Source organism: Achromobacter sp. UBA5777 (genome assembly GCF_002418565.1).
GTDB lineage: Bacteria > Pseudomonadota > Gammaproteobacteria > Burkholderiales > Burkholderiaceae_B > Achromobacter > Achromobacter animicus.
Genome location: NZ_DIEJ01000106.1, coordinates 57,672 through 103,763 on the forward strand (window position 1 = coordinate 57,672; position 46,092 = coordinate 103,763).

Genomic DNA, 46,092 nt, shown 5'->3' on the forward strand with positions numbered 1-46,092 from the left:
AACAGGAAGGATAGTCCCAGTTCCTGTTGCAAGTCCTGGAACAGATTGATGATCTGCGCCCGCACCGACACGTCCAGCGCCGACACCGGTTCATCGGCCACGATCAGCTCGGGCTGGATCGCCAGCGCGCGGGCAATGCCGACGCGCTGGCGCTGACCGCCGGAGAACGCATGCGGATAGCGCTTGGCCGTATCGGCCGGCAGGCCGACCTGCGTGATCAACTGGGCTACACGCGCTTCCAGCGCAGGCCGTCCGGCTGACCAGCCATGCACGATCAAGGGTTCGGCGATCGCATCAATCACGGTGTGCCGCGGATTCAAGCTGGTGGTCGGGTCCTGGAACACGAGCTGCATGTGCCGCCGCAGCTCGCGCAATTGCGCGGTGCTAGCGGTGCTGATGTCTTCCCCCTGAAACCGGATGGAGCCCGAGGTCAATGGCGTGCGGCGCAGGACCGCGCGGCCCAAGGTGGTCTTGCCCGAACCGGATTCGCCTACCAGGCCCAAGGTTTCACCGCGCGCCAGTTCCAGCGACACCCCGTCGACCGCGCGCGCGGTCATGGGCCGGCTGAACCAGCCCGCCGAGCGCACCGGGTAATGCACCCGCAAATCCTCTACCTGCAACAAGGGCGCCGTCATGCCAGCTCCTTCCAGACCGGTGCAAACGGCCGCACACAGGCAGCCAGACGTCCGGGCGACAGCGTCTGCAAAGGCGGCCGCGCGGCGCAGGCCGCATCGGCGCCCGGGCAACGTGGCGCGAAGTCGCAATAGCTGCGGCGCACGCGCGGATCGGGCGGCACGCCGTCGATCGCCGTCATGCGGGGCTGGTTATCCGACAGCCGCGGCGTCGCGCGCAGCAGACCCGCCGTATAGGGATGGGCGGGCTGCTCGAACAAGGCATCGGCATCGCCTACCTCCACCAGACGGCCGGCATACATCACGGCCACGCGGTCGGCTACTTGCGCCACCACGCCCAGATCGTGCGTCACGAGCAGCACCGCCAGTTTGAGGCGGGTTTTCAGTTCGGCCAGCAGTTCCAGGATCTGTGCCTGGATCGTGACATCCAACGCGGTGGTCGGCTCGTCGGCAATCAGGATTTGCGGATCGCAGGCCAGCGCCATGGCGATCAGAATTCGTTGCCGCTGGCCGCCGGAAAACTCATGGGGCAGACGCGCCAGGCGCTCGGCGGGTTTGGGGATGCCGACCTGCTCCAGCAGACTGATGATGCGCGCACGACGCGCTGAGGCACTCAGCGCGGTATGGCGCGCCAGCACTTCATCGATCTGCGTGCCGATGGTCAGGAGCGGATTCAGCGCGCTCATGGGATCTTGAAACACCATGGCGATGCGCCGGCCGCGGATGTCTTCCAGTGCGCGCTCCGGCAAAGCCAGGAGATCCTGGCCGTCAAACACGACGCTGCCGCCAGCCACCCGGCCGGGCAAGGTCGTCAGGCCCATCAATGCCAAGGCGCAGGCGCTCTTGCCGGATCCGCTTTCGCCGACCAGGGCCAGCGTTTCGCCGGCATGCAGATCAAAGGAGACGCGATCGACTGCATTGACGCTGCCCTGGCGGGTCAGGAATTCGACGCTCACGTCACGCACGCTCAACAGGGGTTGCGTTGTCATCGCCCCTCCTTGGCCAGCAGTTTGCGGGCAAAGTCTTTTTCGCGTTCCCGCGGGTCCAGCGCCAGGCGCAGGCGGCTGGCCGCCAGATTGACGCCCAACACGGTCAGCGCGATGGATAGACCGGGAAAGGTCGCCAGCCACCACGCGCTGGTCAGATAGTTGCGGCCGTTGGCCACGTCAAGGCCCCAGGATACGCCCGGCGGTTGCACGCCCACACCCAGAAACGACAGGGCCGCCTCGGCCAGCACGACGCGGGCAAACTCCAGCACCATCAAGGTGATCAGCGGCGCGGCCAGATTGGGCAGCACATGGCGCAGCAAGATGCGCGCCGGCCGCGCGCCGGCCATCTCGGCGCTTTCGATGTAAGGCAATTGGCGCACCGACAGCACCACGCTGCGGATCTGCCGCGCGTACACCATCCAGCCATTCAGGGCCAGGGCCAGAATCACCGTGCCCGGGCCGGGACCCAGAATCACGAGGATCACCAGCGACAGCAGCAAGCCGGGGAACGCCACATGGATATCAACCCAACGCATCAGTACCGCGTCCACCCGGCCGCCGGCAAAGCCAGCAATCAGGCCCACCAGCACGCCCACGCCGGCCGATATCGCCACCACGGCGGCGCCGATGAAGATCGACAGCCGTGCGCCGTGCAGCACTCGGCTCAGCACGTCGCGGCCCAGGTTGTCCGTGCCCAGCAGATTCGCCAGGCTGCCGCGTTCTTCCCAGGCTGGCGGACGCAGGCGCGCCGACAGCTTGATCGTTGCGGGGTCATACGGCGCCAGCCACGGCAGGATGATGGCGACGGCCGCCAGCGCCAGCAGCAGCACCACGGCCAGAATCCAGCCACGCTGGCGATCCGACAAGGCCCGCCAGCCACGTGCCGCCGGTGCGGACACCGGCACTTCCCACACAGGCGCGCTCATACCGCGATTCTCCGGTCCAGCACCCGATACACGATGTCCAGGCAGAAATTCAGAATCACGATGAGGAAGGCGATGAAGAAGACCACGGCCTGCAGCAGCACCAGATCCTGGCGCTCGATGGCCTGCACCGCCGTCTGGCCAAGCCCCGGCCAGGCGAATACGGTTTCGACCACGACGGTATGGCCGGCTAGCATGGCGGCGAATTCCCAGCCCAGCAGCGCAACCGTCGGCACGGCGGCATTGCGCAAGGCATGCACCAGCACGACGCGCCGCGAGCGCAAACCCTTGGCGCGCGCCGTGCGCACGTATTGCGAATTGAGTTCATCGATCAGCGCCGAGCGCAGCATCATGGCGATACGCCCCAAGGCCGGCAGCGCCAGCGTCATGATGGGCAGAACGGCGCTGGCCGCGGTGTCCGAACCCGATGAGGGCAACCAGTTCAAGGTCACGGCAAACAGCAGGATCAGCAGCAAGCCCAGCCAGAACTGCGGCAGGGACAGGCCGCTCAAGCTCAGAAATACCGAAATCCGATCCGCCCATTGCCCGGGCTTCAGGGCAGCGGCAATGGCCAGCGGCACGCCTAGCAGCACGGCAACGGTCAGCGCGCCGAGGCACAAGGTGAGGGTGCCGGACAGGCGTTCCAGCACGATGTCCACGGCCGGGCGGTGTTGCCAGAGCGAGTCGCCGAACTGAAAGCTGGCGATGTCGCGCAGATAGTGCACGTACTGCAGCCAGATCGGGCCATCCATGCCCAAGGCGCGTGCGAGCACGGCGCGGTCTTCAGCCGAGGCATCAACCGGCAGCATGGCCTGCACCGGGTCGCCGATAAGACGCGTGACGACGAAGACAATCGTCGTCACGCCCACCACCACCAGCAAGCCTTGCAGAAAACGGCCCAGCAAAAAGCGCGGCAAGCCGCGCCCGCCCTGATCAGTCGGTGACACGGAAGTCCTTGAGCGGAATCAGGCCATCGACGCGCGGCGAGAAATCCACGCGCTTGGACAAACCGAAAATCTCGCCGCCATCGAGCAGGAAGACGAGATAGGCCTGATCGCGGCCGATCTGCAGCGCCTTGGAATACAAGGCCTGACGCTTGGCGGGATCGGCTTCCTGGCGCGCGTCTTCGATCAGCTTCTTCAGCTCGGCGTTGTCGTTGGCGGCTGCGACGCCGCCTTCGGCGTAATAGGCGCTGAGCGTGCGATCCGCGTCCAGCAGCTGGTTCGAATGGCTGCTGCTGATCTGCGCTTCGGTCGGCACGCGGTTCTTGTTCAGCGCGTCCAGGTATTCGGCCCATGCCAGTACACGGAAGTTGACCTTCAGGCCCGCGGCCTCCCAGTAGGCGGCAATGGTTTCCGCCAGTTCCTTGTCTTTCAGCCAGCGGCCCGAGGGGGCGTAGAGGTCGATGCTTTTGCCATGGGCGCCGGCGGCTTTCAGCAGCTCGGTCGCCCGCTTGGGATCGTACGGATAGGGCTTGATGGAGGCGTCATAGCCAAACCAGCCCGGCGCCAGCAATTGGCCGTGCGACACAGACGCGTAGCCGCCATAGAGGTCGTTGGCCAGCGCTTCCTTGTCCACCGCGTAGTTCAAGGCCTGGCGCACGCGCACGTCCGCCGTCAGGCCTTTCAGGGCGTTGAGCGACACGAAGGGCAGGTCGGTGCCCTTGAGCGTCACGGCCTTGGCCACGCGCTTGGTGTCTTCCGGCAGCAGATTGGTGATGAAGTCGAAGTCGCCGGCGCGCAGGCCGGACAGGCGCGTTCCGGGTTCGGCGACGAAGCGATAGGTGGCGCGGTCGACATTGCCGACGGCCTTGGGGTTCCAGTAATTCGGATTCTTGGTGAGGACAATGCGATTGCCCTTGGACCATTCCGTCAGCACATAGGGGCCGCTGCCCACCGGCTTCTGGCTCAGGCTGCCATCGGCGGCCGCGGCGGGCGACACGATGGTCAGCCAGGACAGACGCGCGGGCAGCGCCGGATCGGCGCCGTTGGTGTGCACCTTGACGGTCACGGCGTCCACGGCCTCGGCCTGCTTGATGCCAAGAAAGAACGGCCGTTGGCGCGAGGCGGTCTTGGGGTCCACGATGCGGTTGATGCTGGCGGCCACGGCGGCGGCATCCAGGGGCTTGCCGTCGCTGAACTTGAGGTCCGGACGCAGCGTGACCTCCCAGGTCGTCGCGTCGATCTGACGCGGCAGGGCCGTCGCCAATTGCGGCACCAGCTCGCCCGCCGGCGTGCGGGTCAGCAGGGTTTCGAAGATGTTGCGCGAGACGGCGCGCTCGGAGCCATCCTGCGCCGTCTGCGGATCCAGCGTCGAGGGCTCGGTGCCCAGCGCCAACGTGATATCAGCCGCCTGGGCGGCGCTCAGCACCGACGCAGACAGCAGCAAACCCAAAAACTGGTTAAGGCGCATGGCGCACTCCGGATCCATCGTAAATAAGGAAAACGAAGTTTGCCGTCAGAAAATCAAACGTGCCGTTCTAAGGATATGTCGCGGAAATACTTGACTGAAGCGAGCAGGGGCGGGGCACTACGCCGCCCCGGACAGCAACACGGGCAGTTCCCACGCCCGATGCTGCACCGGCTCGCCCAGATACTTTTCCACCTGCACCAGGGCGGTCTGGGCACTGGGGCCCTGCGTCAGCCGCGAGGTCCCGATGTCCGCGGTCAGGGTGTTCGGATTGCCATGCCGGTCCAGAGGGCCGTCGGGATCCGACCAGGCGCCCGTCGCCATGATCACCACGCCGCGCGACAGCCCGTCGTCCAGCACCGCGCCCGCCAGACAGGCGCCACGGTCGTTGAACACCCGCAGCACATCGCCTTCGCTAATGCCGCGCTCGGCCGCATCCAGCGGGTTGATCGCAATGGGTTCATGGCCGGACACCTTGCCGGCGCGCGACAGGCTGGCGGGATCCAGCTGGCTGTGCAGCCGCGTGCGCGGTTGATTGGTCAGCAGGTGCAGCGGCCATTGACTTGCGGTTGGCGCGCCCAGCCATTCGGTCGGCGGCAGCCAGGCCGGATACCCGGGGCAATCGTCGTAGCCATATCCGGCCACCGCTTCGGAATACAGCTCGATCCGCCCGGACTTTGTGTACAGCGGGTTGGCGGCCGGGTCCTGCCGGAAGCGCTCAAACAGCACGTAGGGCGTTTCGGGCGGCGGCACTTCGGCATGCCCGCGCGCCCAGAAGGTGTCGAAGTCAGGCAGTTCCACGCCCCGCGCCTGGCATCCCGCCCGCATGCCGTCATAGACATGCCGGCACCAGCCGGGCACATCGCGCCCCGCCGTGAACGCCTCGCCAAAGCCGGCGCGCCGCGCCAGTTCGGCAAAGATGTCGAAATCGTTGCGCGCCTCGCCCTGCGGCTCCACGGCGCGATGCATGGCGAACACGTAAGGATCGCGCGACGACCCGCCCACGTCCTCGCGCTCCAGCGCCGTCGTGGCGGGCAGCACGATATCCGCGCGCCGGGCCAGCGGTGTCCAGAAGGACTCATGCACGATCACCGTCTCGGGCTTGTTCCAGGCCTGCCGCAAGCGATTCTGGTCCTGATGGTGATGAAACGGATTGCCGCCGGCCCAGTAGATCAGCTTCACGTCCGGGTAGACATGCCGCCCGCCGTTGAACTCGTACTCGGTGCCCGGCGCCAGCAGCATGTCGGCGATGCGTGCGACCGGGATCGCCAGGCCCGAGGGATTCTTGGGCACGGGAATCTCCGGCCCTGGCACCTGTCGACGCGGCTGGCCGATGCCATTCAACGAGGCATGCCCAAAGGCAAAACCGCCGCCGGGCAGACCGATCTGGCCGAGCATGGCCGCCAGTCCGATGACTGCCCAATACGGCTGCTCGCCATGCTGCGCACGTTGCAAGGCCCAGGCGGCCGTCAACAGGCTGCGCTGCTGCGCGGCCTCGCGCGCCAGCGCCACAATGCGGGTTGCCGGAATGCCGGTAATGGCCGCGGCCCACGCCGCATCCTTGGGCTGGCCATCGGTATCGCCGCGCAAATACGCGGCCCAACGGTCAAACCCGGTGCAATGGCTGGCCAGAAATGCTTCGTCGTGAAGATGCTCGGTCAGCAGGGTATGCGCCATGCCCAGCATCAACGCCGTGTCGGTGTTGGGCCGTATCGGCAGCCACTCGGCCGCCATTTCGGCGGGAATGTCGGCCCGGGTGGGGCTGACCACCACCAGCTTGATGCCGCGCCGCTGGGCCTCGCCCAACCATCCAGGCAGGTTGTGCAGGCCCGAGCCGCCTGACGTCACCTGGCTGTTCTTGACCGGAATGCCGCCAAACGCGATCAGCACCCGGGTGTGTTCCAGTACGCTGTCCCAATCGGTCACATCGCCGCTGACGGGCGAGGTGGTGCCGATGACATACGGCAGCAGAAACTGCGCCGCGCCCCAGCTGTAATTGCCGATCTGATCGACGCAGCCGCCGCCCAGGAACAGGAACCGCCGGATCAGGCTGCGCGCATGATGGACCCGCCCGGCCGAGGACCAGCCATACGAGCCGCCAAATATTCCGGCCGCGCCATGCCTGGCGCGCACGCGCGCCAGCTCGCCCGACACGAGGTCGAGCGCGCGGTCCCAGGAAATTTCGATGTAGTCGTCGCCCTCGCGGTCGCGGCGGCCTTCCAGCCAGCCGCGCCGCACCGCGGGACGGCGCACGCGCAGTGGCGAATGCACCATCTCGGGTATGGAATCCAGCATGGGCGAGGGCGCCGGATCCGGCCCAAAAGGCTCGCAGCCGACCAGGCGGCCGGCTTCGGTGATTGCCGTGAAGGCGCCCCAATGCGCGAGCGAGGGGTGACGCGTAGGTGCCATGCGGAAAACTCAGAGTGCGGTTCGATCCTGGATCAGCCTGACCCGGAATCCGGCGCCATGGCTGATGGCTTGATCGTCGAAATCATACTGCGGCGTTTGCAGGCCCGATGCATCACCTTCGCGGGCAGCGCCCGGCAGTGACTTAGAATGGCCGGTCAGGACCGGCAATTTCCGCGCCGATCAGCAGACCGTTCAACAACCGTATGGCAACGACATTCCAGCTGGATACGCTCAAGATTCAGATGAGCGAGGCAGCGCTCCAGCGGCTGGATCTGCATCAGCGCATCCAGCGGGCGCTGCGCGCGCTGATCCTGGACGGCGCGCTGGGACCGCGGGTCAAGCTGCCCGCGACGCGCGGCTTGGCCAAGTCGTTGGGCGTGTCGCGCGACACCGTCGAGAACGCCTACGTGCAATTGCATCGCGATGGCTACATCGTGCGTCGCGAGGGCTCGGGCAGCTATGTGTCCGAGACGGTGGGAATCGAACTGCGGGGCGCGACGCGCAAGCGGACAAGGCTGGAGCGCAAGCCCGGCGCGGCGCAGCCGGGGGCGGGTCTGAGCCGGCGCGGGCGGGCGATCCTCAATAGCGGCGGCGTTTCAGACCAGCAGGTCATCAAGGCGTTCGCCACCGGGCTGCCCGAGACGCGCACGTTTCCCACTGGCGTCTGGGAACGCCTGCAGCGCCAAGTCATGAAGGACAGCCGCAGCCACGTGTTGCTGCATGGCGAACCGCAGGGCGCTGAACCGCTGCGCCGCGCCATCGCTGCCTATCTGAATCTGGAGCGTGGCGCCAAGGTCGTGCCCGAGCAGGTCCTGGTGCTCAGCAGCACCCGGCAAGCGCTCTTCCTGTGCGCGCATCTGCTGGCCGACGCCGACAAGCCCATCCTGATGGAGAACCCCGGTTACTTTGGCGCCCGCAAGTCGTTCGAGGCCGCCGAAACGCGGATCGTGCCGATAGACGTCGATGCGCAGGGCATACGCATGGACCTCCTGCGCGCGGACCGCAGCGGCGCCAGTTGCGTGTATGTGACGCCGTCGCACCAGTATCCGACGGGCGTGACGTTATCGCTGGAACGCAGGCTGGAGCTGATCGGTTGGGCCGCCGACCATGGCAAGTGGATCATCGAGGACGACTACGACAGCGAATTCCATTACGACGGTCTGCCGACCGCTTGCGTGCAGGGCCTGGACCGGCATCAGCGCACCTTGTACCTGGGTACGTTCAGCAAGACGCTGTTCCCCGGCCTGAGGATGGGATACATGGCGCTGCCGCCGGAACTGGTCGACGCCTTTTCACGGGCGCGCAGCATCATGGACGGACACACGCCGCAGATACTGCAGTTGACACTGGCCCGCTTCATGGAAGACGGTCATTACCATTCGCACGTGCGGGCGATGCGCAAGCTGTACGCGGGGCGCCGCGAGGTTCTGCTGGCGTCGCTGGTCAAGCGGCTGGGCCACGTCGTGCAGGCCGTGCGTCCCCCCGGCGGCCTGCAGATCCCGTGCCTGCTCGAGCCGGGTTGGTCCGAGGAAAGGACCCTGCTTCTGGCAGAGCGCGCCGGCCTGCGCCTGCCCGGCCTCAGCCGGCTGTATGCCGGGCCGTACAAGCAGCCGGGCTGGCTGTTGGGCTATGCGTCGTTGACGGCCTACGAGATCGAGGATGCCGTGCTGAGTCTGGAGAAGGCGCTGTCAAGAGCCTGACCTGCCTTGAAGGGGCTGCATGGCGCGCCGTGCCTGAGGACCGCCGTGCATCAGCAGATGCGCAGTCAGGCCGGCCACCAGGCCCCAGAATGCGCCGCCCACGCCCAGCAGCGTGACGTTCGCGGCGGTGGCCAGGAAGGTGATGAGCGCTGTCTCACGCGTGTGCGCGTCGGCCATGGCGTTGGCCAGGCTGCCGCCAATCGCGCCAAGCAAGGCAAGGCCGGCCAGCGTGGTGATGAATGCCTTGGGCAGCACCATGAACAGTGTCGCCAACGTAACGCCGAAGGTGCCGACCAGAATGTAGAACGCACCGCAGGCTAGACCCGCGACGTAACGCTTGGCGGGATCTTCATGGGCGTCCTTGCCGGTGCAGATGGCGGCGGTGATTGCCGCGACATTGAATGCGTGCGCGCCGAAAGGCGCCATGACGAGCGAGCCCAGTCCCGTCACGGTCAGGATCGGATTCGCGCTGGTCCGGTAGCCATCGTTGCGCAGCACCAGCATGCCGGGCATGTACTGACCGGTGAGGGTGATGATGAAAAGGGGCAGGGCAACGCCCAGCGCGGCCTGCAGCGAGAAGGCGGGCATTTCGAACACGGGCGCCGCCAGGCGCAGATGGACCGCCGAGAAGTCGATCCGGCCCTGCGCGACGAGCAATGCGAGGCCGATGGCCAGGATGCCGATCACGGCGAAGCGCGAGGAGAAGCGCTTGAGCAGCGCGTAGGACACCACCAGCACGATCACCAGCAGGGGGTCGGCGCTGGCGCCGCCAAAGGCATTGACGCCAAACTGCAGCAGGATGCCCGCCAGCAGACCGGCGGCGATGCCCCCCGGGATCCTGCGCACAAGGTTTTCGAATGCACCCGACAGTCCCAGCACGATGAAACCCAGCGCCGACAACATGTATGCGCCGATGACTTCCTGATAAGGCGTGAACGGCATGACCGTGGCCAGGAACGCGGCGCCGGGCGTGGACCACGCCGTAATGATGGGCGCCTTGTAGCGCCAACTGAGCAACGCGCCGGTCACGCCCACCCCGATGGAAACCGCCCACACCCAGGAGGTGGTCTGCGCCGGCGACAAGTGGGCCAGCTCTGCCGCCTGAAACACCAGGACAAAGGTGCCGCCGTAGTTCACCAAGACCGATATCAGGGCCGCGACGGTGGGGGATAGGAAATCGGCGAGTCGGATATCCGCCCGAGGTGCTGTCATGAATCACTCCGCATTCAAGGGGCGCCCGGCCGCAGGCCGGACTTGAACGGGGAGTCTATGGGGAGCGTGGCGGGTTGATACCTGCCACATCCCGCCAGGCGGGCAGACCGCTTCTGAAGTGGAACCTTTCTTAAAGTTCGTCCAGGCGTGCCAAGGTCAGCGCCGCGTGCTGGCGCAACGCCGTCTGCGCGTCCTCGGGCATGTCCCGCCAGCGTTGGTACACCATGGCCAGGCGCCGGTTGTCCTCGAGCTGCGGTTGATGGCGAGCAAAGAAATCCCAGTACAGCGCGTTGAACGGACAGGCGCGCTCGCCCGTCTTCTGCTTCCTGTCGTACGAGCATCCACGGCAGTAATCGCTCATGCGGTCGATGTAGGACGCACTGCCGGCATAGGGTTTCGTGCCCAGCAGACCACCGTCGGCAAACTGGCTCATGCCAACCGTGTTGGGCAGTTCGACCCATTCGAACGCATCGATGTAAACGCCCAGATACCAACGGTGCACTTCGGCGGGGTCCAGACCGGCCAATAGCGCGAAATTGCCGATGACCATCAGGCGTTGGATATGGTGCGCGTAAGCGTTGTCCAGCGAATTGCCGATGGCGTCGCGCATGCAGCGCATGGTGGTCTTTCCGGTCCAGAACCACGTCGGCAGCGGGCGTGTGTGCGCCAAGGCGTTGCGCGTCTCGTAACCCGGCATGTGCGCCCAGTACACGCCACGCACATATTCGCGCCATCCCAGGATCTGCCGGACGAAGCCCTCGACCGCAGCCAAGGGCGCGCGCCCCGTTTCGTAGGTGGCCTGCGCCTGCCGCACCAGCTCGTCTGGGTGCAGCATCTTGGTGTTCAAGGCGAACGACAACTGCGAGTGAAACAGACGCGGATTGCCCGCGCTCATGGCGTCTTCGTAAGCCCCGAAGTTTGGAAGCGTGTGCTGGATGAAATGATCCAGCCACGCCAACGCCTGCGTGCGATTCAACGGCCAGCGGAACTGATCGGCTTGCGGATTTCCAAAGCTTCGCACGCCTGCCTGACACACCGTTTCCCACAACGCGCGATGGTCATGCTCTGGCCGCGCGTCCGGCGGCAGCGGCGGCGTGCCGGGCCAGGACTTGCGGTTGTCGTGGTCAAAGTTCCATCGGCCGCCCGCGGGCGCGCCCGATTCGTCCACGAGCACGCCATGGCGCTGGCGCATATGACGGTAGAACGTCTCCATGAGCCAGTTCTTGCGTGAACCGAAGAACTTGGCCACCTGGTCACGCGTCGTGTAGAAATGCTCGCTGTCGGCTTCCCGGACAGAGAATGCTTGCGACGCACTCCAGGCGCCAAGGACTTCACTGACGCGCCACTCATCGGGCTGCTGGTAGTCCAGTTCTCGGGCGCCATAGTGGGCCATCAACGCTGCCAGATTCTGGGTGATGTCCTGCCGATTGCTGGGATTGTCGATGGCGACATACCGCACGCGATGTCCCGCCTCGCGCAGATGTCGTGCGAAGTCGCGCATGGCGGCGAATATCGCCAGGATTTTTTGCGCGTGGTGCAACACGTAGTCCGTCTCTTGACGCACTTCCATCAGCACATACACGACGTTCGGGTCGGTCCGGGCGAACCAGCTGTGCAACGGGTTCAGCTGGTCGCCGAGAATCAGGCGCAGGGTGTGCGCGCTTGCGCGCTCGGATGTCATGGCGCGCGGCCCCGCATCAGGAGGCAGGTTCAAGTGGCGGCTGTTCGCGATCCTGGCTGACCCAGATGAATGCGTCGGTGTCCAGGCCCAACGCCTTGGCGCGGCGCAGGATGTCGTCGCGCGTATCGTGGCCAAGCGTCTTTTCACGCGCGAGAATCCAGGCGTAGCTGCGATCCGGGCCAACGACGAGGGCCCAGCGATAATCCGGGTCCAATGCGGCCACATGGTAGCCGCTATAGAAGGGGCCGAAGAACGACACTTTCAGCGATGCCACCGACGGGTCACCGGTGAAGCGGGCTCGCCCCTGCGCCGAACGCCAATCGCCTTGCGAACCCTTGGCCGGGTCGAACCCGCGGTTGACGACGCGCACGGTGCCGTCATTCTGCAGCGTGTAGTGAGCGGTGACGTCCGTCATGCCGCGTTCGAAGCTGTGGTCCAGCCGTGCGATTTCAAACCAGCGTCCTTCATAACGATGCACGTCGAAGGCGCCAACGGGTGTCACGCCTTTGGGCGGCGTCGTCGCGGCACAGCCATACAACGTCAAACCCAACAGTCCCAAGGCCAGCCACGGCGCGACGCGCCGCAACGGGTGGATGAAACGACGACCGGCTTCTGCATGACGCATGAAAAACCTCCGCTGAATTTGAGTCTCGGAAATTATATTTGCGGGGGTCTGCGCCCTTGGTTCCAGTTCGGAAAGAAAGGAAACAATTCATGGGCGTCGGGCCGGCTTCAGTACCGTACCTATGCCGGCGTCGATTCAGGCGGGCCGGCGCTACATCACCTTTACCGCGCGGCCGATGAACTGAATCGGGCCGGTCGGCTTGCCGATGGGTGAGCCGGTGGCCGGTTCCAGCGTCAGTTCGAACAGTTGGTTCGGTTCCAGCGGCGGCAGCTTGTCCAGCGGGATGCGCACGGGTTCGCCGGGTTTGACCAGGCCCAGCGACACCGGGCCGGCCCAGCCGTCGGCCTTGGTCCAGAACTCCAGCGCACGATCGGCCGGCACCTGCATGGCCGCGATCGGCACCAGTTGCACTTCCCGCTGACCGGCACTGGCCTGCACGACCCAGCCCGGCGTTTGCGACTGGGGCGCGACCAGCACCACCATGTACTGCACGGGACCCGGCGCGGGCGCGGGCCGCAGCGCAAGTGTGCCAGCCAGCACCAGGGCGGCAGCCAGGCCGCTGGCGGCCGCACCGCGCCAGAAGAACAGGCTGTCCCACCAACCCGGGCGCGCCGGTTGCGCGGCTTGCCGGGCCGCGCGCTGGCGGTCCAGCGTATCCGCAATGCGTGGCCATAGGCCTGGCGACGGCTTGATCGGCTGGGCCAGGCTGCTGAGCGGCAGCAGGCGTTCTTCCCAGCGGTCGACGGCGGCGCGCAGTGCGGCATCGTGCGGCAGGCGGGCGTTGACGTCGCGCCGGCGTGCAGCGGGCAAGGTGCCCAGCACGTATTCGCCGGCCAGTTCGTCCAGGTTGTCGGGGGAAGGGGACGGGGCGCTCATGCCAGGCATTCCTTCAGCGCTTTCAGGCTGCGCTTGATCCAGGCTTTGACGGTGCCCAGCGGCGCGCCCAAACGCTGCGCGATTTCACTGTGCGACAGGCCTTCCACGTAGGCATGCAGCACACAATTGCGGCGCACGGGTTCCAGTTGTTCGAGGCACGGGCCGATGCGGCCGGCGCTGTCGCGCCAGTCGAACGCGTCCCGCGTGTCGTGCCAGGCGTCCATTGCGTCGCGAGCATCCAGTGCGGCGGCGGTGTCGTCGTCGACGGCGGCTTCGTGGCGGCCGTCTCGCACGGCGTTCAGCGCCAGGTTGCGCGCGACGCTGTAGATCCAGCCGCGGGCAGAGCCACGCGTGGCGTCGAAGCTGTCGGCGCGGTTCCAGATATTGACGAAGGCGTCGTGCACGATGTCTTCGGCCCGGGCGCGGTCACGCACGATGCGCTGGGCAACCCCCAGCAGCCGCGGGCCTTCGTGCCGGTACAGGGCCTCCAGCGCGGAACGACGCCCTGCGGCGCACTGCGCCAAGGCCGCTTCGTAATCGAAATCCGGAACAGGTCGGTTCGGCATGCACGCAGGTTCAGGGATGAAGGGCACGGACCGGACGGGCAAGCCCCGGCGGCGGCGAATCCTGGCACATGGTACCGGACTCCCGCCGCCCCGGCTCACCGGGCGTTAGTTGGCCTTCCAGAAGATGTAGTCGGCCTGGTAAGACACCTGGCTGCGTTCGCCGGCCTTCGTGCAAGGCGTCTGCGGCGCCACGCCGCCCTTGAGCGCCGTGCGCTGGATATACGTGACGCCGGTCAGGGCGCCGGCGCCCATGGCGGGATTGGCCTTGACCAGTTGATAGGGCAGGTTGCCCGCGCCGGCTGGCGCCACGGCGACCTGCGTGCCGGTCAGCTTGGAGCCGTCCGCGGCTTCCCAGGTGGCGGGCGGGCCATAGTAGGTGCCGACCTGTTTGCCCTGGCGGTCCTTCAGCACTGCCTTCGGACCGGCGAACACCCATTCCATCTGGTCCTTGGCGTCGGCCTTGGCGCGGCATTCATAGGTGATGTCGCCCGTGCCCACGGTTTCCCATGCCACTTTGTGGCCGGCGGGCACCTGAACAGAAGCGGGCAGGGCGTCTTGCGAGGCGGCCAGCGCCGGGGAGGTGTGCAGCATGCCGCAAGCGGCCAGCATTGCGGCCGCGAAAAGGCCGTTGGCGGGGGTGTGGCGAGTCATCATGAGCGGTCTCCTGCGCAGTAAAACGCTGCGGATACGGCGCACGGAATGCGCGCCGTTGCAGGTACTACACGCGGGAGCCGCAGTTGGATGCAGGCCGCGGAAAATAATTCGCGGCCTGGACTTGCCTGTATCATCCGCTGCAAGACATCCGTCCCCCGCGCGGCGCCTTTGTCGTCGCGCGGCCTGAATGCCAGTGACCCCGGATAGCCGCCATGCCCGATCCGCTTCGTCTGCAGGCTTTGATACAGGAGTGCGCTCGCGGCCGGGAGTCCGCGCTGGCGGAACTGTATCGTCAGACTTCCCCGCATCTGTTCGCGCTCGCGGTACGTATATTGCGGAGAAGCGACTGGGCAGAGGAAGTCCTCCAGGACAGCTTCATCAATATCTGGCGCAATGCCGCCCGCTATTCATCGGAGCAGAGCCAAGTCATGACCTGGATGACGCGCATCGTGCGCAACCGTTGCATCGACATGCTCCGCCGGCCGGACCTGGAACGCCCCGACGCCGACGGCGCATTGACGCAGGCCTGGGCCGATGACGCGCCCGGCCCGTTCGAACGCTTGCAACGCGACCAGGACGGCCAGCGTCTGGCGGACTGCCTGAAACAGCTCGAAGGTCAGCAACGCGTGGCCATCGCGCTGTCCTTTTTTGACGACCTCAGCCACAGCGAGATCGCCCGCCGTCTCGAGGCCCCGCTGGGCACGATCAAGAGCTGGGTGCGGCGCGGCATGGACCGGCTCAAGAGGTGTCTGTCATGAACTACACCAATCCTCAACTGCGCGAGCGGCTTGCCGCGGACTACGTGGCCGGCGCCATGCGCGGGGGCGCACGCCGCCGCTTCGAGGGCTTGATGGCCGCCGACGCCAACCTGCGCCGCCAGGTGCGCGATTGGGAGAACGACATCTACCCCCTGTTGTGGTCGCTGCCGGCCCGGGTGCCGCCGCGCCGCGTGTGGCGCGCCATTGAATCGCGCCTGAAGCCGGGGGGCGGCCGTGGCTGGCAGGGCCTGGCATTCTGGCGCGTGGTCAGCGGCGCGCTGGCGGCCCTGCTGGTGGCAGGGGTGGCGATCTACCCGATGCAGGTTGACCGCGCCGCGCGCACGCAGCTGATGGCGGTGCTGCAGAGCCCTGAGGCGCAGGCCATGCTGGTGGTGCGCGCCGACGAACGGGGTGGCCTGCACGTGCATGCCTTGCAGGATCTGGCCTCGCGCGCCGACGGCAAGGCCCTGGAGCTCTGGGTGATTCCGCCGGGACAGGCGCCGATATCCGTCGGGGTGGTGGCCCCCGATGGCCAGACGGCGCTGCCGCGCGCCCAAGGCCTGGAAGGCGGGCAGACCCTGGCCATCACGCTCGAGCCACCGGGCGGATCGCCGTCGGGCAAGCCCACCGGACCGGTCATCATGAAGGGCGACGTGCTCAAGATCTGAGCCGCTTATCAACCGAAGGTCGCGCGCTTGCCGCGGCCCGCTCCTCATCAGGGTTTCCACCTACGCATCCGATGCTGTGCCGGGACCGTATATCCCCATACGTTTCCCACAGGACAGCATGATGCGCTCCATTCTTACCGGCTGGACCGCTTCGATGCGGCGCTGGGTCGATACGCAGGCGCAGGACGCGCCGGGCGGCGATCCCGATCGCATCGACTGGACCCGCGCCTTGCCTTTCGCCTTGTTGCACGCCGGCTGCCTGGGTGTGCTGTGGACCGGCGTGTCGCCGGTTGCGCTGGCGCTGGCGGGGGCGCTCTACGCGGTGCGGATGTTCGCCCTGACCGGCTTCTATCACCGCTACTTCTCGCATCGCACATTCCGCACGTCGCGGGGCATGCAGTGGGTGTTCGCCGTGCTGGGAGCATCGTGCGCGCAGCGCGGTCCGCTGTGGTGGGCGGCCCACCATCGGCACCACCATCGCCATGCCGACGATGCGCATGACCTGCATTCTCCGCGCCATCACGGCTTCTGGTGGAGCCACATGGGCTGGTTCCTGACGCGCCGCGCCTTCGCCACCGACCTTGCGCGCGTGCCGGATCTGCGCGGCTACCCCGAACTTCGCTGGCTCGACCGCTTCGACGCCGCGGTGCCGCTGGCGCTGGCGTCGGGGTGCTACGGATTGGGGGCGCTGTTGGCGCGCGTGGCGCCCGGCCTGGGCACGGACGGGCCGCAGATGCTGGTGTGGGGCTTCTTCATCTCCACCGTGGCCCTGTTCCACGCCACCGTCACTATCAACTCGCTGGCGCACCGCTACGGCAAGCGGCGCTATGACACCACCGATGACAGCCGCAACAACGCCTGGCTTGCGCTGCTGACGTTCGGTGAAGGCTGGCACAACAACCATCACTTCTATCCGGGATCGGCGCGCCAGGGATTTCGTGCGCGCGAGATCGACATCACCTGGTACGGCCTGCGCCTGCTGGCCGCCACCGGCCTCATCTGGGACCTGAAGGCGGTGCCGGATTGGGCGCTGGCCGCTGCCAAGGAGTGAGCATGCGCATCGCCATCATCGGTTCGGGCATCGCGGGACTGGTCTGCGCCTGGAAGCTGGGCCGCGACCACGATGTCACGCTGTACGAGGCCAACGACTATCTGGGCGGGCATACGCATACGCACAGGGTCGAACAGGGCGGCCGGCGCTATGCGGTCGATAGCGGATTCATCGTCCACAACCCGCTCAATTACCCGAATTTCACGGCGCTGCTGGAGGAATTGGGCGTGGCGTCGCAGCCCACCACCATGAGCTTTTCGGTGCACAAGGAAGCGGACCGCCTTGCCTATAACGCCGCCTCGCTGGACACGCTGTTCTGCCAGCGGCGCAACCTGCTGTCGCCGCGATTCCTGGGCATGGTGCGCGACCTGATCCGCTTCTACCGCGAGGCGCCCGCGCTGCTGCGCGCGCCGGAGCCGGGGCCTACGTTGGGCGAATACCTGGCGCAACACCGTTACGGTGAGGCGTTCCGCACCGACCACCTGATTCCGATGGCATCGGCGCTGTGGTCATCGCCGGCCTCGCGCATCCTGGCGTTTCCGGCGCGATACCTGGTGCGGTTCATGGCGAACCACCAGATGCTGCGCCTGAGCGGCCGGCCCCAGTGGCGCGTGGTGCAGGGCGGATCGCGCCGCTACATCGACGCCATGCGCCGGCAGTGGACAGTGCGCGAGCGGCTGAACTGCGCCGTGCGCGCCGTCCGGCGCCTGCCGGGCGGCGTGCAGGTGATGACGCCCGATGGCCAGGACCACCATGACGAAGTGATCTTCGCCTGCCACAGTGACCAGGCCCTGGCGCTGCTGGCCGACCCGACGCCGCAGGAACGCGAGGTCCTCGGCGCCATCACCTACCAGGACAACGACGTGGTGCTGCACACCGACCCGCGCCTGTTGCCGCGCCAGCGCAAGGCCTGGGCCGCCTGGAACGCCTATGTGCCGGCCGATCCGGACGCGCCGTGTTCGGTCAGTTATTGCATGAACCTGCTGCAGGGCATCAGGTCGCCGCAGCCTTTCATCGTGACGCTGAATCGCAGCGATGCCATCAATCCGGACACGGTGCTGGCGCGCATGCGCTATCACCACCCCGTGTACACCCACGAGTCCGTGGCCGCGCAGTCGCGCCGCGCGGACATATCGGGTCGCCGGCGCAGCTGGTACGCCGGCGCCTATTGGGGCTGGGGCTTTCATGAAGACGGCGTGGCGAGCGCGCTGGACGTGGTGCGCGGCATCCTGGAACAGCCGCGGGTGTGGGAGAGGGAGGCGGCATGATCCAGCAAAGCGCCGTCTACGAGGGGCGGGTGACTCACCGGCGCCACCATCCGCACGCGCATGGCTTCGGCTACCGCATGGCGCAGCTTTACCTGGACTTGGACGAGATCGACCGCGTGTTCCAGGATCGCTGGTTGTGGTCGGTGGAGCGGCCCAATCTGGCGCAGTGGCGAAGGGCCGATTATCTCGACGCCAGCGAAGGCCTGCCGCTGGCGCAGGCGGTTCGGCAACGCCTGCGGGCGCATCTGGGAGACGTGCCGGACGGGCCGATCCGGCTGCTGGCGCACCCCCGTTACGCCGGCTACGTCTTCAATCCGGTGAGCTTTTATTACTGCTTTGACGCGGATGGCCAGACGCTGGCGGCCATCGTGGCCGAGATCACCAATACGCCGTGGAAGCAGCGCCATTGCGTGGTGCTGCCGGCCACCGCCGCCCAGCGCGAGGGCGACGCCCTGGCCTGGCGCTTCGACAAGCGCTTCCATGTATCGCCATTTCTGCCGATGGATTGCGCCTATGACTGGCGCTTCAACCTGCCCGGCGACGACCTGCGGGTGCACATGCGGGTCAGCCGGGCGGGCGTGGCGCAGTTTGACGCGCGTCTGGCTCTGCAACGCCGCACGCTGGACGGCGCCGCGCTGGCGCGCCTGCTGTGGCGCTACCCGTTGATGACGCTGCAAGTCGTCGGCGCCATTCATTGGCAGGCGCTACGCCTCTGGCTCAAGCGCAATCCCGTCTACGACCATCCCCGCACGCCCAACGGAGAACCGCGATGAAACCCATGACGCCCTCGGAACATGCCTCGGTCGCGGCCAGCCGCCGCGCCAGTCCGCTCGAGCGGCTGTTGCGCCAGCGCCTGTTGGCCAGCCTGGCGGCACTGGACCACGGCCGGCTGCTGATCGAAGACGGGCTGGGCAGCGTCACGCTGGGCCGCGGCGAGCCGTGCGTGCGCCTGACGGTCAGTGACCTGGGCTTTTACCGGCTGGTGGCCGCGCAAGGCAGCGTCGGCGCGGGCGAAGCCTACGGCGACGGCCTGTGGCGCTGCGACGACCTGGTCGGACTGGTGCGCCTGTTGGTGCGCAACCGCGACACGCTGGACGCCATGGAGTCGGGGCTGGCGCGGCTGGCCGGCTGGGCGTTGCGGCGCTGGCATGCCGGCAACCGCAATACCCGCGATGGCAGCCGCCGCAACATCGCCGCCCACTACGATCTGGGCAATCCGTTCTTTGCGTTGTTCCTGTCGGACGATCTGATGTATTCGGCGGCGTTGTGGGCCGACGGCGATGACACGCTGGAGGCGGCGTCCCATCGCAAGCTGGAGACGATCTGCCGCAAGCTGGCGCTGCGTCCCTCGGATCGCGTGGTGGAGATCGGCAGCGGCTGGGGCGGCTTGGCCATCCACGCGGCGCGTCATTACGGCTGCCACGTCACCACCGCCACGCTCTCGCGCGAGCAGCATGACCTGGCGGTCGAGCGGGTGCGCGCCGCCGGCCTGCAAGATCGGGTCAGCGTCGTGCTGCGGGACTATCGCGATCTGCAAGGCCAGTACGACAAGGTGGTGTCGGTGGAAATGATCGAAGCCGTTGGCGCGAATTTCCTGGAGGCCTATTTCGCCAAGGTCGCCAGCCTGCTCAGCCCGCATGGCCGCGCGCTGATTCAAGCCATCACCATCGAGGATCACCGCTATGCGCAGGCGCTGGCCGCGGTGGATTTCATCAAGCGCCACATATTCCCGGGCAGCTTCATTCCGTCCATCGATGCCATGCTGCGCGCCAAGACCCGCGCCTGCGATCTGGCGTTGGTGCACCTGGAGGACTTCGGTCTGTCGTACGCGCGCACGCTGCAAGTCTGGCGCGAGCGCTTCCTGGCGCGGCAGCCCGAGGTGCGGGCGCAGGGCTTTGACGCACGGTTCTGCCGCTTGTGGGAGTTCTACCTGGCGTACTGCGAAGGCGGCTTTCGCGAACGCTCCATCGGCGTTGCACACCTGCTGCTGACGCATCCGCAGGCGCGCCCCGAGGGCGAGCGCTGGGTGCGGGAGGCGCCATGACGATCTGGCAACAATGGTTCTGCATCGCGCTGGGCATGATCGGCGCCATGACGTTGGCCTGGCGCTGGCAGCGCCGCCGCGCCAACGCCGGCATCGTCGACGTGGTGTGGGCGCTGGGCATGGGCGCGGCGGCATTGCTGATCGCCGCCACTGGCGCGGGCAGTCTTGCCGCCAGGCTCGCCCTGGCATTGATGGCTGGGGTGTGGTCGTTGCGGCTGGCATGGCATCTGTGGCGGCGCGTGCGCACTGGCGAGGACGGCCGTTATCGTGCGCTGCGCGAGCACTGGCAGGGCCACCAGGGCAAGTTCTTCGGCCTGTTCATGTTCCAGGCCGGGCTGGTGATGCTGTTCTGCCTGCCCTTCCTGGCGGCGGGCGCCAGCCCGGCGCAGGGCTGGCCCATGGCGCTGGCCCTGTTGATCTGGCTGGCCGCCCTGTCGGGCGAGGTGATCGCCGACCGCCAGCTCGACCGCTTCCGCGACGACCCTGCTCACCGTGGCCTGACCTGCCGGCACGGCGTGTGGCGCTATTCGCGGCATCCGAACTATTTCTTCGAGTGGTGCCATTGGTTCGCCTACGTCGCCCTGGCGTGGGGCTCGCCGCTGGCGTGGATGTCCTGGCTGGGGCCGGTGCTGATGTATGTGTTCCTGCGCTGGATCAGCGGCATTCCGTTCACTGAGCAACAGGCGCTGCGTACGCGCGGCGACGACTATCGCGACTACCAACGCCGCACGCCGGCGTTCTTTCCCTGGTTCCCGAAATCCTGACGAGGCATGCCATGACGACCGCGACGCTGCACGACACTCCTTTGCCCGCCGACCGCCCCGCGCCCGGTCTGCTCGGCCTGGCCGAGCGCGGCCTGTTGCCCGATGGGTTGCTGCGCCTGGGCATGCGGCGCCTCTGCGCCGAGCGTTTGGCGCAGGAGTACGCCGGTGGCATCGAGGTATGGACCGAGCGCGACCGCCAGCTTATCGCCGGCCTGCGCACCAGCGCCGTCGCCATCCACACCGATGCCGCGAACGCCCAGCATTACGAATTGCCGACCGCGTTCTTCCAGCTTTGCCTGGGCGCGCGCATGAAATATTCAAGCTGCCTTTACCCGACCGGCAGCGAATCGCTGGACGAGGCCGAAACCGCCATGCTGCGCCTGTATGGCGAGCGTGCCGAGCTGGCTGACGGCCAGGACATCCTGGAGCTGGGTTGCGGCTGGGGGTCGCTGACGCTGTGGATGGCCGAGCGCTATCCCAACGCGCGCATCACCGCGGTGTCGAACTCGGCCACCCAGCGCCAACACATCGAGGCGCGCTGCCGCGAGCGCGGCTGGTCGCACGTGCGCGTCGTGACCTGCGATGTGAATGTGCTGACGATGCCCGCCGCCGCTTTCGACCGCTGCGTCTCGGTGGAAATGTTCGAGCACATGCGCAACTACGAGGACCTGATGGCGCGCATTGCGCAGTGGCTTCGGCCCGGCGGCAAGCTGTTCGTGCACATCTTCGCGCACCGCGAACGCGCCTACCCGTTCGAGACCGACGGCGCCGGCAACTGGATGGGACGGCACTTTTTTACCGGCGGCATCATGCCGTCGGCGCAGACGCTGCTGCACTTCCAGCAAGACCTGAGACTTGAGGAGCGCTGGTTCCTCGACGGCACGCATTACGCCCGCACCGCCAATCACTGGCTGGCCAACCAGGACGCGAGACGGGAAACAGCGCGGGCGGCGTTGGCAGAAGCTTACGGCCCGTCCTTGGCTCGTTTGTGGCACCAGCGCTGGCGCATGTTCTGGATGGCCTGCGCCGAGCTCTTCGGCTATGACGACGGCCAGCAGTGGGGCGTGGCGCACTACCGCTACACGCGGCCTTGAGGAGAACCTTCATGTTGCGAAACCTGTGTATTGGCGTGACGGCCCTGCTGGCCGGCTGCGCGTCGCCGCCGCCCATGCCGCCGGTGGCTCACGTGGACCTGAACCGTTTCATGGGCGACTGGTATGTGATCGCCCACATTCCCAGTTGGCCCGAGCGCAACGCCTACGACGCCGTGGAAAGCTATCGGTTGCTGCCGGACGGCCGGGTGCAGACGGATTTCCGCTACCGCGATGGCAGCTTCGAGGCGCCCATCGACACCATGCACCCGGTGGCCACCGTGCGGCCCGGCACCGGCAATGCGGTATGGGGCATGCAGTTCATCTGGCCCATCAAGGCCGAGTACGTCATCGCCTATCTGGACGAGTCGTACCAGATCACCATTGTTGGCCGCTCCAAGCGTGATTACGTCTGGATCATGGCCCGGGTGCCGTGCCTGGACGATGCGGTCTATGCCGATCTGCTGAGCAGGGTGACGGCGTTGGGTTATACGGAAGCGCCCCGCAAGGTGCCGCAGCGTTGCGAGCGGTGATTGCGGACGGGTGGGCTCGGCCGCCTTCCCGCCTGCGCTATCCTTCGCTCCAATGCCCATGTCGTGGCGAAGAGGAACGAAGACAATGAGACGCGTGGCGCTGATCTGCATGCTGTTTGCCTCGGTGGCAAGCCAGGCGCAGGAAGTTCGGACCTGGCATTTTTCCGGCGCCGATCTGATCGCCGCCATGGAAGGAAAAATGCCGTCGGAGATTCGCGATGCCTCGCTGGGTCGCCAGTTCTCGTCGGCGTATGCGCAGGCCTATGTGAGCGGGATTGCCGATCAAACGCAAGGAACGCTCTGGTGCACCCGAACGGGTGTGCTGCCGCATGAGTTGATGGACAGGGTGCACAGCTATCTGACTGCGCTGCCCGAGGGGCGTCTGAATGGGAACGCCGGACCGCTGGTGGGCGAGGCGCTGGCGCGGTCGTTTCCTTGCCGTTAAAGCGCGCCGTTGTTGGCGCGCACCAATGCGTTGGCGCCGCCCCGGCAGCATCCTGACCGAAGTGCAACATTGCTGTGCAAAGGCACGCGACCCTGGTAAAAATCCCGAAGCCGAAAAAATCAGAAAACTTATGCGGCCCGTTGTTACGGGTTTGCGCCGAGGGGATGACGATGGGCATGCCGACTGCAAAGCGACCTTTGCGAGCCAGAGCCGCTGCTTTGGGGGGCCTCGAACCGCGTCGTTCGCTGCTGCGTCCACCAGATTGGCGCGAGATGCTCTCCGTCACCGCCGTGGGTCTGGTCATGGCGCAACCCGCCGCCGCGGCGTTGAGTTGCCCATCGGTCGACACCAACCCCTCCAATTCCACCACCTGCACCATTTCGTCCAGCCAGGGCGGGGCCGGCGCGCAGGTCAACGTGGTCAATACGGCCAGCGCCGGCACCGGCGACAACGTCGGCGGCTATGGCGGCAATTACACGGTGATCAATAACGGCGCGGTGTTGCAACCGAGCGCGCCGCAGGGTGGCATCTTTGTTCGCCTGACGGGCGGCGAGGGGTCCAGCGATACCAGCAACAATGCGACGAATGGCGGTAACGGCGGCACGATCACCATCAACAACAACGGCGGGACGATTACCGTCCAGAACTCGCCGACCTCCAGCGCGCAGGGCAGCGGGCCTGGCATCTGGGCGGATTCCGGCGCGCAGTTCGGGATCTATGGCGTCTCGGTCGGCGGCATCGGCGCCAATGCCAACGTCACCGTCATCGGCGGGGGCAATGGCGGCCGGGGGGGCGACGGTTCCGCCGTGACGATCACGAATAGCGGCAACGTCAGCGTCTTGAATCTGCCTTATGGCGGCGTGGGCCTTTACGGCGCCACGATCGGCGGGACGGGCGGGAACCAGGACAATGCGGCCACGGGCGACCAGGTCGGCGGCACCGGGGGCGGTAGCAATATCGTCAACATCGCGAATTCCGGGGTGGTTTCGGTCACCGGTTCAACGTCGCGTTATGCATGGGGCATCGGCGCGGAATCCATCAGCGGCAATGGCGGGCAATACAACGGCAATGGCTCCAGCGGCGGCTCGGTCAATTACTCGAATCCGACGATCATCACCAATACGGGCTCGGTCACCGTGAATGTCAGCGGGACGGCCCTGAGCAGCGTGCGCGGTCTGTACGTCCTGAGCCAGGGCGGCAACGGCATGACCTCCGAGGACGGCAGCGACAACGGCGGCACCGGCGGCCAGTTCGGCGCGATGAGCGTGGTGAACTCGGGCCAGGTGTCCGTGTCCAGCACCTCAACTGTGCAACCCACAAGCCTGTCAAAAGTGTCCGGCGGGATCGTCGTCATCGGGCTGGGCGGCAACGGAGGTATGGGACCGCAGACGATCACCAATACCAGCGGCGAGATCGGTGGATACGGCGGCGGCAATGGCGGCACCACGACGGCCGTCACGCTGAACAGCGGATCGTCGGTCACGACCTCCGGCGATTACGTGCCCGGTGTCAACGTGATCACGCAAGGCGGCAACGGCGGCGCGGGCCGCGAGGACAGCAATGGCGCGGTCGGCGGCAATGGCGGCACGGTGAGCGTCGTCATGAATGGCAATGCCAGCATCCGCACCAATGGCTTGCAGTCCACCGGTATTTCGGCCAGCAGCCTGGGCGGTGCGGGCGGCGGTGTCGAAACCAGCAGCGGCATCATCGACTTCACGCCCGAGAATGCCGGCAGCGGCGGCGCGGGCGGCGCGGTCACGGTCACGACGACCGGCGGTTCCATTCAGACGTTGAACGATTACTCCATCGGCATTCTCGGCCAGTCGATGGGCGGCATCGGCGGCACCACCACGGCCAACTTCGAACTGTTCGGCAACGCGGGCGCGAATGCCGGCATCGGCGGAGCCAGCGGCTCGGTCACGATCAACAGCCAGTCGTCGATCTCGACCACCGGGCAGTCGTCGCACGGGATTTCGGCGCAGGCCATCGGCGGCGGCGGCGGTACTGCGGGCGTCAGCAGCGGCATCGTCGCGTTGGGCGGCGCAGGCGGCACCGCAGTGTCCGGCGGCACGGTCAACGTCAGCCAGTCCGGCGCGCTGACCACCAGCGGGGCGGGTTCGATCGGGATGCTGGGTCAGTCTATCGGTGGCGGCGGTGGGGACGGCGGTGCGGCAAGCGGGGTCGCCGTCATCGGCGGCCAGGGCGGCGGCGGCGGTAACGGCGGCACGTCCACCGTGGGTCTGAGCGGCTACACCCTGAACACGAGCGGCGACCATGCGTACGGCATCGTGTCGCAATCCATCGGCGGCGGCGGCGGGACCGGCGGCGCCGCGTCTTCCTACGACGCCAGCGTCGGGTTTGCCATGTCGGTCGCGGTGGGTGGCACCGGCGGAAGCGGTGGCGCGGGCGGCACCGCAGCGGGCAATGTTTCCAACGCAAGCCTGACGACCGGATCGTCGGGCACCACCAATGGCGACGCGCATGGCGTGGTCGTGCAGTCCATCGGCGGCGGGGGCGGAGCGGGTGGCGCCTCCGTGGCGAAAGCCTTAGCGATCGCCGTGCCCGACGAGGATGCGTCGTTCGGCGTTGCGGTGACCTTTGCGATGGGCGGGTCCGGGGCAAGCGGCGGCGCGGGCGGCACGGCGTCATCGGCCATCAACAATTCGATCCTGACGACCTATGGGGCGAATTCGCAGGGCGTGCTGGTGCAATCCATCGGCGGCGGCGGCGGTCTGGGCGGCAGCGCCTCGGCGCTGTCGACGCTGGTTGGCACGGGCGACTCTGTGGGCGGCACCGTGCAATCGACGATGGGCGGCAGCGGCGGGTCCGGCAGCTACGGCGGCAACGCCACGCTCAGTCTGTCGGGCAGCACCATCACCACGTGGGGCGACTCCGCGAACGCGCTGGTGGTGCAAAGCATCGGCGGGGGCGGGGGCGCGGGCGGCGTGGGCTCGGCCACAGGACGCAGTCCCAATGTGGACGCCAACGTATCCATCACGGCGAACGTGGGCGGCAGCGGCGGCGCAGGCGGGCAGGGCGGCACGGCGGCGCTTACCGTCGATCCATCCAGCACGATCGTCACGCACGGCGACGGCGCGCGCGCGGTGCTGGTGCAGTCCATCGGTGGCGGTGGCGGCGCATCGCAAGGCGGTCAGGTGGGCCTTGCCGTCAACAGCGACAGCGAAGACGGCTCGACCGATGTCAGAGGCACCGTGTCCGTCGGCCGTGGCGGTTCCGGCGGCGGCTACGGTGGCTCGATCAACCTGAACAGCGATGGCAACGTCACCACCCATGGGGCGGATGCGGACGGGCTGCTGGTGCAGAGCATTGGCGGCTCGGGAGGTCTGGGCGGTGCGGTCGGCGGAACCAGCGAGAACAATTCGTCGGAATCGCTGGGCGATTCCGGCACGACGTATCAGTTCAACGTGTCAGTGGGCGGCAACGGCGGCGCCGGGGGCAATGGCGGCGCGATTGGAACCACTTCCAACGCCGCGAGCATCGGCGCTTCCACGAACACGTTCGGGGACTACGCCGACGCTGCCGTGCTGCAATCCATCGGTGGCGGCGGCGGGGCGGGCGGCGCATCGACCGCGTCTTCAAGCATCTCTTCGTCCAACGTGTCGATTTCCGTGGGCGGTTCGGGCGGAAGCGGCGGTGCGGGCAACAGCATCGTGGCGTTCCTGAACGGCAATGGCACCAACAGCTTCAACACGGCCGGCTATGGCGCCATGGGCATCGTCATGCAGTCCATCGGCGGCGGCGGCGGCATGGGCGCCACCGGATCGCCGTTGGCGCACGGCTCGCTGCGCGTCGGGGCCACGGGTGGCGGTGGCGGTGCGGGCGGCGGCATCACGGTGACCAGCGGCAGCTATGCCTCCATCCAGACCACCGGTGACAGCGCGCACGGACTGGTGTTGCAGTCGATTGGCGGTGGCGGCGGCATTGCGATGGCCGGCAGTACGGCATCGGCCGCCAATCCCGGCAGCCAGCAATTCAGCCTGCACGCGGGCAGCAACGGCCTTGGCGGTGCGGGCGGTTCGATCAACGCCTCCACCGGCCTGAACCTGAACACCTATGGCGACCGGGCGATCGGCGTCATCGCGCAGTCGATCGGCGGCGGCGGCGGGATCGTGACGTCCGGCACGGCGACCGGCGTGGGCGCGACGGTGCTGGGCGGCGGCAATGCCAACAGCGGCGCAGTAAACCTGGATCTGCAGTACACCCTGAACACGCATGGCGCCGGCGCACACGGCGTCGTGGCGCAGTCCATCGCAGATGGCGGCGGCATCCTGGGCGACACGACGAAACTCATCACCACGAACTCGGCCGGGTTCCTGCCCACCGCATTCAGTTCCGGTACCGCCGGCAACGTGTCGGTGTCCTACAGCGGACGGCTTTCGACGGCGGGCGCCAATTCCTACGGCATCATCGCGCAGTCGATCGGTGGCGGCGGCGGGCTGGCCGGCGGACCGCAAGGCGGCTTTGCCGGGTCGGTGGGCGGCAGCACGGGCAATGCAGGCAGCGTGACCGTCAACCAGAGCGGGACGCTGAGCGCGACGGGGTCGGACTCGACGGGCATCATGGCGCAAAGCCAGGGCGGTCAAAGCGAACAGAGCGTCACGGTCAACATCAACGGCAGCGTCACGGGCGGCACGAACAGCGGCAAAGGCGTGTGGATACTGGACGGGCGCAACAACGTGGTGAACGTCAATGCGGGCGGTTCGCTCAGTGCGTTGTCCAACACGGCGTTGACGTTCAACGGCGATTCCTCCACGGCGGCGGGATCCTTCCTCACTTTCAACGTCTACGGCACCGTCTCCGGCAATGTGTATTGCGGCAACACGGATTCCTATGACGCCTGCAACTACATCGTGCAGTCGGGCGGTGTGGTCGACGCGGCGGTGTCCTACCAGGCCAACGTCGCCAACTCGGGGCTGGTCGTGATCGGCTCGCCGGGCCAGTTCCAGACGCTGACCGTCAGCGGCGATTTCAAGCAGTCGCAAAGCGGCGTCCTGCGCGCCGACGTGGATTTCGACCAGATGCGCGCGTCGCAGATGGTGGTGCAGGGCAACGGTGACCTGAACGGCAAGGTCGACGTGCTTGCCGCCGCGCTGCTGCCGGACCGCGAGCTGACGGTGCTGACGGTGCAAGGCGATTCCCAAGGCAGTGTGGATGCCGTGGACAGTCCGGTCTTCGATTACGCCACCCGCCAGGTCGGCCAGACCACGCGCATCCGAGTGGCGGGGGCGGACTTCAATGCGCCGTCGATGGACCTGAAGTCCAACCAGCGGCAGGTCGCGGCTCAGCTGCAGCGTATCTGGGATGCCGGCGGAAATTCCGCGCTGGCGCCGCTGTTCGGGCAGTTGGACCAGCTATCGCGGCAGGGCGCGGGCACTTACCGGGACAGCGTGGCCAGCCTGTCGCCGGGCGTGACGGCCGCCCCGGCGGTGCAGTCGGCTGCCAACCTGGGGCAATTCACCGGCGCGATGATGTCGTGTCCCACGTTCACCGGCGTCGATGCGTTTACGGGCGAGCAGAACTGCTTCTGGGGTCAGGTCACGGGCCGCTACACCAACCAGGACGGCAGCAAGGGCACGGCGGGCTTCGATTACGACACGGTGACCTATCAGTTCGGCGGCCAGCGTGAAGTCAGCCCGGGCTGGTTCGTCGGCGGCTCGATGGCCTATGAGAACAGCAAGGTGCGCGCTTCCGACGGCGGCGTGCGCGGCAACGGCGACAGCGGATATGCCGGTGCGGTGGTCAAGCGCGAAGCCGGCCAGTGGGTGTTCTCGGCAGCGGTGGGCGGGGGCTACGGCGGCTATCGCATGGATCGCAACATCGGCATCGCGGGATACCAGGACACGCTGACCAGCCGTCCCGATGTCTATGGCTTCAACGCCCGTCTGCGCGCCGCGCGCACGTTCGCGTTCGACAAGATGTATGTGAAGCCCTACCTGGACTTCGATGCCAGCTATACCCGCATGCCGGGATACAAGGAGTCGGGCTCTAATCCGCTGGCCTTGTCGGTCGACAGCAGCGACCAGTTCATCCTGGGGCTGTCGCCGATGATCGAATTCGGCGGCCGCGCCGAGCTGCCCAACGGCGCCATCCTGCGGCCGTTCGTGTATGCCGGCGTGTCTTTCCTGTCCAAGGACGATTGGACATCGACTGCGCGCCTGCGCGGCGCGCCGGCCGGCACGGGATCGTTCGACACGTCGCTGCCCATCGACAACGTCGTGGGTAAGGTGGGCGCGGGCCTGCATGTGGCGCGGGCCGGCAGCGTGGACTTCCGGCTGCAGTATGACGGCCAGTTTTCGGAGCGGGTGCGCAGCAATAGCGGGACGTTGAAGGTCATGGTGCCGTTCTGACGCGCGGGGCGCCGGGCTTGTCTGCATGAAGCCAGCCATTGCGCGTCAAACTGCCCGCTTCAGATGGGGTACGCTGTCACGCTCGCAAATCCGGGAAGTCTTTGATATGTGGCGCGCGCTTTTCAAAATGTCGTTGACGGTGGGTTGGGGGCTTTGGCTGGCCGCCATGGCGTGGTTCGCATTCGGTATGGCGCGCTACATACCGTCCGCCGACGCGACGCTGACGCCCATCATGCTGATGCCCGGCCAGACGGCGCGGGCCGAGGTTTACCGCATCCGCGAAGCGCCGCTGTGGATGGAGGCGCGATTCGGTGGTCCGATGGGCCGGGACCGGCCTGAATTGGGAGATTCCGCGACGCGCATCGGTGCGCTGGACGCGAAGCCGCGCAACGTCAATCCCGGAGAGCCGGTGCGAATCCGTGTGCGCGATGGCAAGGGGCTGGACATCGCGGTGAGCGCGGCGCCGCGCAGTGGCGCCAGCGCTACGCATTTCTATCGCAAGCTCTGGCCTGAAAGCCATGCCGACGGCGCGCAGCTTGAGACCGCGCCGGGCTTTCCGATGCTGGCGAAGGGGTCGTCGGATCTGACGTTCACGGTGGAAGAGGCCGGACCAGCGCTTCAAGGCGAGCAGATCGAACTGGAGATCAGCGCGCCCATCGGGTTGAAGCGTACGGCGCCAGGGTGGGATGACGTTTCCACCTTCATTTTCTGGCCGTTCTATGCCGCGATTCTGGGCGCGTGGGCGCTGGTATGGGCGGGGCTGACGTGGTGGTATCGCCGACGGAGCCGGCGGACGGCGAAGCGGGCGATTGCCTGAGTTCAAAGCAACAAGGCCCACGCGATTGCGTGGGCCTTGTTGCTTGCCGGGCGGCTGAAATCCCGAATGCCGCCGCGCTTTAGAACCGGTACGACGCTTGCAACTGGAATGTCTGCCCCGACACGTTGCCGGTGTCGAACAGGCGGTCATAGCTGGCGGTCAGGTCCATGGCCTTGCTGACGGGCAGCGTCAGTCCCAGGCCCGCCGAGAACATGCCGCGCGAAGGCGCCACGCCGGGCAGCGTGAAGCCGGTGCCGTCGCTCGCCGTAGCACGGAACTCGCGGTTGGTGTCGAGGGTTTCGTAGGCGTAACCGACGCGGGCCTCGACGACGGCAGGCTTGTCCGACTTCATGCTGAAGGGCAGGCCCACGACGAGTTGCGCATAGGGCTGCAGGCTGTTGAAGTCCTGGGCGCCGACATCCAGGTTCTGGCTGGTCGAACCCGTTTCGCTGAAGCGTTCGGTGTGCAGGTATTGATAGCGCAGGCCGAGACGCGGCGTGATCGAGAGCGGGCCGGCAGCCAGCGGCAGGCTGGCTTGCAGGCCGGCCGTGATCTCCTGGCCGTCCGAGTCGCCCCGGGCCTTGCCCGGGCCGGGGAAGGACCGGCGCGTCTGGAGAAAGTCGTAGGCGGCGCCGACCGTCGCGGCGATGGTGACCGCACCCAGGCGGCGGCTGCCGTAGCCTGCGATGCGCAGGGTGTCGATCTTGCCGCTTGCCTCGTCTTCGGTCACATCGACGTGGCTATAGCCGCCCGCGACGCCCAGCGTCCACGCGCCAACCTGCTGATCCAGGCCGGCCAGAAAACCGTAATGGCGATCCTTGTAGCTGGGCGCGTCGTCGTTGCCGCGCACGTTGACGCTGTTGGAGACGATCTGGGCCCAGGCTTGGCGGCCGGGGCGCGCGCAATTGGCGGGCGTCGCGGCGTCCGCGCAATCCTGGCCCAGGCGTGCGAGCAGCGTGTCGTTCACACGTTGGCCTTCGCGGATGGCGGCCGAGGCGACCGCGCCGAAGATCGTGGCGTTGGTGGGGGCAATGACGACGGTCCCGCCGCCAGTGTCCGTGCCGCCGCCGGTGTCGGTGCCGCCGCCGGTGTCCGTACCGCCGCCGGTATCCGTGCCGCCGCCAGTATCCGTGCCGCTGGCGGCCAGCGTGAGGGTGCTGCCGTCGGCCAGATTCTGCACGCTTTGCGCCAGTTCGGCCGGCGCGTTGCTGGTCACGGACGCGAAACGGCCGGTGACGCTGGCCGCGTCGACGATGCGGAAGGACGTGGCGCTGTAGGTGCCCGGGCCGTACAGCACGTTCAGCGTGCCGGCCAGGGTGGCGGTGCCGCTCACCTTCAGTTGCGAAGCCGTGGTGGGGCTGACGTCGATGAACAGCGTGCCGGTCGGGGACTGCGTGTAATTGCCCAGGATCGTCAGGGTGCCGATGGAGCCGCCCGGGCGCACGACGCCGTCGTTGGTCACATTGCCGCCGATGGAGCCGTGTCCGCGCAGCGTGCCTGCGCTGCCGACGGCCACGTCGCCCAGGATGCCGGCGGTGGGATGCGCGGCATCACCGATCTCCAGCGTACCCGCGGTCACCGAGGTGCCGCCCGAGTAGGTGTTCACGCCGTTCAGGATCAGCATGCCGCTGCCGGTCTTGGCCAGCGCGCCGCTGCCGGTCAGCTTGGAATCGATGATGGCGGTGGCGTTGGCATCGACCTCGATGGCCGAGGTGGCCGCCGTCAGCCCGATGGCGTCGCCGGTGACGCGGTAGCCATCGGTGGAGAACTGCATGCCGTTCACGGCGATTGCGCCGTGGCTGGCGTCGACCGTCACGGTGCCCGCCGCGCCGGCGAACACGGGCCGCACGTCGGTCAGGTCGAGCTGGCCGTTGGCGGCGCCGTCGGTCGAGGTCCAGTTCTTGCCGTTGGCCGTCCAGGTGCCGGAGCCGCCGGCAATCGTGCCGTCGGCCACGGTGTTGGCGCCGTCCCAGTAGTGGGTCTGGGCGTCGGGCGCGATGGTCACGGTCAGCGCGCCGTTCACGTCGCTCAGTTGGGCGAGCAGGCCGTTGTTGGTGGAGACGAACGCCGTGTTGTTGGCATAGGTGCCGGACCCGGTCGGGCGCACGACCGTGTAGGACTGGCCATTGGCCAAACCCGTGCCGCCCAGGCTGATCGCCGCGCTGCTGATGGCCGCCGAGCCGTTCACGTCCAGGTAGCCATAGCTGCTGGTGTCGACGACGTTGAAGGCCAGTCCGCCGCCGGTCTGCGAATAGTCGCCCGTGACGGTGATGGGGTTGTTGATCTGAAGGGTCGCGCCGGTGTTGATGACGGAACGGCCCACCGCAGCGATGTCGTTGTTCAGCAGCAGGTTTCCGCGCGAAAACACCAGGTTTGCACCCGTTACCTTGATGAGGCCTTTGTCGGCCACGCCCAGGCCGCCGCTCGCGCCGGTAAGGGTGCCGAAGACGTTGCCGCTGCCGCCTGCGATGACGAGGGGGATGGCGCTGGCGGAGGTCAGGTCGCCCGCGATGAGGCCGCTGTTGGTGATCGTACTGATATAGCTGTTGCTATCGAGCTGGATCGCCGCATTCCGGCCGGTGATGGTGCCGCTATTGGCGAGCAGGCTTACGCTGCTGGCGCGGGACAGGTAGATGCCGGCATCGAACGACCCGCCCATGGCGCTGCTGGGCGCACCCACGATCAGGCCCGTGTTGGTGATGGTGCCCGCCGTGCTGGCATCCATGAAAATGCCTGCGATGTCGCCAGAGATGGTCCCGGAATTCGTGAGCGTGCCTAACCGGGCGTTGTCCTGAGCCAGGATGCCTAGCTGACCGACGATGGTCCCATCGTTTTGCAGCGTTTCGATGGCGCCATTTTCGGTGACCACGCCGAACCCCGCGAGGAAACCGTCGATCTTGGCGCTTTGCAAGGTGCCGGTGTTGGTCAGGTTGGTGATCGTTCCGCCGTCGTTCCAGATGGCTGCAATCGTCCCTCCGAAGGAACTGTTGCTGCTGATCATCCCGGCATTGCTGATCGTGGCGATGCTGCCCTCATTGAAGATCCCCGCACGTGCGCCGGCGATGGAGCCGCCCGTGTTGTTGACCACGCTGGTGATGCTTCCGGACCCTGTATTCCGGATGCCGGCCACGGTGACGCCCGTTCCGGTGGACCAGATCAAGCCAGTGTTTTGCACCTGAGCCAGAACGGCGTCGTTCTGCATGCCCGCCAGTGTGCCAACGATGGTGCCGAGGTTCGTCAGCGTGCGGCCGGAAATGGTGCCGGAGGCGTGCAGACCGATGTCGGCGCCGGAGAGCGTGCCGGTCCCGGTGATCGTAAAGTTACCGCCCGTCCATTCGATGCAGTCGGTGGAGCCGAAGAGCGTCGTGTTGTTCCCAAATGTGAGGCACCCCGCTGCATGGACCATTCCGGGAAGCAGGCTGGCGGCCACGAGGGAAACACCCGACAGAATTTGCGTCGACCGGGCAGGCGCCGCCCTCGAGCCGGCTCGCGCGGATGCCACGGGAAAAGAAGGTGTACGTTTTTTTCGGTGTTTCAGCTTCAAGGCAAGCTCCCGCCTGGGGCGATTTCGGTTGGAATGTGCGGCAACCGTTGGAGCTATGGACTATCCGCGCGGCCGGTGCCAGGGTATGAGGCTAGACAGGCGGCCTTTTGCTGGGGCGTACTATCTCACCCCGCACATTACTGGCGATGCCGCGGTCTCAAAGGCCGCAATAATGCCGAAATTCAGGCCTTTTTCCGGTTGTCACTGCGGGCGCGCCGGCTTGGGCGCCGGTTGCGCCCGCATGTTCATGCCTGGCCGCGGTGAAACCGGGTTGCCAGCGCCTGCCCCAAGTCGTGCATGACCCGCTTCCAATCGCCCGGCGCGGGCTGGCGAAACAATTGCAGCGACGGATACCAGGGGGAGTCGGACCGCTGCAACAGCCAGCGCCAGTCGGGCAGGAAAGGCAGCAGCACCCAGGCGGGCCGATTCAATGCGCCGGCCAGATGCACGGGCGAGGAGTCGACCGAGACGAGCAGGTCGGCCAGGGACAGGATCGCGGCGGTGTCCTCGAAGTCGGCGATCTCGGCATCCAGCGGCACGATGTTCATGCCGGCCGGGGCCGTGGCGGCCTGGGCAGCGGCAGGGCCTTTCTGGATGGCTAGGTACGTGATGCCGGGCACGGCGAGGGGCGCCATATCCGCCAAGGCAAGAGACCGGTTGGCGTCGTTCGAATGAGTGGGTCTGCCTGCCCAGGCCAGCGCCACCCATGGCCGTGGCAAGCCGGCCAGCCGCTTGCGCCATTTCTCGACGCGCGCCGCATCGGCCGACAGGTAGCCGACCTGGCCCGGCAGGTCGGCCATGCGCAGGCCGATCGCCATGGGCAGGGACATCAGTTCGCAGTGCTGGTCGAACGGCGGGGGTATCTGTCCGCGCGGGAAGGCGTCCGGGCCGACGAGGCGCCGGGCAAAGGACAGCAGGTCGGGATGGACTTCCAGCACGACACGCGCGCCGCTGCGGGTCCGGGCCGCGTCGATCAGGCGCATGAATTGCAGCGTGTCGCCGTACCCCTGCTCGTCATGAATGAGCAGCGTCTGACCCGCGATGCGGCTGCCGTCCCAGCGCGGCCGCTGCACCTTGCGGTCCATCGCCGCGGTATGGGAAAGGCTGTAGCGCCAACGGTATTCCGTCCAGCCGCGCTCGAAATCCCCTTGCAGCAAGCGCGTTTCGGCCAGGTCGAATCGGGCGGACAGGTTGCCGGGCATGGCTGTCGCGAGCATGGCCTGAATGTCAGCGGCTTCCTGAACGCGCCCTTGAAATTTCACTGCCAGACCGAGAAGGCGCCAAAGTACGGCGGGCGCGCCGCGCGGGTCCATGTTCTCGCGCAGTAGCCGCTCGGCTTCGGCGCTCTGTCGCTCAGTCAGCAGATCGCGGACGCGGCGTGCCAAGTCATCCAAGTCTTGCGCCAGCGCAGCGCCTGGGACGGCTGCTGCGCCCGGTGCGCCCCGTGCGCCCGGGTGTGCCCCAACTGGCGCCGCGTCCGTTGACGCCGCCAGCACTTCGGCTGTTGCAGCCTGCAAGCCGCATGCCGTCCGCAAACGCGTGCGCAGTTCAAGCGCCTGCGGGTGGCTGGGTGCGAAGGTCAGCAGCGCTTCGGTCCATTGCATCGCTGTCGCGGGCCGCGACCGCGCCGCTTCGATTTCCGCCAGATTGATGTACGCGTTCGCCAGGCGCGGATTGCATTCGATGGCGCGCTGCCCGGCGTTTGCCGCAGCGTCGTAATCGCCTAGTTCGCGCAGCACGAAGGCTAGATTGCTGTGCGCCTCGGCGTAGTCGCCGCGCAATGCGAGCGCCTGGGTGTAGCGCTGGCGCGCTTCGTCCAGGCGATTCACGCCCGTGTACGCGTTGCCGAGGTTGTTGAGGGCTTCCGGACTGTGCGGTTGAAGTTCCGCCACCCGCTCAAGACAATCGACGCTGTCGGCGTGGCGCCCGGACTCCTGCAGGATGATGCCCAGGTTGTTCCACGCCATGACCAGCCCGGGTTCTCGTTGCGTGGCATGGCGCGCGGCGGCCTCGCCTTCAGCGAGCAGGCCTTGCTGCCGGCAGATTTCGGCCAGGTTGCCGAAGTAGACCGCGGGCGCGGAGTCTGTCTTGCAAGCGTGCCGCAGCAGGTCGAGCGCCAGCGCGGGCTGGCCGTGCGTATGCGCGATCAGGCCCAGCAGATGGGAGGCATCGGCCTGTCCGGGCGACGCGGCCAGAATGCGCCGGCAGAGGATTTCCGCCTGGGCCGCCTGCCCGGCGCTCCAGTGGGCATGGGCCTGTCGCAGGGCTTCAGGCAGGGAAAGCAGCTCGCCTGTCGTCGGCGTGGGCGGTGGGGGCTTGGGGGCCATGGTGAGACCGGCGGCCGCCGCTCAGGGCGGCCTGAAGGGGAATGTGAAGCGCAGATTCTAGTGCCTTCGCGCGGGCTTGCCATCTACGCGCCGCGGCGTATCGTGACCCGCAAGCCCGGGCCGAAGTCGCTTTCCGCATCGCGCATGGCAAAGGCAATGCGCATCCCGTGCGCGTGCGCGATTCGGCGGGCGATGGAGACGCCAAGGCCGCTGCCGGCTTCCTCGTTGCCGGCGGCGCGCAGAAAACGGTCGCCCAGCCGCGGCAACACTTCGGGCGCGACGCCGGGCCCCTGGTCGTCGACGGAGATCTCCGAGGGCGAGAAGGCCAGGCGCACCCGGCCATGGCGCGGGCCGTACCGGATGGCGTTGTCCAGGATGTTTTTCAGCATGATGACCAGAGCGTCGGCATCGCCCGCCATAGGCAGCGGCAGGACGCCCGGCTCGGGCCATTCCACCGCGATGTCCACGTCCCGCCGGTTGGCGATCCAGAGGCAGTCGCTGACGGCCTGCTCGGCCACGGTGCGCCAGTCAACGGAGCCGCCGAAGTCGGTGTGACTGGCATTGTCCAATCGCGCCATTGTGAGCAACTGCGATACCAGCCGGTCCAGCCGCTCCATCCCGCGCGTCACGCTGGTTTGCGCCTCGCGCAGCGCGTCCGGGTCTCGCGTGCGCTGCATCACATCCCATTGCGCCCGCACCGCGGCGAGCGGCGTGCGCAGCTCGTGCGCGGCATCCGCGGTCAGCCGGCGCTCTTGCTCGATCAGCGTACCGACCCGCGCAAGCAAGCCGTTCATGGAAGTCACCAGCGGCGTGAGTTCGCCCGGCACGCCGGACAGCGGCAGGGGCTTGGCCTCGTCCGGGCTGCGTCGTTCCAGTTCGGACGATAGCCTGCGCACGGGGGACATCGCCTGGCGCACCGCGTAGATCAGCAGCCCGATCAGCACCGGCAGGCCCAACAGCCAGGGCAGGATCTGGCCCGCCACGTAGGCGATCACCAGGTCGTCGCGTTCTCCGATGCGCTGTCCCACGGCGACCCGTGTCGGGCCCGATGGATCGTCCAGGTAAAAGAGCCGCCAGGGTTCTCCGTTGACGATGCTTTCCGCAAACCCCTCCCGGTCTTCGTTGCGGGGAAACTGCATGGCTTCGGGATCCAGCACCAGAGGGGCCTGCGCGCCGCGCCATATGGCCACCGAAAGATCGCCAAGACCGGCATCGCCCGCTGTGCCCGATGCGGGCAATTGGGCGCGCGCAGGCTGTGTCTGGGTGGAGGGCGGGATCAGCGCCGATATCGCGATCGTCTGTTGCGCCAGGCGCACCATGTCGGTGTCATAGAGCTCGTTGATTTCGTGGGCGGCGCGCCAGTACGTGCCTGCGATGGTGACGAGCCACGCGAATGGCGCTGCAAGCATTACGGCAATGATCAGGCGGCGTTGCAATGTCATGACTCGGCTTCCACCTGGCCCAGCGCGTAACCCGAACCCCGCACGGTGCGCACGATTTTCGGGTGGATTTTTTTGCGCAGATGGTGCACGAACACCTCAAGCGCATTGCTTTCGAGCTCGGCGTCCCAGTCGTAAAGCTTGTCGCGGATGAAATCGCGCGTCAGCACGCGATTGGGATGCGTGAGGAACAGTTCCAGCAGCAGGGCTTCGCGCGTCGTGAGGTCCACCTTCTGGCCTTTCCAATGCACTTCGTGCAGGGCAGGGTGGTAGTCAAGATCGCCATGACGCCAGACGGGCTCGGGCTTGCCGGCGACGCGCCGCGTCACCGCGCGCAGGCGTGCCGCCAGTTCATCCAGAGTGATGGGTTTGATGAGGTAATCGTCCGCGCCGGCATCCAGGCCCGCGATGCGGCTTGAAACCGCCTCGCGCGCCGTCAGGATGACAACTGGCACGGTGCGGCCATCGCGGCGCCACCGGTTGAGCAGGGAAACGCCGTCTTCTCCCGGCAGCCCGAGATCGAGAACGACGGCGTCGTAATGCACGACGCCGATCGCCTGGTCTCCTTCCCGGCTGCTCGAGAACCAGTCGACGGCATAGCCCAGAAGCCGTAAGCCGGACTTCACGCCATCACCAATGAGGGGGTCATCTTCGATGATGAGAATTCTCATTTGTCGTCTCTCGCTGTGCAGGGCTGAGGTTAGCACCGCGGGGCGGTTAATTTCTCATTAAGGTTCCATGCCTAAGCTGCGCTCCATCGTATCGGGAAAATCAGCTCCTAAGCATGGAATACCGCATGCCCCACAACAAATGTTTCGCCCCGTCCGCCTGGACGGCGATGGCCGCGCAGCCCCGGGCCATGCCCGCAACGCTGCACGTCCACCCCCTCGAGGATCCGATGCGCGCGCGGATCGAGACCTACATTCACCAACGGTATCAACAGCGCTTCGGCGCCCGGCTGACCGAGTGGCTGCCCACGCTGGTCAGCGTGCAGCGCGACGGCGAGATCCTGGCGGCGGCGGGCTATCGCAGCGCGAGCGATCCGCTTTTTCTGGAGCGCTATCTGTCCGCGCCCATCGAGCAATACCTGCGCGATCAAGGCGCGCCTGTTGCGCGCAGTCTCATCGTTGAAGCCGGGCAGTTCGCCGCCGTGCGTCCCGGGGGCGGCAGATTGCTGGTGCCGCTCCTGGCAAGGCATCTGCATGCCGAGGGCTTTGATTGGGCGGTCAGCACGCTCACCATCGAATTGCACCATCTGTTCCGGCGAATGGGGTTGGCGCATCAGCCGATCTCCGCGGCCACCTCGGACCACCTGAACGAAGCCGAGCGCAAGGACTGGGGCAATTACTACGCGCATGCGCCGACGGTTTTCGCGGGGCGGCTCAATGCCATTCTTGGCCGCCTTCCGGAGATGGACGTATGAACGTGTCCGATTTCTTTGCACTGTTGAAAGACCCCGCGCGTGCCCGTGCATTGGCGGTTCAGACGCCGGCCGAGGGGCCGGATTACGCCGCGCTCCTCGCCCGTGTGGACAAGCTTGCCGAAAGCCTAACGGCGCGAGGGGCGACGGTGGTGGCCTCGCTGATGGACAACGGTCTTGAGTGGATCGTGCTGGATCTGGCCTGTCTTCAAGCGGGCGTGGTGCACGTGCCCCTGCCGCTGTTCTTCACGCCGGGCCAGTGGCGCGAAACCCTGGACGCCGCAGGCGTGAACGCCGTCGTCGGACCTGCGTCATTGCAGCCTATGTTGCAGGCGTTCGGTTTTGAGACCGCCGGGCAATGGCAGGGCCACACGGCCCTCTTCCGGCGCGCTTTCGCCAAGGTGCCGTTGCCCGCTGGCACGGCGAAGATCACGTTTACGTCCGGCTCGACCGGCAGTCCGAAAGGCGTGTGCCTGGGCGCGGCCGAGATGCTGGCGGTGGCGAGCGGTCTGGCGGCCGCCACGCGGCCGCTTGGCATTCGCCGCCATTTCACCGCATTGCCCTTGCCGGTTTTGCTGGAGAACATCGCGGGCGTCTACGCGCCACTGATCGAGGGCGCGGCGATTTGCGTCAACCCGTTGAAGGACGTCGGGCTTCAGGGATCGTCGCGCTTCGATCCCGCCGTGTTTCATCAAGGCCTCGTGGCGGGCCGCGCACAAAGCGTCATCGTGTTGCCGCAGATGTTGCGCGCTTACGCGGGCTGGCTAGGGGCGGCAGAAATCCTCGGCCCCGAGGTGCTGCGATTTGTCGCGGTGGGCGGCGCGGCAGTGGGAAGCGATCTGCTGGAAAGCGCTCGTACGCTGGGAATACCCGCTTACGAAGGCTACGGGCTTTCGGAGGCCTGCTCGGTACAGACCCTGAATCTGCCCGGCGCGGACTGTCCCGGGTCGGCGGGCCGCCCCTTGCCGCATGCCCGCGTGCGCGTGGCTGCCGACGGTGAAATCGAAGTGGCCGGCGCGCTGGCGCTGGGATATCTGGGGCAGCCAGCGATGTCGTCGGCATGGCTGCCGACAGGCGACCTGGGCCGCATCGACGACGCCGGATTCCTGCATATCCGCGGTCGCAAGAAAAATGTGCTGATCACCGGATACGGACGCAACGTATCGCCCGAATGGGTCGAGCTGCGCCTGGCGAACCAGCGCGTCATCGCCCATTGCGTCGTGCTGGGCGAAGGCCAGGCGTCGCTGGGCGCCGTGATCTGGCCGCTGGGCAATCCCAGCGACAGCGCCATTCAGGCGTGTGTCGACGAGGTCAACCAGGGGCTACCGGACTATGCCCGCATCGGGTCCTGGATGCGCGCGCGGGCCGAGTTCTCTGCCACCAGCGGCCTGGCGACGGTGAATGGGCGTCCGCGCCGGCAGGCCGTTGCCGAACTACATGCCGATCTCTTTTCCGCGGGTTTCCGCTCAACCGTTGATGTAGACCCATCATGACCTTTTTCGAACAGTTGCTTGATCAGACGCGCGAGGCCCGCGAGGCCCTGGTGGCCACGCCCATCATCCAGGATTGCCTGCGCGGACAGGTCGCGCGGCCCGCCTATGCGGCGTTTCTGCGCGAGGCCTATCACCACGTCAGCCACACCGTGCCCTTGATGCACGCGTGCCGCGCGCGCATGCCGGCACGCCTGGCGTGGATGCTGCCCGCGCTGGATGAATACATCGAGGAGGAGACCGGCCACGATGCCTGGATCCTCAATGACCTGCGTGCGCTGGGACACGATGCGGACGAGGTTCGCCGCGCCGGACCCGGGCCGGACACCGAAATCATGGTGGCCTACGCCTACGACACCATCGCGCGCAAGAATCCGGTGGGATTCTTCGGCATGGTGCACGTGCTGGAGGGCACCAGCGTCACGCTGGCCTTGAACGCCGCCGACCAGATCCAGCGCGCGCTGGCGCTGCCGCCAAACGCCTTCAGCTATCTGCGGTCCCACGGCACGCTGGACCAGGAGCACACCGCGCACTTCGCCGATCTGGTGAACCGCCTGGACGATGGCGCCGACCGGGCCGCCGTGGTCCACGCCGCCAACATGTTCTATGGACTTTATGGGGCGATCTTCCGCGCCCTGCCGCGCTCGTCATCGCAAGGAGAGGTCGCATGAGCCCGCGCGACGCCTCCGTCGTATTGACGGGCGCCGCAGGCGGCCTCGGAAGCGCGATGGCGCGCCGGCTCTTCGACGAAGGCGCGAGCCTGCTGCTGGTCGGCCGCAGCGAAGCGCCCTTGCTGGCGCTGGCGCAGTCGCTGAGCGCCGGGGCGCGCGACCGGTCGCGTGTGGACGCGCTGGTGGTGGATGTGACCACCGACGCCGGCCGCAATGCGGTCATCGATGCCGCCGGCGCCCGCAATGCGAACGTGCTCATCAACAATGCGGCGCTGGCCGCGTTCGGGCCGGCGCAGTCCCTGCAGACCGAAGCGCTGCGCCAGCTTATGGACACGAATGTCGTCGCGCCCATGATGCTGACTGCCGGCATGCTGCCGCTCTTGCTGGCGCAGCCGCGCGCACAGGTGCTGAACATCGGATCGACGCTGGGCAGCCTGGGCGTGCCGGGGTTTTCCGCCTATGCGGCAAGCAAGGCCGCGCTACGGATGTACTCCGAAGCCTTGCGCCGCGAACTGGCCGACTCGTCCGTCCGGGTGCAGTACTACGCGCCGCGGGCGATCGACACGCCGTTCAACTCGGCCGAGGTCCTGGCGTTCAACAAGGAGACCGATTCGGCCAGCGACAGTCCGGAAGAAATCGCGCGGGCCGTGTCGCGCATGCTGCAACGCGAATCGCGCCAAGGCTTTGCAGGCGGAATCGAATCCGTCGCGGCGCGGTTGAATGGTCTTTGTCCTGAATGGTTCGATGGCGCGTTTGCAAAACATCGTCGCGCATTGATGTCGTTGAAATTTCCTACTGGAGCCCAGTCATGAAATTGAATTCTGGCTTGCGCAATAAGGCCGCCGGCGTGCTGGCGGGCGTGGCGTGTCTGTTTTCCTCCCTTGCCGTGGCGGCGCCTGCCGAAATGGACCAGGGCATCCGCGCGCTGCAAAGCAGCTGGGCGGACATTCAATACAAGAGCCCGCCCGATGATCGCGCCAAGCGCTTCGAGGCACTATCCAAGCAGGCCCACGACCTGACGCAGCGTTACGTCAACAAAGCCGAACCGCATATCTGGGAAGGCATCATCCTGAGCTCGTGGGCCGGCGCCAAAGGCGGCATGGGCGCCCTCAGCCTGGCGAAACAGGCCAAGGCCGAGTATGAAACCGCGATTCAGATCGACAGCAAGGCATTGGACGGGTCTGCGCTGAACAGCCTGGGCGTGCTGTATTACAAGGTGCCCGGCTGGCCGGTGGGCTTTGGCGACAACAAGCGTGCAGAGGCGCTGTTGCAGCAGGCGTTGGCCATCAACCCGGACGGCATAGACCCAAACTACTTCTATGCGGATTACCTGGTGTACCGGAACCGCAAGTCGGAGGCGGTTCCTTACCTGGAAAAGGCGTTGAAAGCGCCGCCCCGGCCCGGTCGCGAAGTGGCTGACGAGGGCCGGCGGGAGGAAGTGCGTACGCTGCTGAAAGCGGCCCGCTGAGTCAGTACTGATACCGCACCGTCAGCATCACGGTGCGCGGCTGGCCGTAGTAGTTTTGCCGCGAGGCGCCGCCAAGCTTCTCGTAATACTTGCGGTCAAACAGGTTGTCGACGGTGAGCGTGCCTTCGACGTGGCGGTTGTAGCGGTAACCGATCTGCGCGGATACGAGCGCGTAGCTGCCCTGGTCCCAACGCACGTTGCCGCTTTGCAGATAATTGCCGCTATTCCAGCGAACGCCGGTGCCCACGCTGAAGCCTTCCAGCGCCGGCTGGCTGAAGCGGTAGCGGGTCCAGAGGTTGATGGCGTGACGCGGGGTGATTGTGCTGTACGACAGTCCCTCCTGGGCTTGGCTCGCTTTCAGGTATTTGGTCTGCGTGTAGGCGTAGCCGGCCACGATGTCCCAGTTCGGCAACGGCGATCCGCTGATCTCGGTCTCGAAGCCCTGGCTGCGCACCTTGCCCGCGGCCACCGAGTACATCGGGTTGTTCAGGTCGCTCATCGCCCGGTTGCGGTCCACGATCTGGAACAGGGCGGCATGCGCGTTGAGCGCGCCGTCCATGAACGCGCCTTTGACGCCCGTTTCGATCTGGCGTCCCACGCGCGGCGACAGCGTGCTGCCTTGCGCATCGATTTCGGTCTGCGGCTGGAAGATGCTGGTGTAGCTGGCGTAGGCGGACAACTGCGGCGTCAGTTCGTACACCACCCCGGCATATGGGGAGGGACGCGCGTCGATGCGCGTCGTCGCCTGGCTGAAGTCGCCGAAGTACTGGTTGGCGTTGCGTGCGTCGTTTTTCCACCAGGACAGGCGCGCGCCCGCGATGACCTTCAAGTTATCGGTCGCCTGAATGTTTGCGCGCGTGTACAGGCCGAATTCGCTGGTGCGGCCGTCGTTGCCGTTGACCTGTTCCATCTCGGGCTGTGGCATGTCGATGACCGGGTCATTTACGTTGGTCGGGAAGATCGTGCCGCCGCCATAGTTGAATTGCTTGCGGGTGTAGCTGTAGTCGGCGCCCACGAGCACGCTGTGCTCGCGGCCGAAAGCCTCGAACGGCAGATTCACGTGCGCATCCGCGCCGGTCGTTTTCCAGTGGTTGCGGTACGACCAGGCGATGAGGTTGGTGTCTCCGGTGACCGGATCGACGGCGCGGTTGGGCCAGGTGGTCACGCGCGTCGGGGTGTCGGTGTCGCGATGAAAGATGCTTGCCTTCATGGAGCCGCCGCCGTCCAGCCGGTGCTGCAGATCGGCAAAGACCTCGGTGGTTTCTTCTTCGATGCGGTTCCATTCGGCGCTGAGATTGGTGCCGCGGCGCACGTCGAGCAGCGAGCCGTCGGCGTACGCGGGCAGGCCGAATGCCGGCGTGACGCGGGAGCGTTGGTGCGTGATGCCCGCCGCCAGCGTCGTGGCGGATGTCAGGTCGGCCTCGACGATGCCGTAGAGCGTGGGCCGCTCGGAACTGACGCGGTCGACGAAGGAGCCGCGGTCTTCGTAGGCGGCAATGAAGCGGCCGCGGACCTTGCCTTCGCTATCAAACGGCGTGCTCAGGTCGGCCACGGCGCGGTAGTAGTCCCACGACCCGACGCTGGCCTGAGCGCCAAAGGCGAATTCCTGCATGGGGCGTTTGCGCACCAGATTCACGCTGCCGCCTGGTTCGCCCGTCCCTTGGTAGAGCCCGGACGGACCGCGCAGCACTTCGATGCGATCGTAGATGGCAAGGTCGAAGCCCGCCGACAGGTTGCCCGCGCCGGCCGGGGCGCGCATGCCGTCCACCTGGATCGAATCGAGCGAGTAGCCGCGAGAGATGAACCCGGAAATATTGCCGCCGCTGGAGAGCGTTTCGACGGTCATGCCCGTGACGTTGCGCATTGCGTCCGACAGGCTGTTCAGGTTCTGGTCGTCGAGCTGCTGGCGTGTGACGACGGACACCGACTGCGGAATTTCCTTGAGTGTCTGCGTGCCTTTGCCGATGGTGACGGCATTGCTGGTGTACGAGCCCGTGCCTTCGCTGGTGGCGCGCTCGGCCGCGCCGGTGACGGTGACGGGCGCCAGTTGCGTAATTCCGCCTTGCGGCATCGCCTGCAGCGCGTAGGTGCCGGAAGCGCTGGGCACGGCGCGATAACCGGTGCCCGCGAGCAGGCGGTCAAAGCCTTGCTGGACGTTCATCTCGCCCGAGATGCCTGGACTTTGGCGGCCGGCGAGCCAGGCGGGGTCGTAGACGATCTGCACGCCAGCGGCGGCCGCGTAGCGCGCCAGCACGGCATCGAGCGAGCCTGCGCCGATTGCGACGGTGCGCACCTGGGAGGCCGGCGCTGCGCCGGTCTGGGCCGCGGACTGTGCGCCCGCGGTGGCGCTTGCCATGGCCGTGCACCAGAGCGCCGTCCAGATCATTGCCTTGCGGGATCCTCTGCCCCGCGCTGCGCGTACACGTGCCATCACTCTTTCATCCTTTCATCGTCAAGCAAGAAGCGCCCGCATCCCCTTGATGCGGTCTTACTTCCTACTCCGCACGACAACGAAAAAGTGATCACCTCGACGCAAAATATTTTTGCCGCGCGGCCGTTCAAGCGCCGGCCGGACCGACCGATACCCAGTAACGGGTGACGCGCTGCACCGCGATGGGCAGGCGTTCGGCCAAGGCTTGCAGCGCCGCATCGGTGTCCCGCAGCGACAGCGCGCCCGACACCCGCAGGTCGGCGACCTCGGGGTCGCAGCGCAGGAAACCCGGGCGATGACGCGCCAGCTCGGCCACCACGTCGGCGAGGCGCTGATCGCGCACGACCAGCATGCCTTGCTCCCAGAGCGCCGCGCTGTCGTCCACGGGCGCCAGCGCGCCGGTCTGGGCAAGCGTGAAACTGCCGCGTTGCCCGGCGTCGATGCGCAGTGGCGCGCCATGTCTCGGGCGTGCCAGCACCGCATGCTCGAACACCATGACCTCGGTGTGGTCCTCGACGACGCGTACCGAGAAGCGCGTGCCCAGCGCCTGCACCTCGCCTTGCGGGGTCTGCACCACGAAGGGCCTGTAGGCAGGCTGGGATTCCTGGCCGGTGGTCACCAGCACCTCGCCGGCCACCAGCACCAGACGGCGCTCGCTGCTGCCGTAGCGCAGGTCGACGGCGCTGCCGCTGTTCAACACCAGCCGCGTGCCGTCGTCGAGCTGATGTGTCAGTTGTTCGCCTGCGGCGGTGCGCAGGTCGGCGCGCCAGGCGGGCGCCTCGCGCCATGCCATCCAGCCTGCCGGGGCGAGCACGCCCA

At 66.9% G+C, this 46,092-nt stretch carries 36 protein-coding genes (1 of these 36 cut by a window edge); 18 read left to right on the forward strand and 18 right to left on the reverse strand.

Features of this window, described 5'->3' with window-relative positions; all coding sequences use genetic code 11:
• From B3446_RS07790 to B3446_RS07815, 6 genes are all read right to left on the reverse strand, one after another.
• Positions 1-635: the 5' portion of an ABC transporter ATP-binding protein gene (locus tag B3446_RS07790; RefSeq protein WP_291379461.1), read on the reverse strand. 361 nt of this gene lie to the left of the window's left edge; the window shows 635 of its 996 coding nt (coding positions 1-635); it begins with the start codon at positions 633-635; its stop codon lies beyond the left edge, outside the window.
• A complete protein-coding gene (locus tag B3446_RS07795; RefSeq protein WP_291379463.1) occupies positions 632-1,621 on the reverse strand; it encodes an ABC transporter ATP-binding protein in 990 nt (329 codons plus the stop codon). Before B3446_RS07795 ends, B3446_RS07790 begins: the two co-directional genes overlap by 4 nt.
• Positions 1,618-2,547, reverse strand: coding sequence for an ABC transporter permease (locus tag B3446_RS07800; RefSeq protein ID WP_175122614.1), 930 nt, complete (start codon positions 2,545-2,547; stop codon positions 1,618-1,620). The genes B3446_RS07795 and B3446_RS07800 overlap by 4 nt, the downstream gene beginning before the upstream one ends.
• Positions 2,544-3,491 (reverse strand): ABC transporter permease, encoded by a 948-nt coding sequence (locus B3446_RS07805; RefSeq protein ID WP_291379465.1) that lies wholly within the window; start codon positions 3,489-3,491, stop codon positions 2,544-2,546. Before B3446_RS07805 ends, B3446_RS07800 begins: the two co-directional genes overlap by 4 nt.
• Complete coding sequence (locus B3446_RS07810; RefSeq protein WP_291379467.1) at positions 3,478-4,956, reverse strand: ABC transporter substrate-binding protein; 1,479 nt, start codon at positions 4,954-4,956, stop codon at positions 3,478-3,480. Before B3446_RS07810 ends, B3446_RS07805 begins: the two co-directional genes overlap by 14 nt.
• Before the next feature lie 117 nt (positions 4,957-5,073).
• Positions 5,074-7,362, reverse strand: coding sequence for a molybdopterin-dependent oxidoreductase (locus tag B3446_RS07815; protein WP_291379469.1), 2,289 nt, complete (start codon positions 7,360-7,362; stop codon positions 5,074-5,076).
• A 203-nt stretch (positions 7,363-7,565) separates the two neighbouring features.
• On the opposite strand from B3446_RS07815, the gene B3446_RS07820 reads away from it, so the two are divergent.
• On the forward strand, positions 7,566-9,062 hold the full coding sequence (locus tag B3446_RS07820) for a PLP-dependent aminotransferase family protein (protein ID WP_291379471.1): 1,497 nt from the start codon (positions 7,566-7,568) through the stop codon (positions 9,060-9,062).
• On the opposite strand, the gene B3446_RS07825 is transcribed toward B3446_RS07820, so the two are convergent.
• The 6 genes from B3446_RS07825 to B3446_RS07850 form a co-directional block, all read right to left on the reverse strand.
• A complete protein-coding gene (locus B3446_RS07825; protein ID WP_291379473.1) occupies positions 9,051-10,274 on the reverse strand; it encodes a benzoate/H(+) symporter BenE family transporter in 1,224 nt (407 codons plus the stop codon). The genes B3446_RS07820 and B3446_RS07825 overlap by 12 nt on opposite strands.
• 130 nt (positions 10,275-10,404) lie before the next feature.
• On the reverse strand, positions 10,405-11,955 hold the full coding sequence (locus tag B3446_RS07830; RefSeq protein ID WP_291379475.1) for a cryptochrome/photolyase family protein: 1,551 nt from the start codon (positions 11,953-11,955) through the stop codon (positions 10,405-10,407).
• Positions 11,956-11,971: 16 nt separating this feature from the next.
• Positions 11,972-12,580: a lipocalin family protein gene (locus B3446_RS07835; RefSeq protein ID WP_291379477.1), complete on the reverse strand. Its 609-nt coding sequence runs from the start codon at positions 12,578-12,580 to the stop codon at positions 11,972-11,974.
• A 150-nt stretch (positions 12,581-12,730) separates the two neighbouring features.
• Entirely contained in the window at positions 12,731-13,456 is a 726-nt protein-coding gene (locus B3446_RS07840) for an anti-sigma factor (RefSeq protein ID WP_291379479.1), read from the reverse strand.
• Positions 13,453-14,022, reverse strand: coding sequence for a sigma-70 family RNA polymerase sigma factor (locus B3446_RS07845; RefSeq protein ID WP_191577873.1), 570 nt, complete (start codon positions 14,020-14,022; stop codon positions 13,453-13,455). The genes B3446_RS07840 and B3446_RS07845 overlap by 4 nt, the downstream gene beginning before the upstream one ends.
• Before the next feature lie 105 nt (positions 14,023-14,127).
• Positions 14,128-14,673, reverse strand: coding sequence for a DUF3455 domain-containing protein (locus tag B3446_RS07850; protein ID WP_370633012.1), 546 nt, complete (start codon positions 14,671-14,673; stop codon positions 14,128-14,130).
• A gap of 215 nt (positions 14,674-14,888) precedes the next feature.
• On the opposite strand from B3446_RS07850, the gene B3446_RS07855 reads away from it, so the two are divergent.
• The 12 genes from B3446_RS07855 to B3446_RS07910 all read left to right on the forward strand — a co-directional run bounded on the left by B3446_RS07855 (position 14,889) and on the right by B3446_RS07910 (position 30,483).
• Positions 14,889-15,434 carry an RNA polymerase sigma factor gene (locus tag B3446_RS07855; RefSeq protein ID WP_291379484.1) on the forward strand — a complete coding sequence of 182 codons (546 nt, stop codon included), beginning with the start codon at positions 14,889-14,891 and terminating at the stop codon, positions 15,432-15,434.
• A complete protein-coding gene (locus B3446_RS07860; RefSeq protein WP_291379486.1) occupies positions 15,431-16,102 on the forward strand; it encodes an anti-sigma factor in 672 nt (223 codons plus the stop codon). Before B3446_RS07855 ends, B3446_RS07860 begins: the two co-directional genes overlap by 4 nt.
• Positions 16,103-16,220: 118 nt before the next feature.
• On the forward strand, positions 16,221-17,153 hold the full coding sequence (locus tag B3446_RS07865) for an acyl-CoA desaturase (RefSeq protein ID WP_291379488.1): 933 nt from the start codon (positions 16,221-16,223) through the stop codon (positions 17,151-17,153).
• A 2-nt stretch (positions 17,154-17,155) separates the two neighbouring features.
• On the forward strand, positions 17,156-18,421 hold the full coding sequence (locus B3446_RS07870) for an NAD(P)/FAD-dependent oxidoreductase (protein WP_191577868.1): 1,266 nt from the start codon (positions 17,156-17,158) through the stop codon (positions 18,419-18,421).
• The gene (locus tag B3446_RS07875) at positions 18,418-19,194 is read left to right on the forward strand and encodes a DUF1365 domain-containing protein (protein WP_291379491.1); all 777 of its coding nucleotides are present in this window, start codon (positions 18,418-18,420) and stop codon (positions 19,192-19,194) included. The genes B3446_RS07870 and B3446_RS07875 overlap by 4 nt, the downstream gene beginning before the upstream one ends.
• Entirely contained in the window at positions 19,191-20,465 is a 1,275-nt protein-coding gene (locus tag B3446_RS07880; protein WP_291379493.1) for an SAM-dependent methyltransferase, read from the forward strand. Before B3446_RS07875 ends, B3446_RS07880 begins: the two co-directional genes overlap by 4 nt.
• Positions 20,462-21,229: a DUF1295 domain-containing protein gene (locus B3446_RS07885; protein WP_291379495.1), complete on the forward strand. Its 768-nt coding sequence runs from the start codon at positions 20,462-20,464 to the stop codon at positions 21,227-21,229. Before B3446_RS07880 ends, B3446_RS07885 begins: the two co-directional genes overlap by 4 nt.
• An 11-nt stretch (positions 21,230-21,240) precedes the next feature.
• Entirely contained in the window at positions 21,241-22,323 is a 1,083-nt protein-coding gene (locus B3446_RS07890) for an SAM-dependent methyltransferase (protein ID WP_291379497.1), read from the forward strand.
• Positions 22,324-22,334: 11 nt separating this feature from the next.
• Positions 22,335-22,853: a lipocalin family protein gene (locus tag B3446_RS07895; RefSeq protein ID WP_175122630.1), complete on the forward strand. Its 519-nt coding sequence runs from the start codon at positions 22,335-22,337 to the stop codon at positions 22,851-22,853.
• An 85-nt stretch (positions 22,854-22,938) separates the two neighbouring features.
• Positions 22,939-23,298, forward strand: a complete 360-nt coding sequence (locus tag B3446_RS07900) for a Rap1a/Tai family immunity protein (RefSeq protein ID WP_291379500.1) — start codon at positions 22,939-22,941, stop codon at positions 23,296-23,298.
• A gap of 272 nt (positions 23,299-23,570) precedes the next feature.
• Positions 23,571-29,666, forward strand: a complete 6,096-nt coding sequence (locus B3446_RS07905; protein WP_291379502.1) for an autotransporter outer membrane beta-barrel domain-containing protein — start codon at positions 23,571-23,573, stop codon at positions 29,664-29,666.
• Between the two features lie 127 nt (positions 29,667-29,793).
• Positions 29,794-30,483, forward strand: a complete 690-nt coding sequence (locus B3446_RS07910) for a hypothetical protein (RefSeq protein WP_291379504.1) — start codon at positions 29,794-29,796, stop codon at positions 30,481-30,483.
• A 79-nt stretch (positions 30,484-30,562) separates the two neighbouring features.
• Here B3446_RS07910 and B3446_RS07915 read toward each other — a convergent pair whose 3' ends face one another.
• From B3446_RS07915 to B3446_RS07930, 4 genes are all read right to left on the reverse strand, one after another.
• Entirely contained in the window at positions 30,563-33,913 is a 3,351-nt protein-coding gene (locus B3446_RS07915; protein ID WP_291379506.1) for an autotransporter outer membrane beta-barrel domain-containing protein, read from the reverse strand.
• 359 nt (positions 33,914-34,272) lie between these two features.
• Positions 34,273-36,354, reverse strand: coding sequence for a tetratricopeptide repeat protein (locus tag B3446_RS28575; protein ID WP_291379508.1), 2,082 nt, complete (start codon positions 36,352-36,354; stop codon positions 34,273-34,275).
• Positions 36,355-36,437: 83 nt separating this feature from the next.
• A complete protein-coding gene (locus B3446_RS07925; RefSeq protein WP_291379510.1) occupies positions 36,438-37,796 on the reverse strand; it encodes an ATP-binding protein in 1,359 nt (452 codons plus the stop codon).
• Positions 37,793-38,464, reverse strand: a complete 672-nt coding sequence (locus tag B3446_RS07930; RefSeq protein WP_291379512.1) for a response regulator — start codon at positions 38,462-38,464, stop codon at positions 37,793-37,795. The genes B3446_RS07925 and B3446_RS07930 overlap by 4 nt, the downstream gene beginning before the upstream one ends.
• 125 nt (positions 38,465-38,589) lie before the next feature.
• Between B3446_RS07930 and B3446_RS07935 the strand changes: the two genes are divergently transcribed.
• The 5 genes from B3446_RS07935 to B3446_RS07955 are packed head-to-tail and all read left to right on the forward strand — an operon-like array spanning position 38,590 to position 42,842.
• The gene (locus tag B3446_RS07935; RefSeq protein WP_191577855.1) at positions 38,590-39,216 is read left to right on the forward strand and encodes a thermostable hemolysin; all 627 of its coding nucleotides are present in this window, start codon (positions 38,590-38,592) and stop codon (positions 39,214-39,216) included.
• Positions 39,213-40,706 (forward strand): AMP-binding protein, encoded by a 1,494-nt coding sequence (locus tag B3446_RS07940; RefSeq protein ID WP_291379515.1) that lies wholly within the window; start codon positions 39,213-39,215, stop codon positions 40,704-40,706. The genes B3446_RS07935 and B3446_RS07940 overlap by 4 nt, the downstream gene beginning before the upstream one ends.
• A complete protein-coding gene (locus B3446_RS07945; protein WP_291379517.1) occupies positions 40,703-41,374 on the forward strand; it encodes a TenA family transcriptional regulator in 672 nt (223 codons plus the stop codon). Before B3446_RS07940 ends, B3446_RS07945 begins: the two co-directional genes overlap by 4 nt.
• Positions 41,371-42,186, forward strand: coding sequence for an SDR family oxidoreductase (locus B3446_RS07950; RefSeq protein WP_291379519.1), 816 nt, complete (start codon positions 41,371-41,373; stop codon positions 42,184-42,186). Before B3446_RS07945 ends, B3446_RS07950 begins: the two co-directional genes overlap by 4 nt.
• Complete coding sequence (locus B3446_RS07955) at positions 42,183-42,842, forward strand: tetratricopeptide repeat protein (RefSeq protein WP_291379521.1); 660 nt, start codon at positions 42,183-42,185, stop codon at positions 42,840-42,842. The genes B3446_RS07950 and B3446_RS07955 overlap by 4 nt, the downstream gene beginning before the upstream one ends.
• 1 nt (position 42,843) lies before the next feature.
• Here the strand turns inward: B3446_RS07955 and B3446_RS07960 are convergent, their stop codons facing one another.
• On the reverse strand, positions 42,844-45,198 hold the full coding sequence (locus tag B3446_RS07960; RefSeq protein ID WP_291379524.1) for a TonB-dependent siderophore receptor: 2,355 nt from the start codon (positions 45,196-45,198) through the stop codon (positions 42,844-42,846).
• A 202-nt stretch (positions 45,199-45,400) separates the two neighbouring features.
• A partial coding sequence (locus tag B3446_RS07965) for a FecR domain-containing protein (protein ID WP_291379526.1) occupies positions 45,401-46,092 on the reverse strand: 692 nt, incomplete at its 5' end.

Excerpts from the sequence above, each read along its gene's own strand:
- B3446_RS07795 (WP_291379463.1), bottom strand. The coding sequence starts at position 1,621 with ATGACAACGCAACCCCTGTTGAGCGTGCGTGACGTGAGCGTCGAATTC.
- B3446_RS07800 (WP_175122614.1), bottom strand. The coding sequence starts at position 2,547 with ATGAGCGCGCCTGTGTGGGAAGTGCCGGTGTCCGCACCGGCGGCACGT.
- B3446_RS07810 (WP_291379467.1), bottom strand. The coding sequence starts at position 4,956 with ATGCGCCTTAACCAGTTTTTGGGTTTGCTGCTGTCTGCGTCGGTGCTG.
- B3446_RS07815 (WP_291379469.1), bottom strand. The coding sequence starts at position 7,362 with ATGGCACCTACGCGTCACCCCTCGCTCGCGCATTGGGGCGCCTTCACG.
- B3446_RS07820 (WP_291379471.1), top strand. The coding sequence starts at position 7,566 with ATGGCAACGACATTCCAGCTGGATACGCTCAAGATTCAGATGAGCGAG.
- B3446_RS07825 (WP_291379473.1), bottom strand. The coding sequence starts at position 10,274 with ATGACAGCACCTCGGGCGGATATCCGACTCGCCGATTTCCTATCCCCC.
- B3446_RS07830 (WP_291379475.1), bottom strand. The coding sequence starts at position 11,955 with ATGACATCCGAGCGCGCAAGCGCGCACACCCTGCGCCTGATTCTCGGC.
- B3446_RS07835 (WP_291379477.1), bottom strand. The coding sequence starts at position 12,580 with ATGCGTCATGCAGAAGCCGGTCGTCGTTTCATCCACCCGTTGCGGCGC.
- B3446_RS07840 (WP_291379479.1), bottom strand. The coding sequence starts at position 13,456 with ATGAGCGCCCCGTCCCCTTCCCCCGACAACCTGGACGAACTGGCCGGC.
- B3446_RS07845 (WP_191577873.1), bottom strand. The coding sequence starts at position 14,022 with ATGCCGAACCGACCTGTTCCGGATTTCGATTACGAAGCGGCCTTGGCG.
- B3446_RS07850 (WP_370633012.1), bottom strand. The coding sequence starts at position 14,673 with ATGACTCGCCACACCCCCGCCAACGGCCTTTTCGCGGCCGCAATGCTG.
- B3446_RS07855 (WP_291379484.1), top strand. The coding sequence starts at position 14,889 with ATGCCCGATCCGCTTCGTCTGCAGGCTTTGATACAGGAGTGCGCTCGC.
- B3446_RS07860 (WP_291379486.1), top strand. The coding sequence starts at position 15,431 with ATGAACTACACCAATCCTCAACTGCGCGAGCGGCTTGCCGCGGACTAC.
- B3446_RS07865 (WP_291379488.1), top strand. The coding sequence starts at position 16,221 with ATGATGCGCTCCATTCTTACCGGCTGGACCGCTTCGATGCGGCGCTGG.
- B3446_RS07870 (WP_191577868.1), top strand. The coding sequence starts at position 17,156 with ATGCGCATCGCCATCATCGGTTCGGGCATCGCGGGACTGGTCTGCGCC.
- B3446_RS07875 (WP_291379491.1), top strand. The coding sequence starts at position 18,418 with ATGATCCAGCAAAGCGCCGTCTACGAGGGGCGGGTGACTCACCGGCGC.
- B3446_RS07880 (WP_291379493.1), top strand. The coding sequence starts at position 19,191 with ATGAAACCCATGACGCCCTCGGAACATGCCTCGGTCGCGGCCAGCCGC.
- B3446_RS07885 (WP_291379495.1), top strand. The coding sequence starts at position 20,462 with ATGACGATCTGGCAACAATGGTTCTGCATCGCGCTGGGCATGATCGGC.
- B3446_RS07890 (WP_291379497.1), top strand. The coding sequence starts at position 21,241 with ATGACGACCGCGACGCTGCACGACACTCCTTTGCCCGCCGACCGCCCC.
- B3446_RS07895 (WP_175122630.1), top strand. The coding sequence starts at position 22,335 with ATGTTGCGAAACCTGTGTATTGGCGTGACGGCCCTGCTGGCCGGCTGC.
- B3446_RS07900 (WP_291379500.1), top strand. The coding sequence starts at position 22,939 with ATGAGACGCGTGGCGCTGATCTGCATGCTGTTTGCCTCGGTGGCAAGC.
- B3446_RS07905 (WP_291379502.1), top strand. The coding sequence starts at position 23,571 with ATGCTCTCCGTCACCGCCGTGGGTCTGGTCATGGCGCAACCCGCCGCC.
- B3446_RS07910 (WP_291379504.1), top strand. The coding sequence starts at position 29,794 with ATGTCGTTGACGGTGGGTTGGGGGCTTTGGCTGGCCGCCATGGCGTGG.
- B3446_RS28575 (WP_291379508.1), bottom strand. The coding sequence starts at position 36,354 with ATGGCCCCCAAGCCCCCACCGCCCACGCCGACGACAGGCGAGCTGCTT.
- B3446_RS07925 (WP_291379510.1), bottom strand. The coding sequence starts at position 37,796 with ATGACATTGCAACGCCGCCTGATCATTGCCGTAATGCTTGCAGCGCCA.
- B3446_RS07930 (WP_291379512.1), bottom strand. The coding sequence starts at position 38,464 with ATGAGAATTCTCATCATCGAAGATGACCCCCTCATTGGTGATGGCGTG.
- B3446_RS07935 (WP_191577855.1), top strand. The coding sequence starts at position 38,590 with ATGCCCCACAACAAATGTTTCGCCCCGTCCGCCTGGACGGCGATGGCC.
- B3446_RS07940 (WP_291379515.1), top strand. The coding sequence starts at position 39,213 with ATGAACGTGTCCGATTTCTTTGCACTGTTGAAAGACCCCGCGCGTGCC.
- B3446_RS07945 (WP_291379517.1), top strand. The coding sequence starts at position 40,703 with ATGACCTTTTTCGAACAGTTGCTTGATCAGACGCGCGAGGCCCGCGAG.
- B3446_RS07950 (WP_291379519.1), top strand. The coding sequence starts at position 41,371 with ATGAGCCCGCGCGACGCCTCCGTCGTATTGACGGGCGCCGCAGGCGGC.
- B3446_RS07955 (WP_291379521.1), top strand. The coding sequence starts at position 42,183 with ATGAAATTGAATTCTGGCTTGCGCAATAAGGCCGCCGGCGTGCTGGCG.
- B3446_RS07960 (WP_291379524.1), bottom strand. The coding sequence starts at position 45,198 with ATGGCAAGCGCCACCGCGGGCGCACAGTCCGCGGCCCAGACCGGCGCA.